General features: G+C 62.1%; 51 protein-coding genes, 1 tRNA gene and 1 pseudogene (1 of these 53 running past the window's edge). 27 read left to right on the top strand and 26 right to left on the bottom strand.

The window, feature by feature from the left end; translation table 11 throughout:
• Positions 1-915, top strand: partial view of a glutathionylspermidine synthase family protein gene (locus Q8K08_RS03205; protein WP_305249186.1) — the 3' portion only. Its footprint begins 267 nt before the window's first position; only the last 915 of its 1,182 coding nucleotides appear in the window; the start codon falls outside the window, past its left edge; its stop codon occupies positions 913-915.
• 5 nt (positions 916-920) lie between these two features.
• Positions 921-1,493, top strand: coding sequence for a DUF1190 domain-containing protein (locus Q8K08_RS03200; RefSeq protein WP_304800119.1), 573 nt, complete (start codon positions 921-923; stop codon positions 1,491-1,493).
• A 102-nt stretch (positions 1,494-1,595) separates the two neighbouring features.
• Here the strand turns inward: Q8K08_RS03200 and Q8K08_RS03195 are convergent, their stop codons facing one another.
• Positions 1,596-3,074 carry an NAD-dependent succinate-semialdehyde dehydrogenase gene (locus Q8K08_RS03195; RefSeq protein ID WP_304800121.1) on the bottom strand — a complete coding sequence of 493 codons (1,479 nt, stop codon included), beginning with the start codon at positions 3,072-3,074 and terminating at the stop codon, positions 1,596-1,598.
• 117 nt (positions 3,075-3,191) lie between these two features.
• Here Q8K08_RS03195 and Q8K08_RS03190 point away from each other — a divergent pair, with 117 nt between their 5' ends.
• On the top strand, positions 3,192-3,986 hold the full coding sequence (locus tag Q8K08_RS03190; RefSeq protein WP_305249185.1) for an alpha/beta hydrolase: 795 nt from the start codon (positions 3,192-3,194) through the stop codon (positions 3,984-3,986).
• 223 nt (positions 3,987-4,209) lie between these two features.
• Here the strand turns inward: Q8K08_RS03190 and Q8K08_RS03185 are convergent, their stop codons facing one another.
• From Q8K08_RS03185 to ubiA, 3 genes are all read right to left on the bottom strand, one after another.
• Positions 4,210-4,539: a hypothetical protein gene (locus Q8K08_RS03185; RefSeq protein WP_304800126.1), complete on the bottom strand. Its 330-nt coding sequence runs from the start codon at positions 4,537-4,539 to the stop codon at positions 4,210-4,212.
• A 44-nt stretch (positions 4,540-4,583) separates the two neighbouring features.
• Positions 4,584-6,650, bottom strand: coding sequence for an OmpA family protein (locus tag Q8K08_RS03180; RefSeq protein ID WP_305249184.1), 2,067 nt, complete (start codon positions 6,648-6,650; stop codon positions 4,584-4,586).
• Positions 6,651-6,756: 106 nt separating this feature from the next.
• On the bottom strand, positions 6,757-7,737 hold the full coding sequence (gene ubiA / locus Q8K08_RS03175; RefSeq protein WP_304796488.1) for a 4-hydroxybenzoate octaprenyltransferase: 981 nt from the start codon (positions 7,735-7,737) through the stop codon (positions 6,757-6,759).
• Between the two features lie 12 nt (positions 7,738-7,749).
• Between ubiA and Q8K08_RS03170 the strand changes: the two genes are divergently transcribed.
• The 3 genes from Q8K08_RS03170 to Q8K08_RS03160 all read left to right on the top strand — a co-directional run bounded on the left by Q8K08_RS03170 (position 7,750) and on the right by Q8K08_RS03160 (position 10,484).
• Positions 7,750-8,478, top strand: coding sequence for a 16S rRNA (uracil(1498)-N(3))-methyltransferase (locus Q8K08_RS03170; RefSeq protein WP_304796502.1), 729 nt, complete (start codon positions 7,750-7,752; stop codon positions 8,476-8,478).
• Positions 8,475-9,023, top strand: coding sequence for a hypothetical protein (locus tag Q8K08_RS03165; protein ID WP_305249183.1), 549 nt, complete (start codon positions 8,475-8,477; stop codon positions 9,021-9,023). Before Q8K08_RS03170 ends, Q8K08_RS03165 begins: the two co-directional genes overlap by 4 nt.
• Positions 9,024-9,137: 114 nt before the next feature.
• Positions 9,138-10,484: a glutamate--cysteine ligase gene (locus tag Q8K08_RS03160; protein ID WP_305249182.1), complete on the top strand. Its 1,347-nt coding sequence runs from the start codon at positions 9,138-9,140 to the stop codon at positions 10,482-10,484.
• Positions 10,485-10,697: 213 nt separating this feature from the next.
• On the opposite strand, the gene plsY is transcribed toward Q8K08_RS03160, so the two are convergent.
• The 5 genes from plsY to Q8K08_RS03135 are packed head-to-tail and all read right to left on the bottom strand — an operon-like array spanning position 10,698 to position 14,501.
• The gene (gene plsY, locus Q8K08_RS03155; RefSeq protein ID WP_305249181.1) at positions 10,698-11,303 is read right to left on the bottom strand and encodes a glycerol-3-phosphate 1-O-acyltransferase PlsY; all 606 of its coding nucleotides are present in this window, start codon (positions 11,301-11,303) and stop codon (positions 10,698-10,700) included.
• Positions 11,304-12,581, bottom strand: coding sequence for a dihydroorotase (pyrC, locus tag Q8K08_RS03150; RefSeq protein WP_305249274.1), 1,278 nt, complete (start codon positions 12,579-12,581; stop codon positions 11,304-11,306).
• Positions 12,582-12,607: 26 nt separating this feature from the next.
• Entirely contained in the window at positions 12,608-13,021 is a 414-nt protein-coding gene (locus Q8K08_RS03145) for a hypothetical protein (protein WP_305249180.1), read from the bottom strand.
• On the bottom strand, positions 13,018-13,542 hold the full coding sequence (locus Q8K08_RS03140) for a hypothetical protein (RefSeq protein WP_304798321.1): 525 nt from the start codon (positions 13,540-13,542) through the stop codon (positions 13,018-13,020). The genes Q8K08_RS03145 and Q8K08_RS03140 overlap by 4 nt, the downstream gene beginning before the upstream one ends.
• Positions 13,539-14,501, bottom strand: coding sequence for an aspartate carbamoyltransferase catalytic subunit (locus tag Q8K08_RS03135; protein ID WP_304798360.1), 963 nt, complete (start codon positions 14,499-14,501; stop codon positions 13,539-13,541). The genes Q8K08_RS03140 and Q8K08_RS03135 overlap by 4 nt, the downstream gene beginning before the upstream one ends.
• A gap of 121 nt (positions 14,502-14,622) precedes the next feature.
• Between Q8K08_RS03135 and Q8K08_RS03130 the strand changes: the two genes are divergently transcribed.
• From Q8K08_RS03130 to Q8K08_RS03115, 4 genes are all read left to right on the top strand, one after another.
• Complete coding sequence (locus Q8K08_RS03130) at positions 14,623-15,447, top strand: uracil-DNA glycosylase family protein (protein WP_305249179.1); 825 nt, start codon at positions 14,623-14,625, stop codon at positions 15,445-15,447.
• Positions 15,444-15,986: a molybdenum cofactor biosynthesis protein B gene (moaB, locus tag Q8K08_RS03125; RefSeq protein WP_304798328.1), complete on the top strand. Its 543-nt coding sequence runs from the start codon at positions 15,444-15,446 to the stop codon at positions 15,984-15,986. Before Q8K08_RS03130 ends, moaB begins: the two co-directional genes overlap by 4 nt.
• 94 nt (positions 15,987-16,080) lie before the next feature.
• Positions 16,081-17,550, top strand: a complete 1,470-nt coding sequence (locus Q8K08_RS03120; protein WP_305249178.1) for an efflux RND transporter periplasmic adaptor subunit — start codon at positions 16,081-16,083, stop codon at positions 17,548-17,550.
• A 3-nt stretch (positions 17,551-17,553) separates the two neighbouring features.
• Entirely contained in the window at positions 17,554-20,916 is a 3,363-nt protein-coding gene (locus tag Q8K08_RS03115; RefSeq protein ID WP_304798334.1) for an efflux RND transporter permease subunit, read from the top strand.
• Positions 20,917-20,933: 17 nt separating this feature from the next.
• Here Q8K08_RS03115 and Q8K08_RS03110 read toward each other — a convergent pair whose 3' ends face one another.
• Entirely contained in the window at positions 20,934-21,734 is an 801-nt protein-coding gene (locus Q8K08_RS03110) for a protein-disulfide reductase DsbD domain-containing protein (protein ID WP_305249177.1), read from the bottom strand.
• A 130-nt stretch (positions 21,735-21,864) separates the two neighbouring features.
• On the opposite strand from Q8K08_RS03110, the gene Q8K08_RS03105 reads away from it, so the two are divergent.
• The gene (locus Q8K08_RS03105) at positions 21,865-22,419 is read left to right on the top strand and encodes a YqgE/AlgH family protein (RefSeq protein WP_305249273.1); all 555 of its coding nucleotides are present in this window, start codon (positions 21,865-21,867) and stop codon (positions 22,417-22,419) included.
• A 12-nt stretch (positions 22,420-22,431) separates the two neighbouring features.
• On the opposite strand, the gene Q8K08_RS03100 is transcribed toward Q8K08_RS03105, so the two are convergent.
• The 10 genes from Q8K08_RS03100 to Q8K08_RS03055 all read right to left on the bottom strand — a co-directional run bounded on the left by Q8K08_RS03100 (position 22,432) and on the right by Q8K08_RS03055 (position 33,763).
• Positions 22,432-24,744: an aldehyde dehydrogenase family protein gene (locus Q8K08_RS03100; protein WP_305249272.1), complete on the bottom strand. Its 2,313-nt coding sequence runs from the start codon at positions 24,742-24,744 to the stop codon at positions 22,432-22,434.
• A gap of 195 nt (positions 24,745-24,939) precedes the next feature.
• Positions 24,940-25,938, bottom strand: coding sequence for a deoxyribose-phosphate aldolase (gene deoC, locus Q8K08_RS03095; protein ID WP_370654112.1), 999 nt, complete (start codon positions 25,936-25,938; stop codon positions 24,940-24,942).
• 97 nt (positions 25,939-26,035) lie between these two features.
• The gene (locus Q8K08_RS03090; RefSeq protein WP_305249176.1) at positions 26,036-26,434 is read right to left on the bottom strand and encodes a Na+/H+ antiporter subunit G; all 399 of its coding nucleotides are present in this window, start codon (positions 26,432-26,434) and stop codon (positions 26,036-26,038) included.
• Positions 26,435-26,439: 5 nt separating this feature from the next.
• A complete protein-coding gene (locus Q8K08_RS03085) occupies positions 26,440-26,709 on the bottom strand; it encodes a K+/H+ antiporter subunit F (protein WP_305249271.1) in 270 nt (89 codons plus the stop codon).
• A complete protein-coding gene (locus tag Q8K08_RS03080) occupies positions 26,709-27,200 on the bottom strand; it encodes a Na+/H+ antiporter subunit E (RefSeq protein ID WP_304798343.1) in 492 nt (163 codons plus the stop codon). Before Q8K08_RS03080 ends, Q8K08_RS03085 begins: the two co-directional genes overlap by 1 nt.
• A gap of 1 nt (position 27,201) precedes the next feature.
• Positions 27,202-28,713: a monovalent cation/H+ antiporter subunit D gene (locus tag Q8K08_RS03075; RefSeq protein ID WP_305249270.1), complete on the bottom strand. Its 1,512-nt coding sequence runs from the start codon at positions 28,711-28,713 to the stop codon at positions 27,202-27,204.
• Positions 28,713-29,066, bottom strand: a complete 354-nt coding sequence (locus Q8K08_RS03070) for a Na+/H+ antiporter subunit C (protein ID WP_304798345.1) — start codon at positions 29,064-29,066, stop codon at positions 28,713-28,715. Before Q8K08_RS03070 ends, Q8K08_RS03075 begins: the two co-directional genes overlap by 1 nt.
• A complete protein-coding gene (locus tag Q8K08_RS03065) occupies positions 29,066-31,930 on the bottom strand; it encodes a monovalent cation/H+ antiporter subunit A (protein ID WP_305249175.1) in 2,865 nt (954 codons plus the stop codon). Before Q8K08_RS03065 ends, Q8K08_RS03070 begins: the two co-directional genes overlap by 1 nt.
• Before the next feature lie 157 nt (positions 31,931-32,087).
• Positions 32,088-33,332 (bottom strand): ROK family transcriptional regulator, encoded by a 1,245-nt coding sequence (locus tag Q8K08_RS03060; protein WP_305249174.1) that lies wholly within the window; start codon positions 33,330-33,332, stop codon positions 32,088-32,090.
• Positions 33,329-33,763: an RbsD/FucU family protein gene (locus Q8K08_RS03055; protein ID WP_304798354.1), complete on the bottom strand. Its 435-nt coding sequence runs from the start codon at positions 33,761-33,763 to the stop codon at positions 33,329-33,331. The genes Q8K08_RS03060 and Q8K08_RS03055 overlap by 4 nt, the downstream gene beginning before the upstream one ends.
• A gap of 226 nt (positions 33,764-33,989) precedes the next feature.
• Between Q8K08_RS03055 and Q8K08_RS03050 the strand changes: the two genes are divergently transcribed.
• The 4 genes from Q8K08_RS03050 to Q8K08_RS03035 all read left to right on the top strand — a co-directional run bounded on the left by Q8K08_RS03050 (position 33,990) and on the right by Q8K08_RS03035 (position 37,580).
• Complete coding sequence (locus tag Q8K08_RS03050; RefSeq protein WP_370870501.1) at positions 33,990-34,991, top strand: sugar ABC transporter substrate-binding protein; 1,002 nt, start codon at positions 33,990-33,992, stop codon at positions 34,989-34,991.
• 134 nt (positions 34,992-35,125) lie between these two features.
• Entirely contained in the window at positions 35,126-36,199 is a 1,074-nt protein-coding gene (locus Q8K08_RS03045) for an ABC transporter permease (protein ID WP_304797417.1), read from the top strand.
• Positions 36,199-36,975, top strand: coding sequence for an ATP-binding cassette domain-containing protein (locus Q8K08_RS03040; protein ID WP_304797419.1), 777 nt, complete (start codon positions 36,199-36,201; stop codon positions 36,973-36,975). The genes Q8K08_RS03045 and Q8K08_RS03040 overlap by 1 nt, the downstream gene beginning before the upstream one ends.
• Complete coding sequence (locus Q8K08_RS03035; protein ID WP_304797421.1) at positions 36,972-37,580, top strand: nucleoside triphosphate hydrolase; 609 nt, start codon at positions 36,972-36,974, stop codon at positions 37,578-37,580. Before Q8K08_RS03040 ends, Q8K08_RS03035 begins: the two co-directional genes overlap by 4 nt.
• Before the next feature lie 40 nt (positions 37,581-37,620).
• Here Q8K08_RS03035 and Q8K08_RS03030 read toward each other — a convergent pair whose 3' ends face one another.
• Positions 37,621-38,541, bottom strand: a complete 921-nt coding sequence (locus tag Q8K08_RS03030) for a DMT family transporter (RefSeq protein ID WP_305249268.1) — start codon at positions 38,539-38,541, stop codon at positions 37,621-37,623.
• A 117-nt stretch (positions 38,542-38,658) separates the two neighbouring features.
• Between Q8K08_RS03030 and ade the strand changes: the two genes are divergently transcribed.
• The 9 genes from ade to Q8K08_RS02985 all read left to right on the top strand — a co-directional run bounded on the left by ade (position 38,659) and on the right by Q8K08_RS02985 (position 49,010).
• Positions 38,659-40,371, top strand: coding sequence for an adenine deaminase (gene ade / locus Q8K08_RS03025; protein WP_305249173.1), 1,713 nt, complete (start codon positions 38,659-38,661; stop codon positions 40,369-40,371).
• A 133-nt stretch (positions 40,372-40,504) separates the two neighbouring features.
• Positions 40,505-41,386 carry a LysR family transcriptional regulator gene (locus Q8K08_RS03020; RefSeq protein WP_304798000.1) on the top strand — a complete coding sequence of 294 codons (882 nt, stop codon included), beginning with the start codon at positions 40,505-40,507 and terminating at the stop codon, positions 41,384-41,386.
• 92 nt (positions 41,387-41,478) lie between these two features.
• Positions 41,479-41,949 carry a formate dehydrogenase subunit gamma gene (locus Q8K08_RS03015; RefSeq protein ID WP_304797998.1) on the top strand — a complete coding sequence of 157 codons (471 nt, stop codon included), beginning with the start codon at positions 41,479-41,481 and terminating at the stop codon, positions 41,947-41,949.
• Complete coding sequence (locus tag Q8K08_RS03010; protein ID WP_305249172.1) at positions 41,946-43,463, top strand: NADH-quinone oxidoreductase subunit NuoF; 1,518 nt, start codon at positions 41,946-41,948, stop codon at positions 43,461-43,463. The genes Q8K08_RS03015 and Q8K08_RS03010 overlap by 4 nt, the downstream gene beginning before the upstream one ends.
• Positions 43,460-46,354 (top strand): formate dehydrogenase subunit alpha, encoded by a 2,895-nt coding sequence (gene fdhF, locus Q8K08_RS03005; RefSeq protein ID WP_305249171.1) that lies wholly within the window; start codon positions 43,460-43,462, stop codon positions 46,352-46,354. The genes Q8K08_RS03010 and fdhF overlap by 4 nt, the downstream gene beginning before the upstream one ends.
• Complete coding sequence (fdhD, locus tag Q8K08_RS03000; protein WP_305249170.1) at positions 46,351-47,157, top strand: formate dehydrogenase accessory sulfurtransferase FdhD; 807 nt, start codon at positions 46,351-46,353, stop codon at positions 47,155-47,157. The genes fdhF and fdhD overlap by 4 nt, the downstream gene beginning before the upstream one ends.
• Positions 47,147-47,380: a formate dehydrogenase subunit delta gene (locus Q8K08_RS02995; protein WP_304797990.1), complete on the top strand. Its 234-nt coding sequence runs from the start codon at positions 47,147-47,149 to the stop codon at positions 47,378-47,380. Before fdhD ends, Q8K08_RS02995 begins: the two co-directional genes overlap by 11 nt.
• A gap of 72 nt (positions 47,381-47,452) precedes the next feature.
• Entirely contained in the window at positions 47,453-48,211 is a 759-nt protein-coding gene (locus tag Q8K08_RS02990; protein WP_304797988.1) for an SDR family NAD(P)-dependent oxidoreductase, read from the top strand.
• Between the two features lie 37 nt (positions 48,212-48,248).
• Positions 48,249-49,010 carry a CbiX/SirB N-terminal domain-containing protein gene (locus Q8K08_RS02985; RefSeq protein ID WP_305249169.1) on the top strand — a complete coding sequence of 254 codons (762 nt, stop codon included), beginning with the start codon at positions 48,249-48,251 and terminating at the stop codon, positions 49,008-49,010.
• Here the strand turns inward: Q8K08_RS02985 and Q8K08_RS02980 are convergent.
• Positions 48,999-51,560, bottom strand: coding sequence for an ATP-binding protein (locus Q8K08_RS02980; protein ID WP_305249168.1), 2,562 nt, complete (start codon positions 51,558-51,560; stop codon positions 48,999-49,001). The two genes, Q8K08_RS02985 and Q8K08_RS02980, sit on opposite strands and share 12 nt — an antisense overlap.
• A gap of 128 nt (positions 51,561-51,688) precedes the next feature.
• On the opposite strand from Q8K08_RS02980, the gene Q8K08_RS02975 reads away from it, so the two are divergent.
• The 3 genes from Q8K08_RS02975 to Q8K08_RS02965 all read left to right on the top strand — a co-directional run bounded on the left by Q8K08_RS02975 (position 51,689) and on the right by Q8K08_RS02965 (position 53,850).
• Positions 51,689-52,294 (top strand): response regulator transcription factor, encoded by a 606-nt coding sequence (locus tag Q8K08_RS02975; RefSeq protein WP_322573444.1) that lies wholly within the window; start codon positions 51,689-51,691, stop codon positions 52,292-52,294.
• Positions 52,295-52,389: 95 nt separating this feature from the next.
• A tRNA-Gly gene (locus tag Q8K08_RS02970) sits at positions 52,390-52,463 on the top strand.
• A gap of 157 nt (positions 52,464-52,620) precedes the next feature.
• Positions 52,621-53,850: an integrase arm-type DNA-binding domain-containing protein gene (locus Q8K08_RS02965; RefSeq protein ID WP_305249167.1), complete on the top strand. Its 1,230-nt coding sequence runs from the start codon at positions 52,621-52,623 to the stop codon at positions 53,848-53,850.
• Positions 53,851-53,968: 118 nt separating this feature from the next.
• Here the strand turns inward: Q8K08_RS02965 and Q8K08_RS02960 are convergent, their stop codons facing one another.
• The 4 genes and pseudogenes from Q8K08_RS02960 to Q8K08_RS02945 all read right to left on the bottom strand — a co-directional run.
• Entirely contained in the window at positions 53,969-54,295 is a 327-nt protein-coding gene (locus Q8K08_RS02960; RefSeq protein ID WP_305249166.1) for a DUF2190 family protein, read from the bottom strand.
• A 2-nt stretch (positions 54,296-54,297) separates the two neighbouring features.
• Positions 54,298-54,519 (bottom strand): gpW family head-tail joining protein, encoded by a 222-nt coding sequence (gene gpW / locus Q8K08_RS02955; RefSeq protein ID WP_305249165.1) that lies wholly within the window; start codon positions 54,517-54,519, stop codon positions 54,298-54,300.
• The gene (locus Q8K08_RS02950; protein WP_305249164.1) at positions 54,519-55,766 is read right to left on the bottom strand and encodes a Mu-like prophage major head subunit gpT family protein; all 1,248 of its coding nucleotides are present in this window, start codon (positions 55,764-55,766) and stop codon (positions 54,519-54,521) included. The genes gpW and Q8K08_RS02950 overlap by 1 nt, the downstream gene beginning before the upstream one ends.
• 97 nt (positions 55,767-55,863) lie before the next feature.
• Positions 55,864-55,982, bottom strand: a pseudogene (locus Q8K08_RS02945) (IS5/IS1182 family transposase); the annotation flags it as partial.

The following is a 55,982-nucleotide window of genomic DNA, read 5'->3' as shown; positions in this document are numbered from 1 at the left end:
AGCTGGGAGGCGGGGGAGCCGGAGGTTTATGGCCGGTTTGATCTGGCCTATGATGGCAAAGGTCCGGCAAAGCTGCTGGAATACAATGCCGATACGCCAACCTCTTTGTACGAGTCCGCCAGCTTTCAATGGCTGTGGTATGAGGATCAGCTGGCCGCTCGGGTGCTTCCCGAAGGATCAGACCAGTTCAACCGCCTGCACGAAGCGCTGGTCGAGCGCTTTGCCGAGATTTTTCCTGCCAATACCGATCTGCATTTCGCCGCAATGGCGGGCGCGCCTGAGGATTATGCCACGGTGGAAACCATGGCCTGGGCTGCGCGTGAGGCGGGGATGGGCGCGCATTATACCGATCTGGAGAAGATCGGGATCAGTGAGGAGGGTCAATTCACCGATGCTGATGACCGGGTGATCGGCACGCTGTTCAAGCTGTACCCTTGGGAAGACCTGTTTGCGGATGAGTTTTCCGCGCATCTGGTGGGCGCGCAGTGCCGGTTCATTGAGCCGCCGTGGAAAGCGCTTTTGTCGAACAAGGCGATCCTGCCGGTGCTGTGGCAGATGTTTCCGGGGCACCCGAACCTGTTGCCATCATTTTTTGCCGATGACACCAAGGGCTTGGCCGATGCAGCCCATCTGATGCTGGCCGGCCATGTGACCAAGCCTATCTTTTCGCGTGAAGGGGCGTCGGTGACAATCACCGCGCAGGGCCGCGTGCTGGAACGGGCGGAAAACCGCGAGTATGACCGGCATCCGATGATCGTGCAGGGCTATTCTCCCTTGCCGGTAATGGGCGGCATGCGGCCGGTGATCGGGGCCTGGGTGGTGGGCGAGACCTGCGTGGGCATGGGCGTGCGCGAAGACCGTGCGCTTATTACGCAAGACCTGTCGCGGTTCAAACCGCATTTTATTGAAGGGTGAAAGCCATGAAAAGATCACGCGCGGTATCACTGGGTATTCTGGGGGCGGCGGCATTCGGGCTTGCGGCCTGCCAGCAAGAGGAACAGACCGAAGCCGCGGCCTTTCCCGATGAGCAGTCTTGTGTCGCCGCAGCCGCGCAAGGCGGCTGGTTCACCCGCGAAGATTGCGCCGCGACTTTTGCCGAGGCGCAGGCAGTGCATGCTGAAACAGCGCCGCGCTATGAAAGCCGGGAGCTGTGCGAAGAAGAACACGGGGCCGGGGCCTGTGGCGGCGATGCCGTGGCGGGGAACAGCGGCGGTGGCAGTATCTTCATGCCGCTGCTGGCGGGCTATCTGATCGGGCAGGCGCTGGGCGGCGGGCGCGCCATGGCGCAGCCGGTGGTGTCAAAGGCGGGCGGCGGCTTTGCCACACCGACGGGCGGCACGCAACTGTCGCGCCTGAATTCAACCGGCAAGATGGGGTCGACGGCCTTTGCCAAGGGGCCGACCACAGCGGGCCAGCCACCGATGAGCCGGGCGGCTGTTGCCAGCCGGGGTGGGTTCGGTGGATCGGCGGCGTCGCGATCGGTGGGCAGCTGAGGGCGTTCGAAGACAAAGGCAAGGGGGCGTGCCGCCCCCTTGAACCCCCTGCGAGTATGTGGGCCAAGATGAATGGCCCAAGCTTATTTTGTGTGACTGACCTTAGATCGACAGGCAGACGTATTTCAGTTCCATGTAATCATCCATGCCGTGGTGGCTGCCTTCACGGCCCAGGCCCGATTGCTTGACGCCGCCAAAGGGCGCGACCTCGGTTGAGATGATGCCGGTGTTCACGCCGACGATGCCATATTCCAGCGCCTCTTGCACACGCGTGATGCGGCCGATTTCGCGGCTGTAGAAATAGCTGGCAAGGCCGAAGATGGTGTCGTTGGCTTTCGCGACGACTTCTTCTTCAGTGTCGAATTTGAACAAAGGGGCGAGGGGGCCGAAGGTTTCCTCATTGGTGACCATCATGTCATCGGTGACGCCGGTGAGGATGGTCGGCTCGAAGAAGTTGCCGCCAAGCGCGTGGCGTTTGCCGCCGGTTTCGATCTTTGCGCCTTTGGCGGTGGCATCGGCGATGTGTTCTGCCACCTTGTCAACGGCGGCGGCGTTGATCAGTGGGCCAAACTGCACATCATCGGACAACCCGTCGCCGACGCGGGTTTTTGCGACGGCGACCTGTAGTTTTTCGGCGAAGGCGTCATAGACCCCGGTTTGCACATAGATGCGGTTGGCGCAGACGCAGGTCTGGCCGTTGTTGCGGAATTTAGACATCATGGCGCCTGCGACGGCGGCATCAAGGTCGGCGTCGTCGAAGACGATGAATGGGGCATTGCCGCCCAGTTCCATCGAGCATTTCATTACCTGTTCCGCCGCCTGGCGCAGCAGGATCCGGCCCACTCCGGTCGATCCAGTGAAGGTGAGTTTGCGCACCAGAGGGTTTTCGCAGAACTCTTTGCCGATATCGGAGGATTTCGTTGACGTAATGACCGCGAGGATGCCCTTGGGCAGGCCCGCGCGTTCGCCAAGCACCGCCATGGCGAGGGCTGACAGCGGAGTTTCAGCCGCCGGGCGGGCGACGAAGCCGCAACCTGCGGCCAATGCCGGGCCTGCCTTGCGGGTGATCATCGCGTTGGGGAAGTTCCAGGGTGTGATTGACCCCACCACGCCGATGGGTTGCTTCAGGACCGTGATCCGTTTGTCGCGCTGGTGGCCGGGGACGGTTTCGCCGTAGACGCGCTTTGCCTCTTCGCCGAACCATTCGATGAAGGATGCGCCATACGCGATCTCTCCCTTGGCTTCGGCCAGCGGCTTGCCCATCTCAGCGGTGAGGATGGTGCCAAGGTCGTCCTGATTGGCCATCATCAGATCGAACCATTTGCGCATGACCTGCGCACGTTCCTTGCCGGTGCGGGCGGCCCAGTCTTTCATAGCGAGGTTGGCGGCGGCAATAGCGCGGGCAGTTTCAGCCCGGCCAAGGTTGGGCACGCGGGCGATTTCATCGCCGCGCGCCGGGTTCACCACGGCAAAGGTCGCGCCATCATCGGCGTCGATCCATTCACCGGCAACATAGGCGCGTGTGGCAAGCAGTGTCGGGTCTTTCAACAGCGACGCCAGATCGGTCACGGAATCGAGCATTGGGGTCTCCCATTTCGGTTTCACACATGCAAATCATGGGTCGGGCGGGCTGTCCAGTTCTGAGAGGGGGACAGGGTAGGATAGTGCCAGTTTTTTGATCAAATTGGGGCGGGTTGGATGGATTTTGCAAGCGAGGCGGACCGGGTCTATGCCAATGGGGCATTCATTCCGGGCGCTGACGGGTTTGTGCCGAGGTGGCGGGCAGAGGCCGCGGCGTATCGAGGGCGGGCGCGGGCGCAGTTGGGGTTGGGCTATGGGCCCGGCGCACGGCGGCGGTTTGATCTGTTTGCGCCTGAAGGTGCGCCGCGTGGGCTGATGGTGTTTGTGCATGGTGGGTATTGGATGGCCTTTGACCGCGAGGATTGGTCGCATCTGGCGGCGGGGGCGGTAGCACGGGGCTGGGCCTGTGCGGTGCCGTCCTATACGCTGGCACCCGAGGCGCGTATTTCTGCGATGACGGACGAGGTTGCGGCGGCGGTGCGTGCGGCGGCGGATCTGGTGCCGGGCCCGGTGGTGGTTGCGGGGCATTCGGCGGGCGGGCATCTGGCGGCGCGGATGGCTTGTGAAGATGTGCAAAGCCGGGGCGGGCCAAAGGTGGCACGGGTCGTGCCGATCTCTCCGATTGCCGATCTGCGCCCGCTGATGGCGACCGAAATGAATGCCACGCTGCGGCTTGATGATGCAGAGGCTGTGGCGCAAAGCCCGGCGCTGCTGCGACCGCGCGCCGGGGTGCAGGCCCATGTCTGGGTTGGCGGGCAAGAGAGGCCTGCGTTTTTATGGCAGGCGCGGCTGTTATCAGAGGAATGGAACTGTCCGTGGACCGTTGATGCCGGGCGGCATCATTTCGATGTGATGGACGGGTTGACCGACCCCGGCAGCCCGTTGATGGACGCCTGCCTTGGCGGGTTGTGACCCGGAGTCAAAGGCCGCGAGTCTAATGAAATCAATCTGCTCGACAAACGGCCTCATCTGATCGACCGGCAGGCCGCCGAAAGTGACTAGCAGGCGTTGGTCGATCAGGCCGGTCAGGATAAAAGAGGCAAGGATAACGCGCATGTCGGGCTCCGTCTGCGACGGCGTCGAGTGTGGAGCGAATTGACCCAAGGGCAAGCGGTTGACGGGTATGGAAAACCGATCAGGAGTTGGCGTGCATCCGTTCAATGTAGGCGCGCATTTCCTCGGCCTCGTGCCTTGCATCGCGCAGGCCACCCATGGCGGCGCGCAATTCGGCTTCGGTCTGGGCGATCTGGTTCATCAGTTCCGCCTCGCGCTGTTCCAGATAGATAATCGCCTGATCGCGGGTTTCTTCTGCATCGTGCAGCATGGTGGACAAGCTATCCATCTCGGCCATATCGCCCCCGGCGACGCGGGCAAAGCGGTGCATGAGCCAGTGCGAAAACCACCCCAAGGCAAAAGCTGCCATCAAGATGATTGCGGTGACGATGATGAATTCGGTGCGGTTCATTCGATCCGGTTCACAGGGGCCATTGCTCAGACGTTTGTCATGGCCTAGCCGCCACGCGCCGGTCGCGCAAGGGGGCGGGCGGTCTTTTCTGCCGGGGCAACGGAGGGGCTGTCATCGTCAGTGAAGTCCAGCGTGGCTGAATCTTCTGTGGCGTTGATCTGTGCAGAGCTTTGCGACTCTGTGGCCTGATTGCCCGAAGAGTCAGACTCGGCAGTATCGGTCAGGACCGCAGCGCGTTGGGGCTGATCCAGAAGCACAAATTCGATGCGGCGATTGGCCTCACGGCCCGCTTCGGTGGCATTGTCTGCAATCGGGTTTGCCTCGCCGTAGCCGGTGGCCTTCAGTGCCTCGATCGTAACACCGCGCCCTTGCAGTGCCAACAGAACTGCATCGGCGCGGGCCTGACTCAGCGCGCGATTGCCGCTGTCTGACCCTTGGCTGTCGGTATAGCCTGCAATTTCCATCCGCACGGATGGGCAATCTTCCAGCACCTCGGCCAAGGCATCCATGATTCCGGCAGTCTGGCCATCGATTTCGGCAGAGCCGGGCGGGAAAGTGATTTTACGCGTTGTCAGCACCGCGCTGACCCCGGCCGCGCATTCCTGTGGCGTGGGCAGCGCGGCAAGCGGGTCAAGCTTTTCGTCGTAGCGGACGGAAACCTTAAAGGTCTGACCCTGACCCAGTTTGTCGGACAGCACTTGCGAAATGCGGCTGCGCGCGATTTGCGAGCCCGTAACGCCTTCGATTTCAACGGTATCAGAGCGGACAAGAAGCTTTCCTTCGGTCAGTTCGCTCAGGACTTCCAGCCCGGCCAGCACCCGAACGGGCCAGCCATCGGGCAGGTCATCATCAATCCGGGTGGCGGTATAGACATTGCCGACACCGAAACGGGCTTTCGCGTAACTGGAGGCGGCTTCACGCAAAAGCTCGTCCGTGACCCGGCCCCGCAATTCGACCCGGCCATCTGCGGCCAAGGTGGCGGTAAACTCGGCCGGGCCAAGCGCAGAGGTGGATTTCCGCTCCAGCGTTGCGGTCAGCGAAAAGACATCGGGCAGGGCCGTATCCAACTCGCCCACGATACGGTCAAAATCGGATTGCGACACCGTGTCGGCGGCCACGAGCGAGACGTCTGCGTCGGAAAAGGTGATGGTCCCGGCACCAAGTGATGCCATGGCGGTGATCCCGGTGGCGACTGCATCACCCCAGCTTGGTGTCGGCACGCCAAGGCCAACCGTGCAACTGGGGCGGCCCGCTACCCCGGCGGCGGCCCCGGCGGCAATAATGCGGGTGCGGGCACGGTCGGTATCGGCAGAACAGGCATCAAAGCGCGCACCGCTGCCGTCCAGCACAAAGCGCAGAGTAAACGGGGTCAGAACCGGGCGCGGGGCCGAAATGTCGATGGCGACCTGCAACGCGGCAGGTTTGGCGGCGTTCAATTCGTTCATCAGGCGGCGCTGTTCTTCGGCGCTGGTTGCGATGGCGGTGATTTCGACCCGCCCAGCCGAGATTGACACCTTGGACCGTGGCAGGCGCTTTATGGCCTGCATTCCAAAGGCAAAGGCATCGTCCCAGCCCTCTGGCGCGGGGTAATCGGCGGTTTCCAGCATATCGGAAATTGCACCATCGGTGCGCAGGGATTGCGCCTCGGCCAGCAGGGCTTCGGCCGAATCGCTGGTTGGAAGCAGACCGATCAGCTGGATACCATCATCGTTGCGCAACATCTCGACCGAGAACTTCGGGGCCTCAATCGCCTTGACCGGGGTAACCTCCAGCATGTCGCGCACGCGCGAGGCGTCAATGACCGACCCGGCCAGATTGACAGCGCGAAAGCGCGCGGCCTCATTCGGGGCGGTGCCGATAAGGTGCAGTTGCAACCCGTCAGCCTGTGGCGTGGCCCAAGTGATCCCGGCGTCCAGCAAACGGGAGGTGACCGCCTGCTCGGACCGCTGTTCGATCACCACGGCAGAGGCCCATGCGGCCAATGCGGCCACTACGCCTGCGCCAGACACGGCAGCAAGCGCGATAAGGCTATGCGGCAGCTCGCCACCGCGAAGCCGGGCACGGGTGTTGGTTACAAACCCGGAGGTGGCGTGAAGCAGGCGCTTGGGCAAGTCATATTCCCGTCTGGGCCCGCCGACACAGGGCAGGGCTTGGAATCAGGCCGACATTTAGCGTCGGGCCATGCCGTGTCTTAAAAGCCCAAAGGCCGGGGATCAATCACAGCCATGCAGCGGCGGCAAGAAACAGCGCAGCAATCAGCCCGGCATCGCGGTTTGCCCTAAATTCGGCGAGGCAAGAGGCCGGGTCATCCACATTCAGCCGTGCCATCTGCCGTACCATGTGCCAGCCAAAGGCCCAGACCCCGGCAAGTGCTACCGTCAGTTGCAGCGGATCGCGCGCGGGCAGCAGTGCCATCATCACGGCCAGCGCCATCAAAGCCACCGTGGCCAGTAAGAACAGCTTCAGCCACCACCCGGTATGCGTGCCAAAGAGCCGCGCGGTGGATTTGACACCGATCAGCGCGTCATCCTCACGGTCCTGATGCGCATAGATCGTATCGTAAAACAGGGTCCAGGTGATGCCCGAGGCGTAAAGCGCCAGCGCCGCGGGGGGCACTGTTCCCGCATGGGCCGCCCAGGCCAGAATCACGCCCCAGTTGAAGGCCAGCCCCAGAAAAACCTGCGGCCACCAGGTAAAGCGTTTGGCAAAAGGATAGATCGCCACCAGCACCAAAGAGGCCACGCCAAGCCGCACGGCCAGCCCGTTATAGCTGAACAGGATCACCGCCGCCAAAAGTGCCTGCACCCCCATCCAGATGACAGCCTGCCGCACAGATACCTGACCAGAGGGAATCGGCCGCGACCTTGTGCGTGTGACCTGCGCATCAAATTCGCGGTCGGTGATGTCGTTCCATGTGCAGCCCGCCCCTCGCATCAGAAAGGCGCCCGCCGCACAACTGCCCATTAGCCACAGATCCCACATCCGGTAGCTGTCGACTGCCGCAGCCAGCGCAATCCCCCACAGGCAAGGGATCAGCAGCAACCACGTGCCAATCGGCCGGTCGGCCCGGCTGAGTCGCAGATAGGGCCGGGTGGGCGCGGGTGCGATCCTGTCGACCCAATTGTTCTTTGCCGCATCCGCCACAGCGCTTTGCGCAACCTTGATCGCGGCCTCTGGCGTTTCCGGGATTTGGGTCATAGCTTGATGCCTATGGATGCTAAGGTAAGACTCTATGTAGAACAGCCCTTGGGCGCGGGGCAAGCCGTGGCGGTCGGCCCCGAGCAGGCAACCTATCTGTTTGCGGTGATGCGTCTGGCCGTAGGGACGGCGGTTGCGCTGTTCAATGGGGTGGATGGCGAGTGGCTTGCGCGGGTGGCGGATGTGGGCAAGCGGCGTGGGGTTCTTGTCTGCGAAACGCAGACCCGGCCCTTGGCCTTGCCGCCCGATCTGTGGCTGTTGTTTTCACCGATCAGGAAAGAGCGCACGAATTTCATCGTTGAAAAAGCGGTTGAACTGGGCGTGGCGCGGCTTTTGCCGGTGACAACACGCTTTACCCAGTCGGAGCGCTGGCGGCAGGACAAGCAGTTTGCCCATGCCATCGAAGCTGCCGAGCAATGCGGCGCAACCTTTGTGCCAAGGGTGGATGATGTGCAGCCTCTTGACCGGCGGCTGGCAGACTGGCCCGAGGGGCGCGTGCTGCTTTGGGCGGATGAGGCGCTTGCGGGCCGATCTTCCACCCTGACGGGGATCATTGATGCGGGGACGCCTTCGGCCATTCTGATCGGCCCGGAGGGTGGATTTTCAGACGCTGAAAAAACGCAGCTTCGGGCTTTGCCCTTTGTTCGCCCGATCAGCCTTGGCCCGCGCATCTTGCGCGCGGAAACGGCAGCGGTGGCGGCGCTGGTTCTGTGGCAGGCGGCGGTGGGGGATTGGCGATGATCCGCCCCGAGGCGCAAGCGGCGCTGTGGCGCTGGCGCGAGGTTGGCCTGGGCGGTCTGGTGTTGATGCTTGGACTGTGGCTGATCCGTCTGGGGGGCTATCTTCTGGTGCCATTGGGCGTGGGTATCAGTCTGGCGGGCGTGGCGCTTGCGGTGCTGGCATGGCGGCGCTTGCGCTTTGCCACGCCGGGCGATGCGCCAGGCGTGGTGCAGGTCGATGAAGGGCAAGTCGCCTATATGGGTCCGCAGGTTGGCGGCTTCGTGTCGCTCCGCGACCTTATCGAATTGCGCCTGATCGGGATGCGTGGGCGGCGGCTGTGGCGGCTTAAGCAAGCTGACGGGCAAACCCTGCTGATCCCGGTCGAGGCGGCGGGCTCAGAGGCGTTGTTTGATGCCTTTTCCGCTTTGCCCGGCATGTCCAGCGCCGATCTGGTCACCGCGCTTGAGCCGCCAGCCGGAGCGGACAGCCGTGCTGTGATTGCGGGCGGTGAGAACCGTCTGGTCTGGCGCCGCCGTGGGCATGGGTCGGTCATGGCGACCGAATAACCGATACGCTTTTGTGATATGTCGCCTGTGGTGCGTCGCGCCGTCTTGACTTGCCGCGCGGCGCAAGACACCTGTAACCCGCAAAACCCTGATCCCAGCCGGAGCCTGAAGTCCATGTCCATTCCACAATCCGGCGGCGGTGTGATCGAGAGTTTTGACCAGTTGGCGGGGCTGATGGAGTCTGGTTGCAAGCCCAAGACCGACTGGAGCATCGGCACCGAGCATGAAAAGTTCGGCTGGTTGACCGACAGCCACGCGCCGCTGCCCTACGCGGGCGACCGGTCGATCTCGGCCCTGTTTGCGGGGCTGGAGACGCGCTTTGGCTGGAAACCCGTGCGCGAAGGCGGCAATGTGATCGGCCTGCAACGCAATGGCGCGAATATCAGCCTTGAACCCGGCGGGCAGTTTGAATTGTCCGGCGCGATGATGACCAACATGCACGAGACTGCGGCGGAACTTCGCAATCACCTTGACGAAGTTGCCGTCATTGCCGACCCAATGGGCGTGCGATTCATGGGGATCGGGGCTGCGCCCGAATGGCGCCACGAACAGATGCCGGTGATGCCAAAGGGGCGCTATCGGCTGATGACCGATTACATGGGCCGCGTGGGCACCCATGGCACCCAGATGATGTATCGCACCTCTACCGTGCAAGTGAACCTCGACTACGCGTCCGAGGCCGATATGGTGAAAAAACTGCGGGTGGCGATAGCGTTGCAACCTGTGGCAACGGCCCTTTTCGCTTCCAGTCCGTTCTTTGATGGCAAGCCGAACGGCCACCGCTCTTGGCGCAGCCGGATCTGGCGCGGGCTGGATGACAGCCGCACCGGAATGCTGCCCTTTGCCTTTCAGGAAGGCTTCGGTTTTCAGGCCTATGTCGACTGGGTGCTGGATGTGCCGATGTATTTTGTCTATCGCGACGGCAGCTATATCAACGCTTTGGGCCAGTCTTTCCGCGATTTCCTGCGCGGCGAACTCCCTGCGCTGCCGGGAGAAAAGCCTACCCTGTCCGACTGGGCTGACCATATGACGACCGTCTTCCCCGAAGCGCGCGTCAAGAAGTACATTGAGATGCGCGGGGCCGATTGCGGCGACGAGGCCCATATCAACGCTCTGCCCGCTTTCTGGGTCGGGCTGATGTATGACAACAGTGCGCTGGACGCCGCCTGGGATCTGGTCAAGGGCCTCGACACGGAAACACGCGAGGCGCTGCGGGTCGCCGCCTCGGTCTCGGCGCTGAAGGGCGCAGCAAACGGCGTCCGGCTGGAAAGCCTGGCAAACGCAGCGGTCGATCTTGCCCAAGCGGGCCTGAAGGCGCGGGGCTTGGGCGAAGAAACCTATCTGGCCCCGCTTCACACCGCCCTCGCCACCAAAGAAGTTCAAGCCGACCGGCTGCTGCGCCTGTATCAGACTGACTGGCAGCATTCTCTGACCCCGATCTATCAGGCGACCAGCCTCTGAGGGGGGGCGCTGCCCCCCCGCGCTGTGCGCCCCCCCCCCGGAGTATTTCTCAAGCAGCAATGCGCAAATTTGCTGCTTGCCAAAAACTCCCGCGCGGAGCGCACAACTGAGGAGACGCGGCGCAGCCCGCGCGACGAGATAAAAAACCTGCGGCGCAAGCCGCTCTATCGGATCAACTCTGGTGCAGCGGATCGCCGCTGGGCGCAGGCCGCGTCATTTGCGGCCGATCCTTGGTTCGGTGCCGGTGCGCAACCGGGCGATGTTGGTGCTGTGGCGCGCAAAGATCAGCGCGCCTAGTGCGATGGCCAGCAGGGTCATCTGCGGGTAGCCCAGCACCGCCAGCCAAACTGGGGTCAGGGCAGCAGCAACCAGCGCCGACAGCGACGAGATCCGGCTGATCGCGGCAGTCACGGCCCATGTGGCGCAGGCTGCAACGCCCACGGGCCACGCCAGCGCGATCAGCGTGCCAAGGAAGGTGGCCACGCCCTTGCCGCCTTTGAACCCCAGCCAGACCGGGAACAGGTGGCCCAGAAAGGAAAACAGCCCTGCCACCTGCGCGGCGTCCGGCCCGACCAGTGCCCGGGCGAACAGGACGGCGATGCCGCCTTTTCCCGCATCCAGCAACAGGGTCGCAAGGGCTGCGGGTTTGTTTCCGGTGCGCAGCACATTGGTGGCTCCGATATTGCCCGAGCCGATTTTGCGCAGATCACCCAAGCCAAGCGCGCGGGTGATCACGATGCCAAAGGGAATCGATCCCAGCAGATAAGAAAGGGCTGCGGTCAGCAACAACAGCATCGGGGCGGAGGAGAAATCGGGCATTTAGGATGCGGCTCCGTAAACCTGTCGGCCATCGACAAAACTGGCCAGAACCTTACCCTCCATCCGGGTGCCGTCAAAGGGGGTGTTCTTTGACTTTGATGCCAGCGCGAAACGGTCCAGCACAAAGGGCGTGTCGGGGTTGAATAGCACTAGATCGGCGGGTGCGCCCTCGGCCATGCGGCCCTGCGGCAGCCCAAGGCGGCGGGCGGGGTTCAGCGCCAGAGCGCGGAACAGTTGCGGCAGGGTCAGCTGGCCCGCGTGCCACAGGCGCAGCGCGGCGGGCAGCAGGGTTTGCAGACCCACCGCACCGCTTGCGGCATCCTCAAATGGCAGGCGTTTGGATTCTTCATCTGCGGGCGTGTGAAAGCTGCCGATCACGTCGATCAGGCCCGAGGCCACCGCGTCGATCATCGCAAGTCGGTCATCTTCGGACCGCAAAGGCGGCGTCAGCTTGAAGAAGGTGCGGTAATCGCCGACGTCGAATTCGTTAAGCGTCAGGTGGTGGATCGAGACGCCTGCCGTCACGTCCAGCCCGTTGGCCTTGGCGCGTTCCAGCGCAGGCAGGCTGCGGGCGGTGGTGATCTGGTCGGCGTGATAGCGCGCACTGGTCATCTCGATCAGGCCAAGGTCGCGGTCCAGCCCGATGCGTTCGGCCATCGGATGCACTGCCGGGATGCCGCGCAGAGACGCAAACTTGCCGCTGGTGGCGGCGGCGCCCAGTGAAAGCCCCGGTTCCTGCGGATGGCCGATCACCAGCGCGCCAAGGCTGCGGGCATAGGTCAGCGCGCGCGACAGCACCTTTGGGTCGGTGGTGACGCGGGTGGCATCCGTAAAGGCGATGGCACCTGCATCCAGCAAAAAGCCGATCTCGGTCATCTCGCGTCCGTCGCGACCCTTGGTCAGCGCGGCCATGTGGCGGATACGGACGGCTGACGCTTCCGCTGCGCGACGTGTCACGAATTCCAGCACCTCTGGCGTGTCGATGGCGGGGGTGGTGTCGGGCCGGGCGATCATCGTGGTGACTCCGCCTGCGGCCGCCGCCAGCCCGGCAGAGCGGAAAGATTCCTTGTGCCGCTCGCCGGGTTCGCCGATCTTCACGCCCCAGTCGATGATGCCCGGCGCAAGGCAGGCGCCGCCACAGTCGATGACCTGCGCGCCTTTGGGGGCAGATGCCGCGCCGATGGCGGCGATCTGGCCTGCGTGCAGGATCACATTGCCGGTGGTGACGGTATCGCCCTCGGGGTCGATGATGCGGGCGTTTTCCAAAAACAGGGTCATCGCGGGGCCTTTGTGCAGCGTGAGGGTCATCGCAGCGCCTGTGTCAGGCGGGCCGCGTCGGCGGCGGGGTCAGCGAGGTATTTGATCAGATGCTTGTCACCCGTAGCGGTGATCACCTGCACCGAGCCAAAGAAAGGGCGCGCGGTGGTGATCTGGGCGCGGGGCAAGGTCAGGCCACGCGGACCAATCAGGCGGCGGTCGGTCAGAGTCCACAGGTCGCCAAGCGCCTCGGAAGCAACATAGAGCGCACGCACGGCGATGGCGAGGGCCGCACCGATCGGCCCCATAACCGGATAGGGGTTGCCCTGCCACAAAAGAACCAGCCCGACTGCCGCCCCCAAGGCGATTGCCATGATCAGATGCGCGCGCCAATAGGTCAGGCGGTCTGGGGTAAAGGTTGCGACAAGGGTTTCGCCTTCGGATAAAATGGGCGCGGTCATCCGGCCCCCCAGATGAACAGGGCGACAAATATCGCCAGCAGGATCAGAACCACGGTGGCCACCCGTCCTGACATGGCCGCGTCAGAGGGACGCTTTTTCATGGGCAGGTTGATGGTATCAGCGGCGGCGTCATAGCCTGTCATCCCGGTGCGCGCGGGCGAGGGCACCTCAAAATACCGTCCGATCAGACGCAGGGGGGCGCGTGGCGACAGGCGGCCCTGACCCAAGGCAGGGCGGAACACCAGCAAAAGCGGGCCGCGCAGGGCGTTCAGCGTGGTGGTGTCAGGGGCGAGGCTGTCTTCGGCGATGCCCTGACCTTCGGCCAGATAGCGCGACAGGCCGTATTCAGTGAAGGTGTCGGCGTCGATCAGTTCGATCTGGGTGGGGTCAAGGATATCTGCGCCCAAGGCGTCAGACAGAGGGTCGCCTGCAAAGCTTGCGGCCTCATCCTCGGGCAGGTCGATGGCGAAAACCCATACCGAGCGCTCTGGCCCAACCGGAATGGCGAGCGGGTCGGTCATGCCATGACCCCAGCGGCTTTTGCGCCACGGTCGGCGCGCAGGTTGCGGGCCAAGAGGTCCATGCAAGCCATCCGCACGGCAACCCCCATTTCGACCTGTTCCTGAATCACGGATCGGTTGATGTCATCTGCCAGTTCGCCATCTATCTCGACCCCGCGGTTCATCGGGCCTGGGTGCATGACAATGGCATCTGGCTTTGCATGGGTCAGCTTTTCGGCATCCAGCCCGTATCGGTGGTAATATTCGCGCTCGGACGGGATGAAGCCGCCATCCATGCGCTCGCGTTGCAGGCGCAGCATCATCACCACATCGGCTCCGTCCAGCCCCTTGCGCATGTCGTCAAACAGCTCACAGCCAAATTCGCCCACGCCCGCTGGCATCAGGGTGGGGGGCGCGATCAGGCGGATGCGGTTTTCCATCTTGCCCAGCAGGATCAGGTTGGACCGCGCAACGCGTGAATGTGCGATATCGCCGCAAATCGCCACTGTCAGACGCTGGATGCGACCCTTGGCGCGGCGGATGGTCAGCGCATCAAGAAGCGCCTGCGTCGGGTGTTCGTGCCGCCCGTCGCCCGCGTTCAGCACAGCACAATTCACTTTTGACGCCAGAAGGTTGACCGCCCCGCTTGACCCGTGCCGCACCACCAGCAGATCGGGGTGCATCGCGTTCAACGTCATCGCGGTGTCGATAAGAGTCTCGCCCTTTTTGACGCTGCTTTGCGCGACGGCCATGTTCATCACATCTGCCCCAAGCCGCTTGCCTGCCAGCTCGAAGCTGGCTTGTGTGCGGGTGGAGTTCTCAAAGAACATGTTGATCTGGGTCATCCCCGCCAGCGCGTCGGATTGCTTTACCGTGCGGCGGTTCAGATCGACATAGCGATCTGCCAGATCCAGAATGGCAAGGATTTCTTGCGGCGACAGATGCTCGATTCCCAGCAGATGGCGTGCGCGAAACATCAGGGGTCTCCTTGCTGCGGGTTATGGGCCTGCGGGTATGACGTGCTTATGCCAAAGGGGCGCAGGATGGGCAACGGAGAACCGCTTCTTGCAGGCGGGGGGTTGCGGGCCTAGCCTGCACGCCATGGGAATCGCACAAGACATTCTGGCCGATTGGCACGCATCGCATGCGGCACTGCTGTGGCAGATCGATCTTGGCATCGACGAATGGCTGCTGGATGATCCGATAAACCGCCATGAGCTGGCGGATCCGGTCAAGCCTGTACCCGTTGTGGCCCCGACGACGACCGCCCCTGTGGCTGTGCGGCGGGCGGCTGCGCCTGCGCCTGTGATTGACACGCCAAAGGTGGATGCGGTGGCCGAAGCCCGCGCAAGTGCCGCACGCGCCGGCACGCTGGCGGAATTGCGCGCGGCGATTGACGCCTTCACCCATTGCGATTTGCGCCGGGGCGCGCGCAATCTGGTCTTTGCTGACGGTCTGCCGGGCGCGCGGGTGCTGATCCTTGGTGAAGCGCCCGGCCCGGATGAGGACCGTGAGGGGCGGCCCTTTGTCGGGCAGGCAGGGCAATTGCTGGACGAGATGTTTGAGGCGATCGGCCTGTCACGCGCAGCAGCGCTTCCCGGTGACGCCCTGTATCTGACTGGCGTTTTGCCGTGGCGCTGTCTGGGTAATGGTGAACCCACACCCGGCGATATCGCGATGATGCGCCCCTTTGTCGAGCGCCACATCGAATTGGCCGCGCCCGATTTCATCGTAGCCATGGGCAATGCGGCCCTTTTTGCGCTGACGCAGACACGGGGGGTGGCGCGTTTGCGCGGGCAATGGACGCAGGCGCTTGGCCGCCCGCTGTTGCCAATGCTGCACCCAGACAGCCTGTTGCGCACGCCGATTGCAAAGCGTGAAGCGTGGGAAGATTTGCTGGCGCTGGAGGCGCGATTGGCACAATGAGCCGGATTGACGAGAGCAAAGAGTTTATCCCGGTGCGCATTGCGGTGCTGACGGTGAGCGACACCCGCACAGTCGTCGATGACCGCTCTGGTGATACGCTGGTGGAACGTCTGACCGGGGCGGGGCATTTGTTGGCCGCGCGGGGGATTGTTACCGATGACCGCGATCTGATTGCTGGCCAGTTGCGGGCGTGGATCGCCGACAAGAACGTTGATGTGATCCTTACCACGGGGGGCACCGGTCTTACAGGCCGCGATGTAACTGTCGAGGCGCACCGAGATGTGTATGAAAAGGAAATCGAGGCGTTTGGCACGGTGTTCACCATCGTCTCGATGCAGAAAATCGGCACCTCGGCGGTGCAAAGCCGCGCCTGTGGTGGCGTGGCTGGTGGGACCTATCTGTTTGCGCTGCCCGGAAGCCCCGGTGCCTGCCGCGATGCCTGGGACGAGATTTTGCGCTGGCAGCTGGATTTCCGCCATCGCCCCTGCAATTTTGTCGAGATATTTCCAAGGCTCGACGAACATCACCGCCGGAAATAACGACGGATGCGTGCGGCTTCGGCGTAACACCCTTGTGGTTGGACGAAAGGTCGGGCCGCGTTACTGTTAGCCTGTGGTTTAATCCGGAGCTTTTATGCGATTTCTGGCGCGCTCTCTGACTGGCCTGTTTCTGGCCGCCCTGACTCTCGGGCTGTTGGCCCTTGCGGCGAGTATGATCGCGGGGGCGGTGTCTGACCGTTTGTCAACCGACAGACCGGGTCAGCCCGCGCGGGAACGTGTGTTTTCAGCCAATGTAATGACGGTGACACCGAGGATTGTGGTGCCTCAGACTGTCGCCTTTGGCGAAATACGGTCGCGCCGCACGCTGGAATTGCGCGCGCCGCGGGGCGGACGGGTGCTGGAGATTGCACCGGGGGTTGAGGATGGCGCAACCGTGACCGAAGGTCAGGTTCTTGTGCGGCTTGACCCGGTTGACGCCACATCGGCGCGCGATCTGGCGCAGGCGGGCCTGCGCGATGCCGAAGCCGAGGGGCGCGACGCAGAGCGCGGTCTGGTGCTTGCGCGCGATGATCTGGCTGCGGCGCAGGCGCAGGCCAGCCTGCGCGGGCAGGCCTTGACCCGGCAAGAGGATTTGCAGCGCCGGGGTGTCGGTTCCCCCGCGGCGGTGGAAACGGCTGCTTTGGCACTGTCTTCTGCGGAACAGGCGGTGCTGTCGCGCAGGTCTGCCCTGGCACAGGCCGAGGCGCGGGTAGATCAGGCGATCTCCAGTCTTTCGCGGGCGGGCATTGCACTGGCCGAGGCCGAACGCGCGCTGGCTGATACCGAGATTCGCGCCAGTTTCACCGGGCGTCTGAATGGCGTGACTGTGGTTGCGGGCGGATTGGTCGGTGCCAATGAGCGGCTGGCCGAACTGATTGACCCCGACCGGCTGGAAGTGTCGTTCCGCCTGTCCACCGCTCAGTTTTCCCGCCTGCTGGATGCGCAGGGCGGTCTGATTTCTGCGCCAGTCACCGTGTCTCTGGATGTGTTGGGGGCGGAAATTGTTGCAATTGGCCGGGTGGAGCGCGTGGGGGCGGCTGTGGGGGAAGGCGCCACGGGGCGGCTGATCTATGCCTCACTGGATAGCGCACGCGGGTTTCGGCCCGGTGATTTCGTGACCGTGACCATTGCCGAGCCGGAAGTGGAGGGCATGGCCCTGCTGCCTGCGACGGCGGTGGACAGCCGGGGCGGTGTCTTGCTGGTCGGAGCTGATAACCGTCTTGAGGCTCAGGTGGTGCCGGTTCTGCGGCGGCAGGGCGATGATGTGATTGTCGATGTGCGCGCCATTGCCGGGCGCGAGGTGGTCCTTGAACGCTCGCCACTGCTGGGCGCGGGCATTCGGATCAACCCGATCCGTCCGGGCGCAAGTGCCGCGACTGTGGCGCCCGCGCAAGTGGCCGAGACAGTTGTTCTGACACCCGAGCGCCGAGCCGGTCTGATCGCGCTTGTCGAAGGCAACAACCGTATGCCTGAGGAGGCCAAGGCGCGGATGCTGGAGCAGCTGGCGCAAGATCAGGTGCCTGCGCAGGTCGTGGCCCGGCTTGAAAGCCGGATGGGGGGCTAGGGCATGGCTTTGCAGAGCACTCCGGGTCGGGCAGGCGGCTTGATTTCCTATTTCACCCGGCACCGGACGCTTGCCAACCTTTTGTTTGTGTTGCTGATCGTGGCGGGGCTGGTGGCATCAACCCGCATCCGTGCGCAGTATTTCCCCGATGTGATCGTGGCCGAGGTTCAGGTCTCTGTCGCATGGAGTGGGGCAGGGGCCGAAGATGTGGACCGCGCCATCGTGCAGGTACTAGAACCTGCGCTTCTGGCGGTGGACGGGGTGACAAATGCGGTATCGCGCGCGGGCGAAGGCTCTGGGCGCATTGTGCTGGAGTTTGAACCGGGGACCGATCTGACCCAAGCCGCCGAAGATGTGCAAACGGCGGTAAACTCGGTAAACAACCTGCCGTCCGAGGCCGAAGAGCCGCGCATCACCCGCAGCCAGTGGCGCGATCAGGTGACAGATGTGGTGATCACCGGCCCGGTGGGGGTGGATCAGCTGGCACGCTTTGCCGATGAATTTGTGGGCCGATTGTTTCAGATCGGCGTGACACGCACCACCATTCGCGGCATGGCCAATCCGCAGACGGTTGTCGAGGTGCCCTCGGTTGCGCTGATCCAGCATGATATCACCATGCGCGAGATCGCCACGGCAATTGGGGCGGCGGTGCAGACCAATCCGGCAGGCAATGTGGGCGACGGATCGGCACGGGTGCGGACCGGGACAGAGCGGCGCAGTGCGTCTGAAATCGCGGGCGTGGTTTTGCGCAGCCTGCCCGATGGGACCAAGCTGACGGTGGGCGATATCGCCACGATAAGCGCTGTCGGAGCCGATTCAGGGCGCGCTAGTTTTGTGGGCGCAAACCCGGCGATGACCGTGCGTGTCGACCGCAACGCCGAAGGTGACGCGATCCGGATGCAGGCCGGGGTAGCGGATGTCGCTGCCGAGATGCAACTTTCCTTGCCACCGGGGGTAACGGTTGATCTGGTTCGCGCGCGGGCAGAGCAGATAACCGACCGGCTGTATCTGCTGCTGGACAACGCTCTCAGCGGTCTGGCTCTGGTGGTTTTGCTGTTGTTCCTGTTTCTCAATGCCCGCACGGCGCTTTGGGTTGCGGCGGGGATACCGGTGGCGATGCTGGCGGCCGTGGCGGTCATGTATGCCGCAGGGCTGACGCTGAACATGATCTCGTTGTTTGCGTTGATCATCATGCTGGGGATTGTGGTGGATGATGCCATCGTGGTCGGCGAGCATGCCGATTTCCGGGGCCGCACCTTGGGCGAAGACCCTGTGGTGGCGGCAGAGCGCGGGGCGATGCGCATGGCGCAGCCGGTTATCGCCTCGACCCTGACGACGGTAATTGCGTTCTTTGGTCTGGTGGCGATTGGCGGGCGCTTTGGCGGGATGATCCGCGACATTCCGTTCACGGTGATTGCGGTGCTGATCGCGTCACTGGTCGAGTGTTTTCTGATTTTGCCCAACCACATGGCCCATGCCATCGCCAAGGCGCGGCAGGAAAAGTGGTATGACTGGCCGTCACGTCAGGTGAACCGTGGTATGGTCTGGTTTGGTGAGAATGCTGTCAAACCCCTGATGCGATTGTTGATTGTGGCGCGTTATCCCGTGCTGGCGGCGTCGGTTGCACTGTTTGCAGCCTCGGCCGCGCTGTTTATCCGGGGCGATTTGCCGTTCCGGTTTTTCAACGCGCCGGAACAGGCGTCGGTTACCGGCAATTTCTCGATGCTGCCGGGGGCTGATCGTAGCGACACGCTGGAACTGATGCGCGAAGTGCAGCGCGCGGCCGAGGCGGTGGGCGCGCGTTTTGAGGCCGAGCATGGCGTGAACCCGATAACCTTCGCCATGGCCGAGATCGGCGGATCGGGCGGGCGGGGCTTGGCCAGTGCAGAGGGCAAGGATGCTGATCAGCTGGGCAGTATCTCTATAGAGCTGATCAACCCCGATGCGCGGCCCTATTCCAGCAATGTCTTTGTCTCGGCCTTGCAAGATGAAGTGCGTGGCCATCCGTTGATGGAGGAGTTGTCTTTCCGGGGCGGGCGCTTTGGGCCGGGTGGCGATGCGTTGGCGATTGACCTTTACGGCGCAGAGGCCGCGGGCCTGAAGGCCGCCGCCGAAGCGTTGAAGGCGCGGCTGGCAATCTACTCGGAAGTCTCGGCGCTGGAAGATTCTCTGGCCTATGACAAAGAAGAACTGATCTTGAACCTGACCCCGCTTGGCCAGTCGCTTGGCTTTGCGATTGACGATCTGGGTCGTACGTTGCGCGACCGGCTGAACGGGATCGAAGCCGCCACATATCCCGATGGTCCGCGTTCGGCGTCGATCCGTCTGGAACTGCCGCCCCGCGAACTGACAGCCGACTTTCTGGATGCTACACTGATGCGGACCCGCGCGGGCAGTTACGTGCCGCTAGCCGATATCGTGACGGTAGAGCAGCGGGCCGGGTTCTCGACCATCAGGCGTGAGAACGGCTTGCGGATTGTCTCGGTTTCGGGCGATCTGGCCGAAGATAACCCGGCCCGCGCAGCGGAAATTCAGGCCACCATCCGTGAGACGATCTTGCCCGAGATTGAGGAGCAGTTCGGCATTGAAAGCCGTCAGGGTGGGTTGGTGCAGCAGCAAAATGAGTTTCTGGGCGATGCGGGAACGGCAGTTATTCTGTGCCTTTTGGGGATATACCTGTGTCTTGCGTGGATTTTCGCAAGCTGGACCCGTCCGTTGGTGGTGATGTCGGTGATCCCCTTTGGCCTGATCGGCGCAATGTGGGGGCATTTCCACTGGGGCGTGCCGCTGTCGATGTTCTCGATTGTGGGTCTGATCGGCATGTCGGGCATTATCATCAACGATTCCATTGTTCTGGTCTCGACCATTGATGAATATGCCGAAAAACGCGGGTTGATTCCGGCGATCATCGACGGCGTGGCAGATCGCTTCCGCGCCGTCCTGCTTACCACGATGACCACCGTGTTCGGCCTGTCGCCGCTGTTGTTCGAGCGCAGCTCACAAGCCGAGTTTTTGAAGCCCACGGTGATCACGCTGGTTTACGGGCTGGCGTTTGGCATGCTGCTTGTGCTGGTGATGGTGCCTGCGCTGATGGCGGTGCAGGCCGATATCGGCAAGCGGTTCCGCGCGTTGTCGCGTGGCACCCGGCGCGGGCCGCGTCTGGTGTTGCTGGCGTCCGCTGGTGTGCTGCTGGCGCTGTTCGCGGTGACGCTGGCCCCGGCGGTGCTGGCACCGTGGGTTGAGGGCGTAATGCCCGGCCTGCCTGCACTGTCGCGCAGCGTGGCGTTTGGGGTCTTTGCACTGGGGGCGGGGGTGGTGACGCTTGCCGCCTACTGGATCGCTTGCTGGACCCCGCGCCGTCGCTGACCCAGCGAGCGGGCAGTTCAGTCTGCGGGGCAGCCCTTGACCTCAACCGCGCGGCCATTGCCGCCGATGACGGTCAGAACAACTTCGCTGCGGTTCAGTGCAAACGGACGGCCCGAGGGTGGCACCATGTCGGCCACTGCGGTCAGCTTACGTCCGTCCCGGCGTACCTGCGATTCCGATACCCAAACGTCTGAGATGCCGGATTCGAAAATCACCACCTCATCTCGGCCCTGTGCGGGCAACTCCATGCGGGCTGTGATGCGCATGCCGTCGCGGATCGGTTCCAGCGTGCAGCTGATGCGCGTCAGTCCCGCTTCGGTTCCGGTTGAAGGGCGGGCCTTCAGCGCCGCATTGATGGTGTTGTCATTGCGACCCGGCGCGGGCAGCGCAGTGCCCAGCAACAGCGTGGCAGGCACGCAGATATCCTTGCACACCCCCAGATCAATCGACGCCATCAGCCGCACAGGCTTGCGCGGGTCTCTGGGCGTGACCTCGATCGGCAAGACCAGTTGATCGTGATAGCCGACCGTCTTCATGCCATTGGTGCGGAACACATCGGGCGCGGGCCAGTGGAACCGGACCGACCCGACATTTTCAGATCCGGTCCAGTCAAAATGCGGCGGAATGCCCGCATCACCCGGCGCGCGCCAATAGGTCTTCCAATTCGGGGCAAGCTGCAAATGCAGCGCCGCCATATGGGTGCCCGACGCGGTTTGCCAGCCGGAACGGAACTCTCCCCGCACCACATCAGTTTGCGCATGCGCAATAGTGGCGGCGGCGGGGGCAAGGGCGAGACAAAGGGCAATGGCGCGTATCATGGAACGGAAGATAAGCAGTGGCGTCCGAATGGGAAGTCACAAAGACGGGAAGCGGATGTAGCACTTGGGACTTGAGGCAGAGCTGCATCAGCGCCATGTTGACGCAAAGGCACAGTTCGGAGCGGCAGGAATGGAGCTTGGCGGCAAATTATTGATTGCGATGCCCGGCATGGGTGACCCGCGCTTTGACCGCAGCGTGATCCTGATTTGTGCCCATTCAGGCGATGGGGCGATGGGTCTGATCGTAAACAAACCCACCTCGGATCTGAATTTTTCCGGATTGCTGGACCGTCTGGATATTTCCCGCTCACCCGAGGGACGTGACATTCGCGTGCATTTCGGTGGCCCGGTCGAGCGTGGTCGCGGCTTTGTGCTGCACTCGACGGACTACCCGCACGGTCCCTCCACCATGAGCGTGCCCGGCGGCTATATGATGACCGCAACGCTGGATATTCTGGAAGCCTTGGCCATAGGCGACGGCCCGCAAGCTGCGCTGCTGGCACTGGGCTATTCAGGCTGGGGGCCGGGGCAGTTAGAGGATGAGATTCTGCGCAATGACTGGCTTTTGGCAGATGCGCCTGCCGATCTTGTGTTTTCTGTCGACGATGGGACGAAATGGGTCAAGGCATTGAAAACGCTTGGGATCGACCCGCTGACCTTGTCAGCGACAGCGGGCCGCGCCTAGGGGATTCTGCCCCTACTCGCCATACGGCACCCAGACCGTTTTCACCTCGGTCGCCTGCCGCAAAAAGGCCCGGCCCTCGGAGTCCGGGGCAAACCAGTCGCGAGCGCGACCATGGTTGACCCATGTGCGTTTCAGGTTGCTGGCCGATTCTGCCTCTATGATCTCTGACACGGGCGAGGAAGAAAAGCTCCAGACCGCATCGATATCCATATGCCCGGCAAGCGGTTTGGCCAGATCGGCATGCGCGCCGGTGACGATGTTCACCACACCGGCAGGCAGGTCAGAAGTGTCCAACACCTGATAAAAATCGGTAGCCGACAGCGGGAACGGCTCACTTGGCACCAGAACGCAGGTATTGCCCATCGCAATAGCAGGTGCCATGGTCGAGATCAGGCCCAGAAGCGGGGCCTCATCCGGGCAGAGCGCTGCAATCACGCCGCAAGGTTCGTTCATCGCCAGCGCCACGCCCCGGATCGGCACCGATTTCACCGCACCGTCAAACTTATCAGCCCAAGCGGCATAGGTGAACAACCGGGCGATCGCGGCCTCAACCTCGGCGCGTCCGTCCTTGCCGGTCTGGGCTTTCAGGCGGGCCGCAAACTCATCCGCGCGGGCCGACATATTTTCGGCGATGTAGAACAGGATTTGCGCGCGGTTGTGCGCTGTGGTCCGGCCCCAGCCTTTGGCCGCATGTGCCGCCTCGACCGCGTTGCGGATGTCCTTACGGTTGCCAATGCCGACATGGCCCAGCAGCGTGCCCTTGGGGCTGTAAACCGGCTTGGAATAGCCGCCATCAGGCCGGGCCTGCTTGCCGCCGATGAACAGCTTGGCGGTGCGGTCCAGCCCAACAACGCCGGCCTCCTTTGGCGCGGGAGTGGTAGGGATGGGCTTGATCTTGCTGGATTTCCCCGAGGGGCGCAGATAGGCAAGCAAGCCCTCCCATCCGCCCTCACGACCAAAACCCGATTCGCGCACGCCGCCAAACCCGGCGGCGGCATCGAACATATTGGTGCCGTTCACCCAGACCACACCGGCACGCAGCTTGGGCGCGATATCAAGGGCAAGGTTCACGTTCTCGGTCCAGACCGTTGCCGCCAGCCCGTAGCGGGTGTTGTTGGCCAGTTCGACCGCCTCGGCAGGGGTTCGAAAGGTCATGCTGACCAGCACCGGGCCAAAAATTTCTTCCTGCATCAGGGTCGACGCAGCCGACAACCCGGTTATCAGTGTCGGCGGATAGAAACACCCCTGCGGAAGGGGTGTATCAGCCACGTATTTGTCGCCAGCTGACGCGTTGACCAGCTGGGTGATCGCGTCAAGCTGAACCGGGTCAACCACAGCGCCCACATCAATGCACTTGTCCAATGGGTCGCCGATGCGCAGGCCGTCCATCCGGCGCTTCAGCTTGGCATGGAACCGCTCGGCTACGCCTTCCTGAACCAAAAGGCGGCTGCCTGCACAGCAGACCTGCCCGCCGTTGAACCAGATTGCATCGGCCAGCCCTTCGACCGCCGAGTCGATGTCGGCGTCATCGAACACGATATAGGGCGATTTGCCGCCCAGTTCCAAGGTCAGCGCCTTGCCGGTGCCTGCGGTCGCTTTGCGGATCGCCTTGCCAACAGCGGTGGAGCCAGTGAAGGCGATCTTGTCAACGCCGGGATGCGCAACAAGCGCCGCCCCGGTGTCGCCATCGCCGGTGACAATGTTCAACACGCCAGGTGGCAGGCCTGCCTCATGGCTGATCTCTGCGAACAAAAGCGCGGTCAGCGGAGTGTATTCGGCGGGCTTGAGCACAACCGTATTGCCCGCAGCCAAGGCCGGGGCCACTTTCCACGCCAGCATCAACAGCGGGAAATTCCAAGGGATCACCGCAGCGCAAACCCCCAAGGGCTCGGTGCCCGGCAGTTCCACCGGCGCCAGTTGCGCAAGGCCAGCATGATAGTAGAAATGTCGCGCCACCAGCGGCAGGTCGATATCGCGGCTCTCGCGGATCGGCTTGCCATTGTCCATCGTCTCCAACACAGCCAGCAGACGGGCATGCTTTTGCACCAGCCGTGCAAGGGCATACAGATACCGCGCCCGCTGATGGCCGGAAAGCCGCGCCCATTTCGGTTGCGCCCGGCGGGCGGCCTCGACGGCGCCATCCACACTGGCCGCCGACCCTAGGCTGATCTGCGCCAGCAGCTTGCCGGTGGCTGGGTTCAGCGTGTCAAACAAGGTGTCAGGCGGTGTGAACGCGCCATTGATAAAATGGCCGAACCGCTGATCGTTCCGCGCTAGCCAGTCAAGCGCTTCGGCATTGGCTTCGGGGGCAGGGCCATAGGACATGGTGTCGAAAATCTCGCGCACAGAACTCACGGTCTGGTCCTTTCAGTAATCATCTCACGACGGCCAGACGGGATCACCCGGCCCGACCCTGCGCGCTCCGCGCGGGAGTGTTTTTGCCAAGATGAATGCGCCGGGATTTCATCTTGGCAAAAATACTCAAATGCGACGACAGGGATGGTGCAAGGCTGGCCATTCTTAGCCCATCGCATGGCGGTTGGCGGCAGAGTAGTGGCCGGTCAGGTGGTGCTCCAACTGGCGCTCGATATCGCCCAACAGACTGGAGGCACCAAAGCGAAACAGGTCTGGTTGCAGCCAGGGGTGGCCGAGTTCATCTTTCATCAGTGCCAGATACAGCAGCGCGTCCTTGGCCTTGGCAATGCCGCCTGCCGGTTTGTAGCCGACCTTGATGCCGGTCCGGTCCTGATAATCGCGGATGCAGCGGATCATGGTCAGGCTGACGGGCAGGGTGGCGTTCACGCCTTCCTTGCCGGTCGAGGTCTTGATGAAATCGGCCCCCGCCATCATGCAGATCAGCGACGCTCGCGCGACGTTGCGTAGAGTGCCAAGCTCACCTGTGGCGAGAATGGCTTTGACGTGCGCCTCACCGCAGGCGTCGCGCATCTCGCGCATCTCGTCATAGAGCGCCTGCCAGTTTTGGGTCAGCACATGGCGGCGCGAGATCACGATGTCGATTTCGCGTGCGCCCGCTGCCACGCTTTCGCGGATTTCCTGCACGCGCAGGTGCCACGGCGACAGGCCTGCCGGAAAGCCGGTGGAGACGGCGGCGACGGGGATCGTGGTGCCTTCAAGTGCGCGGACCGCTGTTTCGACCATGTCATGATAGACGCAGACCGCGCCGACGGTCAGCCCGTCCAACCCCAAAGCATGTAGGGTTTGAGCCCGTACCGGCTGGCGCGCCTTGGCGCACAGGCGTTGCACGCGGCCCGGTGTGTCATCGCCCGACAGGGTGGTCAGGTCGATCAGGCTGACGGCTTTCAACAGCCAGGCCGCCTGATAATCCTTTTTGACCGATCGTCTGCCGCCAAGGCTGGCTGCGCGGCGTTCGATGGCGGACGTATTGGCCTGCACCGATGCCACCCAATCCAGATCAAGCGCCATGCCGGGGTTGCGCTCGTGGGCGAGGTGAACAAGCTGGGTGGTTGTGGTGGGCACGTCTGGGGTAAGCGCGGTCACGGCAAGCCCTTTGCTGCAATGGGTTGCGGGCAATGTGCCACGGGTGCCGTCACCGGGCAAGCCTGACGCTGGAGATATTTGACCCTTTGGTCAGAAATCAGCCGGGGTCGCGGTCGTGCAGCAAATCCGGGTTCACACTGCTGACTTCGGGATCAAAGGTGGCCCATTCGGTGCCGACACCTGTCGGGGGCAGGTCTGACTTGTCAGTTGCGCGGTGCAGCTGCGCCTTGGCAATAAAGTTGGCGGTGATCGGGGCTGTCAGAAACAGAAACAGCGTGATCATCAGCTCGTGCCAGCTGACTTTGTTCTCATAGAACCAGAAATACAGCATCGACGCGATCAGCGCAGAGCCGACACCCAAGGTGGTGGCCTTGGTGGGGGCATGTAGGCGCTGCATCATAGTGGGCAGTTTCAGCAGGCCAAAACTGCCAACGATTGCAAAAATGCCCCCGATCACAAGCAGGGCCGCGAGGATGTATTCAAAGATCTGGTCCATACCATTCACTCGATGATGTCGCCGCGCAGGACGAATTTGCAATAAGCCACGGTCGAGACAAAGCCTGTCATCGCGAACAGCAACGCGGCTTCAAAGTTGACGCCAGATCCTGTCCGCATGCCGTAAAGCACGATCAGCGTCAGCACATTGATGACCATGGTATCAAGCGCAAGGATGCGGTCGGTCACGCCGGGGGCGCGGAACACGCGGTACAGGTTCATCGCCAGTCCAAGGCCAAAGCAGAGGAAGGCGAAATCGAGAGCGTAATTCAGGATCATTCGAATATCCTTTTCAGGCGGGCCTCATATCGGGTCTTGATGTCGTGGATCACCGAGGCAGGATCAGGCGCATGCAGCGCGTGGACCAACAGCACCCGGCCACAAGACGACATGTCAGAGGTGACAGTGCCGGGGGTCATGGTGATGGTGCCTGCCAGAATGGTGATGGCCTCCGGGCTTTTCAGGTCAATTGGCACCGCCAGCCAGCCCGAACGGATGTTTTCGTTGCGCATGAACAGTACGATCCGCGCCACCTGAATGTTGGCCAGAACGATATCCCAGATCACCAGAAGCACGTAGGCGGCAAAGGCCGGAATATGTTTCAGAGGTGGGCGGTTGGGCCAATAGGGGGCGGTCAGTTTTGGGATGATGATCGCAAGGATAACGGCCATCACAAGGCTGCCGATCTTGAACTGGTTGACCAGCAAGAGCCAGGACACGACCAGCAAAAGCGACAGCAGCGGGTGGGGAAAGAGGCGGCGCAGCATCTTACTTCACCTCGGGCAGTTGATTGGCGGCAATATAGGCAGACGGATCATACAGGCTGGCGGCAGTCGCCTCCATCCAGGTGATCACTGGCCCGGCAAAGACGGTCAGTACGGCAAGCCCTGCCAGCAAAGCGCCGACTGCGACAAAGGCCAGCACCTGAGCGGGATGGCCGGGCGCATCGCCGTCGGGGGCAGAAGCATGGGCCTTCCAGAACAAGGTAGACCCTGCACGGGCAAAGCCCAGAATGGTCATCAGCGAGGTGGCGAGGATGACCGACCAGACCAAAGCGGCCTGATCACGCAGCGCATCAAGCACCAGAAGTTTGCCGATAAAGCCCGACAAGGGCGGCATGCCCGCAGTGGCAATGGCAGACACCATGAACAGGCCCGAGATCAGACCCGCCTGTGCGATCGGTGGCAATGACTGGCGCAAACCATCATGTGCTCGGCGGTGAGCCACCAGATCGACGATCAGAAACAGCGCCGCCCCCGCAAGCGTTGAGTGTACCATGTAGTAAAGTGCTGCCGCCGTTGCCGCAGGTGTAAAGGCCGCGATGGCGATAAAGGCAGTGCCCATCGAGGCCACCGCGGCAAAGGCTGCCAGCCGCGACAGCGTGGTCGCGCCAAGAATGCCAAGCGCGCCAATGATCAGAGTCACAAGGGCTGCGGGCAGCATCAGATCGGCAATCAGGGTGCCCGTGATCGGATGGGTCGGCGGCAGCACGATCACGCCAAAGCGGATCACCGAATAGGCACCGATCTTTGTCATCACCGCAAACAGCGCAGCGACCGGGCCGGGGGCGTTGGAATAGGTGCCCGGCAGCCAGAATTGCAGCGGCACCAATGCGCCCTTGATGGCGAAAACCATCATCAGCATGACCGCGGCCACCCGGAACAGGGCGGCGTCGCCTTGCGACAGCTCGGCTGACTTGACCGCTAGATCGGCAATGTTCAGCGTGCCGGTTATCGAATAGATCGCCGCCAGCGCAAACAGGAACAGGGACGATCCGACAAGGTTGAAGGCCACATACTGAACGCCTGCGCGCAAACGGTCCTTGCCGCCCGCGTGGATCATCAACCCGTATGAGGCGATCAGCAGGATCTCGAAGAACACGAACAGGTTGAAGGCGTCTCCGGTCAGGAAGGCACCGCAAATGCCCATCAGCTGAAACTGGAACAAGGCGTGGAAATGACGCCCGCGATTGTCCCATCCCGAACCGATTGTATAAAGCAGCACGGCAACCGCAAGCACCGCTGTCAGTGTGATCATCAGCGCCGACAGCCGGTCCAGCACCAGCATGATGCCAAAGGGTGCGGGCCAGTCGCCCAGTTGGTAAACCTCTGGTGGTTCATGGCTGGCAACCACCAGCAAGGTCACGCTGACAGCCAGCAGACCCAAAACCGAAGCCAGCGAAAAGACGCGCTGCAACAACAGATCATTGCGCATCATCAGCACCATTGCCGCGCCGATGACGGCAGGCAGAAGGACCGGAACGGTGATCCAGTGGCTCATCATTTCTGGCCACCTTCAACCGGAGTGTCTTCGTCGTTCATGTCAACCTTGTCATGGCCAGCTTCAAGAAACGCCCCCAGCGCCATCATCACGATCACTGCCGTCATACCGAAGGAAATCACGATGGCCGTCAGCACCAGTGCCTGTGGCAGCGGGTCTGAATAGCCCGCGGCGTTGGAGGAATAAATGCCGGGCAGACCCGTTGCCAGACGGCCCGAAGTGAACAAAAACACGTTCACGGCATAGGTCAGCAGGGTCAGCCCGATGATCACGGGGAATGTACGCTGGCGCAGCATAAGATAAATGCCCGCTGCGGTAAGCGCGCCAATGGCGGATGCGACAAGAGCCTCCATCAGCGGGCCTCCTCGGAGTTAAGGGTGCGGCCTTCGGACGGGTCGATGTCAAAGGGCTGCACGTTCACGGTTTCGCCTGCCCGCAGGCCGATCCGCGACAGTGAGGCCAGCGCCAGCATCACCGCGCCCACAACGGTCAGGAACACGCCGATGTCGAACAAAAGCGCCGTGGCCAGTTCAAATTCCTCCAGCGGCCAGATGGTCACATACCCGAATGCCGAGGTAAGGAAGGGCATGCCGTTGAACCATGCACCGATGCCTGTGGCGGCCGCGATCAGCACGCCCGATGCGACCAGCGCGTGGTAGTCAACCTTTTGCCGCGCCGCTGTCCAGGCAAAACCCGAGGCCATGTATTGCATGACGAGCGCGATAGCGACGATCAGGCCAGCGATGAAGCCACCACCGGGTTCATTGTGACCGCGCAGAAAGATGAAGACCCCCACCAAAAGCGCAATCGGCAGCATCAGCCGCGTGGCAACCACCAGCATCATCGGGTGGCGGTCGCCCGCACGGCGCTGATCTGGCCGCCATGCCAGCAGCCGGTCATTGGCGGGGCCTGCGCGCAGCAAGGCTTCGGTCAGGGCAAAGATCACCAAGGCAGCGATGCCCAGCACGATGATTTCGCCAAAGGTGTCATAACCCCGGAAATCCACCAGAATGACGTTCACGATATTGGTGCCGCCGCCGCCGGATTTAGAATTTGCGATGTGGAATTCTGAAATCGGTGTGAAGGCCGGGTCGCGGATCATCAGCGCATAAGCCAGAGCGGCCACGCCGACGCCCGCAATGACAGCAATGGCCGCGTCCCATGTCCGGCGCAGGCTGGTGCTTTCCACCGGGGTCGCCTTTGGCAGGAAGTTCAGCGCCAGAAGCATGAGGATAATGGTCGCCACCTCGACCGAAATCTGGGTCAACGCAAGGTCAGGGGCCGAGAAATAGGCAAAGCCGACCGACACCATCAACCCGATAATCCCCACCAGAACCAGCGTCAGAAGGCGCTGGCGGTGATAGATCACGATGGCCAGTGTGGCCAGTATCAGCGACAGCCAGCCAAGCGCCGGAACCGGGTGAATTGCCATCAGCTCACGGGTACCGATCGCATGAGTTCCCGTGTCAAAGGCGTAATAGGCCGCGCCCGCAATCGCCAGCGTGCCAATCGCGATATAGCGGGTCAGCGCGCCATCATGCAGTGCATTCGAGAGGCGGGATGCAAAAGCGGCAAAGGGCTCGATGATGCCATCAAAGATCCGCTTGGCCTCGGGGCGGGGGGTGGCAAGCCACATCGCCATCAGGCGCGGGTGCATCCCCAGCAGCAGCAGGCCACCGCCGATGGCAGCCAAAGACATCCACAGCGCCGGGGCATACAGCCCGTGCCAATGGCTGATTTTCACCGCAATCTCTTGCCCGGTGACCGCGCCCGCCGCCGCGTTGACAAGCCAAGCGGCGGTCAGCATCGGAAACAGGCCGATCACGACCACCAACCCGGCCAGCAGGGCAGGGGCGGCCCAAAGACCAAAGCCGGGGTCATGGGGTTTGCTTGGGTAATCGTCACGCACAGGGCCAAGGAAGCCATGCGCGATGAAGCGGAAGCTGTAGGCAACCGAGAACAGCGCCCCGATCGTGGCCAACACGCCAAGCAGCCAAGGGTTTGCCATCCATGCGGTGTGGGCTGCTTCCTCCAGCGTCAGTTCCTTGGACAGGAACCCGTTCAGCGGCGGGATACCCGCCATCGACAATGAGGCGATGGTGACGATGGTAAAGGTAATCGGCATCAGCGTGCGCAGGCCGCCAAGGCGTTTCAGGTCGCGGGTGTGCGCCTCGTGGTCCACAATGCCCGCAGACATGAAAAGGGCGGCTTTGAATGTGGCGTGGTTGATGATGTGGAAAACCGCCACCGTTGCCGCTTCGACCGTGCCAAAGCCCAGAAGCATGGTGATCAGGCCCAGATGCGACACTGTTGAAAATGCCAGCAGGCCCTTCAGGTCATCCTTGAACAGCGCAATTTTGGCGGCCATAACCATGGTCACCAACCCGGTGGTGGCGACAATATAAAACCATTCCGGCGTGCCTGCCAGAACCGGCCACATGCGGGCCATCAGGAACAGCCCGGCCTTCACCATGGTGGCCGAATGCAGATAGGCCGAAACCGGGGTGGGTGCGGCCATGGCATGCGGCAGCCAGAAGTGGAACGGGAACTGCGCCGATTTGGTGAACGCGCCCAGCAAAATCAGGATCAGCGCGGGCAGATACCAGTCGGACGCCTGAATCGCTTCTTTGTTCTCCAAAATCACCGACAGGTCATAGCTGCCAACGATATTGCCCAAAATCAACATGCCCGCGATCATCGCAAGTCCGCCACCGCCAGTGACGGTCAGCGCCATCCGCGCACCTTGGCGCCCTTCGGGCAGGTGCTTCCAATAGCCGATCAGCAGGAACGACGACAGCGAGGTCAGTTCCCAGAACACCAGCAAAAGCAGGATGTTGTCGGACAGAACAATGCCCACCATCGCGCCCTGAAACAGCATGAGGTAAGTGTAGAACTGCCCCATCGGATCAGATTTCGCGAGGTAGAAGCGCGCGTAAAGAATGATCAGCAGCCCGATCCCAAGGATCAGGCCCGCGAACAACAACCCCAGACCGTCAAGAAAGAAATTGGCGTTCAGCCCCAGTGAAGGGATCCACTCGATCCGGGTCTGCACCACCTCGCCGCGCAAAACTGCAGGGGCGTTCAGGCCCAGAAGCAACAGGGCGAGCGCGGTGACAGAGCCTGTCACAATGGCACAGGCATTTTTGCCTGCGCGGATCATAAGGCCGGGGAGAAGCGCACCAAGAAAAGGCAGCGCAGCAATCAGGGCGAGTGACATGAAACGGGCGTTCCCTCGTCGTGGCGTGGCGTTTTTGCGTCGTTATCGTCGCGGCGGGTTTTTGCCGATCAAAGACCTCACAAAAACAATTTCAAGACCTTTAGGGCCGACAACCGACGACGGAAAGCGTTTTCGTCGTCTCAGGCCTTGTTCTAGGTCAAAAACGCGACCAGGTGTCGCGGTTCGGCGCATTCTGGTCGATCAAATAGCGATGCGACAGGGGGATTGCCGCTGCCCCAAGCACTCGGGCATTGGCCCCGACGGTGCCCTGACGGATCGCGGGCGCATCGATTCCGGCCAGATCCAACGCGTGCAGGGCATCATGTGTGCGGGTTGTCAGCGCAGCCCGGATCGCTTTCGGCATCCAACCGTCAATCAGCACCGCTTCCAACTCGATGAGCGCCGCCGCAGACAGGATGGCATGGGCCAGGCCATGCGCCGCGCCGTCAAGCCAGGCGTCCAGCACGGCCGGGCTGACCCGCCATTCCTCATGCTGTGCCCACAGGTGATCAGACGACTCGCCCGCCGCCTCCATCGCGGTTGCCAGTGCCGACATCGATGCCACATCCAGCAATCTCCGGGTCTGGCCGTCTGGGCCGGGTACCGGGATAGGGCCAACACCCGCCGCGTTTCCGCTGCGCCCGGTGAAAAGCTGACCGTTCAGCACCAGACCACCGCCGATAAAGGTGCCGAAATAGAAATACAGAAAATCCTTGGGCCGCTCGCCCGTGCCAAACACCAATTCTGCCCCGCAGGCGGCGGTGGCATCATTTTGCACAAACACCGGAAGACCAGACAGCGCGGCCAGCTCGGCCTGAATATCGCGGTGTTGCCACGCGTCCATCTCCGATTGCGGTGCGCCGATGGATTGAACCCAGTTCCACAACTGAAACGGCATCGCCACCCCAAGCCCGCCAATGCGCCCGCGCAGGTGTTCGGGTAGATCCGCGATCAGACGGGGCAGGCTGGACGCGACAAAATCAACCACCGCCCCCGGAGTAGGGTAGCGATAAACTTGCCGTTCCAGCCGCATAACCCGGCCCAGAAAATCCACCAGCATCAGATCAGCCGACCTCCGCCCGATCTTGAGCCCGAAAAACAACGCGCCCTCGGCTGCCAGCGACATGGGAATCGACGGCTGGCCGATGCGGCCGCGCTGCGGCGTGCCGCGTTCCAAAAGCCCGTCTTGTTCCAGCGCCCGCATGATCACCGATACGGTTTGCGCCGAGAGACCCGTCATCCGGGCGATGTCGGATTTTGCAAGCGCTCCGTGCTGGCGCACCAGCGTCAGCACAAGCCGTTCATTCTGCGCACGCATCCCCGATTGGTTGGTGCCGCGCAGCACCGGATCTTCGCTTGGCGTGCGGTCGGTCGAAACTGAGGCATCGCTAAGAGAGGTCATCTGTTTTCCCTGATCACGCCTTTACGCAGAATGATGTTCGCATAGAGCGCCATTTCGCTGCTGGCAACGATGGTATGCGCCATTCTTATGCGCGGATACAGCGCTGCACCATCCAGCGCCTGCACGGCATATCCCGGTTTCAACCGCCCGCACAGCGCCTCTATCTCATGGTGAAATGGTCCGGCCTGTTCCGGGTTGTTGAACAGGCTGGCGCGACAAATGGCAAAGGGCGCATCATCATCCAGCGGCAAGACGGTCAGGATCGCGCCCAGCAGCGGCAGCAGTCCATGACCATCGGCACGGATCAGACGGCGTGCGTGGTCTTGCGCAGGGTAATTGCCATCGACAATGGCAATTTCATCGCCATGTCCCATGGCGCGCAGTGTGGCCAGAAGATCTGGCCCCAGAATGGGTGGTATTCCAATCAGCATTGTTCCTGTTGCGCCCGGCGCTTTGCCAGACGCATCCTCCCGGTCTTAGGTTGACGAAGATTCCTTCGGTCTGTCAATATTAAATCACTCTTATTTATTTATATTGACGCAAGACCCCGAATCGGGTTTTGTAGGGATACCGCAGCAGGAGGATCGGCTGCGCAACAAACTTGCAGCAGGGGTATAAGCCCCTGATATCCTTGGGAGGAACCGCATGAAACTTTCGATGAAAGCCCTTTTGGGCTCGGCTGCACTTGTGCTGATGGCAACAACTGCCTCGGCGCAAACCAGCGCTTGCCTGATCACAAAGACCGACACCAACCCGTTCTTCGTGAAGATGAAAGAAGGCGCTGAAGCCAAGGCTGCGGAACTGGGTGTGACGCTCAAATCCTACGCTGGTCGCATTGATGGCGACCATGAAAGCCAGGTTGCAGCGGTTGAGGCCTGTGTGGCCGATGGTGCCAAGGGCATCCTGATCGCCGCATCGGACACCAAAGCAATTGTCGACTCGGTCAAGGCTGCCCGCGACGCTGGCGTTCTGGTTATCGCACTCGACACTCCGCTTGACCCGATTGACGCCGCAGATGCGACCTTTGCGACCGACAACTTTCAGGCTGGTCTGCTGATCGGTCAGTGGGCAAACGCCACGCTGGGCGCCGAAGCCGCCAATGCCAAGATCGCACTTCTTGACCTTGCCATCAGCCAGCCGTCGGTTGACGTTATGCGCGATCAGGGCTTCCTGCAGGGCATGGGCATTGATCTGGCCGACCCGAACAAATGGGGCGACGAGACCGATCCACGCATCGTTGGCAACGAAGTCACAGCTGGCAACGAAGAAGGCGGCCTGAAGGCCATGGAGGCACTGCTGGCCAAAGACCCCGATATCAACGTGGTCTACACCATCAACGAACCATCGGCTGCCGGTGCCTTCGAGGCGCTGAAAGCGGCTGGCAAAGAAGGTGTGCTGATCGTTTCGGTTGACGGGGGCTGCCCCGGCGTCAAAGACGTTAAGGAAGGCGTAATCGGCGCGACCTCGCAGCAGTACCCGCTGCAAATGGCGGCGCTGGGTGTTGAGGCGATTGCGCAGTTTGCGGCAGACGGCACCAAGCCTGCCCCGACCGAAGGCAAAGCGTTCTTTGATACGGGCGTCGCCCTGATCACCGACAACCCGGTTGATGGCGTCGACTCGATCGACACCACAAAGGGAATGGAACTGTGCTGGGGCTGATCCCCGCATCGGTGAAACACCGCAGTTGATTTGCGGAGTTTCTTGACCTCAAACTAACGTTCAAGGGCGGCCATCGCGCCGCCCTTATCATGGCCATAGCACAGCAGCGACCGTTGTGCCGGGGGAGGGATAATATGTCATCAGATACAAAAACATCGTCCAGTTTTGAAGAGGGGCTTAAAGGCGCTTCAGATAAAGTGGCCGAGTTTCACGAAGAAAAAAGTGCGTTGAAAAAGCTGCAGCACTGGCTGCACCAGACGCCTTCGGCTGTGCCGATGATCGTGCTGGTGCTGGCGTTGATCGTGTTTGGTTTGCTGTCCGAGAACTTTTTCAAGGCCGGAACGCTGTCGGTGATCTTGCAACAGATCGCCATCGTCGGAATCCTGGGCTGCGCGCAGACCATTGTGATCCTGACTGCGGGCATTGACCTCTCGGTTGGCGCGATTGCGGTGTTTTCTTCGGTGCTGATGGGTCAGATCACCTTTCGCTTTGGCCTTCCGGCGGAACTGGCCATTCTGATCGGTTTGGTTCTTGGCACCGGGATGGGGGCGGTTAACGGCTTCTTGATCGCCAAGATGAAACTGCCGCCCTTTATCGCGACGCTTGGCACGTGGCAGATCCTGCTGGCATCGAATTTTATCTTCTCGGCGAATGAGACGATACGATCTTCCGATATCGCGGCGCAGGCCCCGGCGTTACAATTCTGGGGCAGGTCGATCCAGCCGGGCGGGATTAAGGTTCTGTATGCCGTGTTCCTGATGATCGCGCTGGTCGCCGTCATGGCATGGATTTTGCGCAACACCGCTTGGGGCAGGCATGTTTATGCCACGGGTGATGATCCGCAGGCGGCCGAACTGGCAGGTGTACCGACGGCCAAGGTGCTGATCCAGGTCTACGCGCTGGCAGGCTTCTTTTGCGCCATTGCCGGCTGGGTGATGATCGGACGATTCGGTTCGGTGTCGCCCACCGCATCCACCGGGCAGTTGGGCAATATCCAGTCAATCACGGCTGTGGTGATCGGGGGTATCTCGCTGTTCGGTGGCCGTGGGTCCATCGTGGGCATGTTCTTCGGCGCCCTGATCGTCGGCGTGTTTGAAATGGGCCTGCGCCTTGTTGGCACCGACCCGCAATGGACGTTCTTCCTTATCGGCGTGCTGATCATCTTTGCGGTCGCCGTGGACCAGTGGATCAGAAAGGTGGCAAGCTGATGGAACCGCTTCTGAAAGGTACTAACCTTGTCAAACGCTACGGCAAGGTTACCGCCCTCGACCATTGCGACTTCGAACTTTACCCCGGCGAAATTCTGGCAGTGATCGGCGATAACGGCGCGGGTAAATCGACGCTGATCAAGGCAGTGTCAGGCGCGGTCATCCCCGATGAGGGCGAGATCACGCTAGAGGGTAAGGTGATCAAGTTTGCCTCACCGATCGAGGCACGGGCGGCGGGGATCGAGACGGTCTATCAGACTCTTGCGATGTCGCCCGCCCTGTCGATTGCCGACAACATGTTCATGGGGCGCGAATTGCGCACACCGGGGATCCTTGGATCGGTGTTTCGCAAGCTCGACCGTCCGCGGATGGAGAAATTCGCCCGCGAAAAGCTCAACGAGCTGGGTCTGATGACGATCCAGAATATCAATCAGGCGGTGGAAACCCTGTCGGGTGGCCAGCGTCAGGGGGTGGCCGTGGCTCGAGCGGCAGCCTTTGGGTCAAAGGTGGTGATCCTCGACGAGCCCACTGCGGCACTGGGAGTAAAGGAATCCCGGCGCGTGCTGGAGCTGATCCGCGATGTGCGCAGCCGTGGGATCCCGATCATTCTGATCAGCCACAACATGCCGCATGTGTTCGAAGTGGCTGACCGCATCCACATCCACCGTTTGGGCAAGCGTCTGTGCGTGATCAAGCCCGGCGATTACTCGATGTCGGACGCGGTGGCCTTCATGACAGGGGCGAAACTGCCCGAAGGCATGGCTGAGCAAGCATGACTCCGGCAGGGCTTGCCGATCTGATCAGGCAACGCGCCCAAGGGCAGGGGCGGTTTTTGACCGCCCTTGCCGGACCGCCGGGCGCAGGGAAATCGACATTTGCCGACGCCGTTGTGGCGGCCATTGGCCCCGGTGCCCGCGTCGTTCCGATGGATGGGTTCCACTATGATGATGCCGTCCTGACGGCGCGTGGTCTGCGCGCGCGCAAAGGCGCGCCAGAGACCTTTGATGTGGCTGGTTTCGTCAGCTTGATCCGTCGTCTGCGTGATGAGGCCGAAGTTGCCATCCCGGTCTTTGACCGCCAGATGGAGCTGTCACGTGCGGCGGCGGATGTGGTGTTGCCCGACGACCGCTTTCTGTTGGTGGAGGGCAATTATCTGTTGCTGAATGACGGGCCATGGGCGGCGCTGGGTGGTGCCTTTGACCTGACAGTCTGGATCGACGTGCCCGAGGCAGAACTTGACCGCCGCCTGATGCAGCGCTGGGCGCATCATGGCAAAACCCCTGCGCAGGCGCGCGACTGGATCGACGGCAACGATATGCCCAACATCCGCCGCACCATCGCGCTCTCCCGCCCTGCTGATGTCAGGATAGACTGGCATTAGCCCCCCGTTGCAGCGCTGGCCGCAGACGTGCGGCTCTCTTTCATGACCCCGGCGGCATCGCCTTGCGTTGTTTCGCACGCTCGATCCCCAGTTTGCGCTCGCGCCAGATGATCAGCACGCCCGCAGTGATCACCAGCGCAGCCCCCGCCAGCATGGTGGCGGTAGGCACTTCGTCAAAGAAGAACCAGCCGAACAGAAGGGCAAATAGCATTGAGGCATAGTCAAAGGGGGCCACGACTGACGCATCGGCGCTGCGGTAAGATGAGGTCAGGAAAATCTGCCCCAAGCCGCCGATCAATCCGGCGGTCACCAGAAGGGCTGCCTCGGTTCGGGTTGGCCACACCCAGCCATAGGGCAGGGTGAGCAGTGACAAAAGCGTTGCGGTGACGGAAAACCAAAAGACAATTGTGGCGGTCTGTTCGGCCTGCACCAGTTTGCGCACGAACACCTGTGCCAGCGCCGCAAAGACCGCACTGCTCAGTATCATCATCGCGCCAAGCGCCTCTGCGTGGTTGGCGCCGCCGCCCAGCACACTCAGGCGCGGTGAGACGACAATCAGCACGCCGACCATGCCAAGCACAACGCAGGTGATGCGAAAGGCACGCACCTCTTCGCCCAGAAACATTGCGGCAAAGATTACGGTCAGCAGCGGTGCGGTGTAGCCGATGGCCGTCACTTCGGGCAGCGGCAGATAAGCAAGCGCTGCAAAACCAAGCCCCATGGATGTGGTTCCCATCAGGCCACGCCAGAAATGCCCGAACGGGTTGCGGGTGCGCAGTCCCGTTGACAGCTCGCGCCGCCATGTCAACCAGATCAGAATGACCGGAATGGCAAAGAACGAGCGGAAAAAAACCGCTTCGCCCGGCGGAACATGGGCCGACGTGGCCTTGATCATCGCCGACATCGTGATGAACAGTAGGACCGAAATCAGTTTAAGGGCAATGCCACGCAACGGGTTCATGATGGTGCTATCGTGGCTGGTCTGAAGCAGGGCCGCAAGGGGTGCGATTGTTCTGGCCACAATCGCGGCTTTCCTGTTCCGCCCGGCTCTGCTTTGCTGGCACGAAAGGAGTCGCCCATGCCACACATCGCCCCCAAAGCCCCGCTCGCCGCCCGTATTGCCCAAGGACGGGGGGGCGAGCCTGCCGATCTGGTTCTCAAAGGTGGACAGGTGTTTGACCTGATCACCGGGGAATTGGTGCGGTCGGATGTGGCCATCTGCGGCGATACCATTGTGGGTGTGTTCGGAGATTACACCGGGCGGCGAGAGATTGATGTGTCGGGCAGAATACTGGTGCCGGGGTTCATCGACACGCATTTGCATATCGAGTCGTCCCTGGTCACCCCGTTTGAATTTGACCGCTGCGTTGCCCCGCGCGGTGTGACAACGGCGATCTGTGATCCACATGAGATTGCAAATGTCTGCGGGATCAAGGGCATCGCGTATTTCCTTGAGGCGTCTTTGCACTGCCTGATGGATATTCGGGTGCAACTGTCATCTTGTGTGCCATCGACCCATATGGAAACCGCTGGTGCCCGGCTGGAGGCGGCGGATCTGTTGCCACTGATCGACCACCCACGCGGGATCGGACTTGCTGAATTCATGAACTTCCCCGGCGTTCTGATGCAGGACGCGGGCTGCATTGCAAAGCTGGAGGCTTGGCAGGGGCGACATATTGACGGCCATGCGCCGCTTTTGCGCGGGCATGACCTGAACGGATACATCAGCGCAGGGATACGGACCGAACATGAGGCGACGACCGCTGAAGAAGGCTTGGAAAAACTGCGCAAAGGGATGCGGGTTTTGATCCGTGAGGGGTCAGTTTCAAAGGACCTGCACGCGCTGGCGCCCTTGCTGACTGAACGTCACGCACCCTATCTGTGCCTTTGTACCGACGACCGCAACCCGCTGGACATCGCCGAGCATGGCCATCTGGATTATATGATCCGCACGCTGATCGGTTTGGGCTGCCCACCGCTGGCGGTGTACCGCGCGGCGTCGCTGTCGGCGGCAGAAGCCTTCGGTCTGAAGGATCGCGGATTGATCGCGCCGGGAAAGCGCGCGGATATCGCAGTGATTGATACGCTAGAAGGCTGCCACGCATCGCTGGTGCTGGCCGGGGGGGTGGTGGCCGATCCGGCGGCTTTTGCGGCGCGCGCCACCGTCGCGCCGGTGGCGCGCGCCTCGGTCAAGGCGCGTCAGGTTGCGCCTGCTGATTTCCGCACAGGCGGAAACCGGGTCGAGACGCCGGTGATTGGCATTCTGCCCGGCAAGATCATCACCGAGCATCTGACGTTCGGGATCGCGCCTGAAGACGGCGACAAGCGCCCGGATATAGACCGGGATCTGGTCAAGATTGCCGTGATCGAGCGGCATGGGGTGAATGGCAATATGGCCACCGGCTTTGTGAAGGGCTTTGGCTTGAAGCGGGGGGCGATTGCGTCAACCGTGTGCCATGACCATCACAACATCGCTGTGGTGGGGGCCGATTACACGGATATGGCGCTGGCGGCCAACCGGCTGGGCGAGATCGAGGGTGGGTTTGTGGTGGTCGAGGGCGGTCAGGTGCTGGCGGAACTGGCTCTGCCGGTGGCGGGGCTGATGAGTCTTGAGCCGTTTGAGGCGGTGCGCGATGCATTGATCGGTTTGCGCGCGGCGGCAAAGGGATTGGGGGTAGAGCTTGAAGAGCCGTTCCTGCAGCTGGCATTCCTGTGTCTGCCGGTCATTCCGCATCTGAAGATCACGGATATGGGGATGGTGGATGTGGACCGGTTCGAGGTGATACCGTGACCTGTCGGGCCGGAGCGGCCTCGGGGGGCATCGAGCCCCCGCTCGGCCGCGCCTGTTCGTCCCGCGGTGTGCCTGAGGCTGGCCGGGGCCTCCGGCGGGAGTATTTCGCAAGCAGCAAGCCGAGGGCCTGCGCATGATTGACAAGCTGGAGATGTTCATTGCTTTGGCGCGGGCGCGGCATTTCGGGCGTGCGGCGGAGATGTGTGGCGTGACCCAGCCGTCGCTTTCAGCAGCGATCAAGCAGCTGGAGGAGCATCTGGGGGTGCAACTGGTGTTTCGCGGCTCGCGGTTTCAGGGGTTGACGCCCGAGGGGCAGCGGGTGTTGGATCGGGCTCAGGGAATTGTGGCCGAGGCGCGGGGCTTGCGCGATGAGATGCGGTCGGTGAAGAAGGGTTTGGCGGGGAACCTGCGGATTGGGGTCATTCCCACAGCATTGCCGATGGTGGCCCAGCTGACCACACCTTTGACCCGGCGCCATCCGAACGTGTCAGTCACCATTTTGTCGCGCACCAGTGCAGAGATTCTGACCGGAATCGAGCGGCTGGATCTGGATGCGGGGATTACCTATCTGGACAATGAGCCGCTGGGGCGGGTGCTGAGCTTGCCGCTCTACGCCGAGTTCTACCGGCTTGTCTGTGCGCCGGGGACTGCGATGGCTGACCGGTCGCAGGTGCGATGGGCTGAACTTTCCGGTTTGCCGCTGTGCCTGTTGACCGGGGATATGCAGAACCGGCGGATTGTGAACCAGCACCTGGCCGAGGCGGGCGTAAGGGCGGAGCCGGCGGTGGAGGCCAATTCGACCATCGCGCTGATGGCACATGTGGTGTCGGGGCAATGGGTTTCAATTCTGCCCAAGGCATTGGCCGATCTTTTTGCGATGTCCGGTGCTGTGCGTGCGGTGCCGATCATAGAGCCGGAGGCAGAGCATCTGGTCGGGTTGATCGCGGCGCGGCGTGATCCGCCGACACCATTGATCGTCGCGCTGATGGAGGAAGCACGTCGTCTTTCGGTATGATAGTTTTGTCCTATCGTTTGACGGGAAGTTGATATTGAATTGCCTGTTGTTCTGGGTAATCTAGTGGCTGAAGCAAAGCCACGGGGAATGCCATGCTGGATGAGACGGGCCTGTCTGTGCGCGTGACAGAGATTGTGCAGGCGCACCAAGGTGTTGAAGGCGCGCTGTTGCCGATTTTGCATGCGGTGCAGGCCGAATTTGGTCATGTGCCGCAGGCGGCATTGCCGGTCATTGCGCAAGGTGTTGGCGTGACCCGGGCCGAGTTGCATGGGGTTATCTCTTTTTATCACGATTTCCGTGACGCCCCTGCCGGGCAGCAGGTGGTGCGTTTGTGCCGGGCAGAAGCCTGTCAGGCAATGGGCGGTGATGCCGTGGCGGCTGAGGTTCAGGCGCAGCTTGGCCTTGGCTGGCACGAGACCGGCGCTGATGGCGCGGTGACACTGGAGCCGGTGTTTTGTCTGGGCCTGTGTGCCTGTGCGCCCGCGGCGCAGGTCAATGGGCGGCTGATTGGCCGCGTGGATGCGGCAAAGGTTGCCGCTCATTTGGCAAAGGTGGGCGCATGAAGGTTTATGTGCCTTTGGATGCCGCCGCCCGCGCTTTGGGGGCGGATGAGGTGGTGGCAGCGTTGCAGGCCGAGGCGATGCGGCGCGGTGTTGCGCTGGACGTGGTGCGCAATGGCAGCCGGGGGATGGTCTGGCTTGAGCCGTTGGTCGAGGTGGAGACGCCCGCGGGCCGCATGGGGTTTGGGCCGATGGAAGCGGCATCGGTGGCACAGGTGTTTGATGGCGGGCCGCTGGCGATTGGTCTGGTTGAGGACTTGCCTTGGATGAAGGCGCAGACCCGGCTGACATTCGCGCGCTGCGGGGTGATTGACCCGCTTTCGGTGGAAGATTACCGGGCGCATGGCGGTTTTGCCGGGCTTGCCCGTGCGCTGGCCATGAGCGTCGAGGAGCGGCTGGCCGAAGTCACCGCATCGGGGCTGCGCGGGCGGGGCGGCGCCGGTTTTCCCACGGGGATCAAGTGGCGCACGGTGGCGGGGGCTGTGGCCGACCGCAAGTATATCGTCTGCAACGCCGATGAAGGCGACAGCGGCACCTTTGCCGACCGGATGATCATGGAGGGCGACCCACTGTCCTTGATCGAAGGAATGGTGATTGCCGGGATCACAGTGGGCGCGACACACGGTTTTGTCTATCTGCGAAGCGAGTACCCCGATGCGATTGCGGTGATGAACCTGGCAGTTCTGGCGGCACGGGCTGCGGGGATGCTGGGTGCGTCGGTCATGGGGTCTGGCATCGCGTTTGACATGGAAATACGCGTTGGTGCCGGGGCCTATGTCTGCGGCGAGGAAACCAGCCTGCTCAACAGCCTTGAGGGCAAGCGCGGCGTGGTGCGGGCCAAGCCGCCATTGCCCGCGCTTGAAGGCTTCATGGGCAAGCCGACGGTGGTGAACAACGTGATCTCGTTGGCGACCATTCCGGTGATTTTTGAACGCGGGGCGGCGGCTTATGCGGCGCATGGCATCGGGCGGTCGCGCGGGACCATCCCGTTGCAGATCGCGGGCAATGTGGCGCGGGGCGGGTTATTCGAAGCTGCCTTTGGCATGTCCTTGGGCGAGATTGTGGACGATCTGGCGGGCGGCACTGCGACCGGGCGGCCGGTCAAGGCGGTGCAGGTGGGCGGGCCGTTGGGCGCCTATTTCCCCCGCATGCTGTTCGATGTCCCGTTCGGGTATGAGGAATATGCAGGGCAGGGCGGGCTGATTGGCCATGCCGGAATCGTGGTGTTCGACGAGTCCGCCGATATGCTGGCGCAGGCGCGGTTTGCCATGGAATTTTGTGCCATCGAGTCTTGCGGCAAATGCACTCCATGCCGGATCGGCGCGGTGCGCGGGGCCGAGACGATTGACCGGATCGCGCGCGGCGACGCGTCGGCCATCCCGCTGCTGCATGATCTGTGTGACACGATGAAAGCCGGGTCTTTGTGCGCGCTGGGGGGCTTTACGCCTTATCCGGTGTTGTCGGCGCTGACCCATTTTCCAGATGACTTCGCCCGCGTAAAAGAGGCTGCCGAATGAAAGATTTCATCATCCCGGACCGCGATTTCGGCACGCCAGCGGCGAAGTCGAAGACCATGGTCACGCTGACGATTGACGGCTTTGATGTGACGGTGCCGGAAGGCACGTCGATCATGCGGGCGGCGGCAGAGGCGGGTATCTCGGTGCCAAAGCTGTGCGCAACCGACAGCGTGGAGGCTTTCGGTTCGTGCCGGTTGTGTCTGGTCGAGATCGAGGGGCGCAATGGTACGCCAGCCAGTTGCACCACGCCGGTTGCGGCGGGACTCAAGGTTTCCACCCAGAACACCCGGCTGAAAAAGCTGCGGCGTGGGGTGATGGAGTTGTACATAAGCGACCACCCGCTGGATTGCCTGACATGCAGCGCAAATGGCGATTGCGAATTGCAGGACATGGCGGGTGCGGTGGGTCTGCGTGATGTGCGCTATGAGGCCGTGGAAACCCACTTCAAGGCCAAGAACACCAGCGGTGAGGCTAACCCGCAATGGGTGCCAAAGGACGATTCCAACCCGTATTTCACTTATGACCCCGCCAAATGCATCGTGTGCAGCCGCTGTGTGAGGGCGTGTGAGGAAGTGCAGGGCACCTTTGCGCTGACGATTCAAGGCCGTGGCTTTGACAGCCGGGTGTCGTTCGGGGCCAAGACCGACACCGCGCTGACCAGCGATTGCGTATCCTGCGGTGCGTGTGTGCAGGCCTGCCCGACCGCGACCTTGCAGGAAAACTCGATCATCGACATCGGCACGCCGGAACGATCAGTCATCACCACCTGTGCGTATTGCGGTGTAGGGTGCAGCTTCAAGGCCGAGATGCGCGGCGATGAATTGGTGCGCATGGTGCCGTATAAGCACGGCAAGGCGAACCGGGGCCATTCCTGTGTGAAGGGGCGCTTTGCCTATGGCTATGCCACGCACAAAGACCGCATCCTGTCGCCAATGATCCGTGATGCGATCATCGACCCGTGGCGCGAAGTGTCATGGGCCGAGGCGATGGACTTTGCCGCCGACCGGATGCGCGGCATTCAGGCAAAGTATGGCCAGCAGTCGGTGGGGGTGATCACATCGAGCCGCTGCACGAATGAAGAAGCCTATCTTGTGCAAAAGCTGACCCGCGCGGTGTTCATGAACAACAACACCGACACCTGCGCGCGGGTGTGCCATTCGCCCACGGGCTATGGCTTGGGGCAGACATTCGGCACCAGTGCGGGCACGCAGGATTTTGATTCGGTTGAAGAAACTGACGTTGTGATCGTGATCGGCGCAAACCCGGTCAACGGCCACCCGGTCTTTGCCAGCCGCTTGACGAAACGGCTGCGGCAGGGGGCCAAGCTGATCGTGATCGACCCACGCCGCACCGAGATGGTAGAGGGCCCTCATTACAAGGCCGACCATCACCTTGCGCTGACGCCGGGCACCAATGTTGCCGTGATCAGCGCGATGGCGCATGTTATCGTGACCGAAGGCCTGATGGATGAGGCGTTTATCCGCGAGCGTTGTGACTGGGATGCGTTTCAGGACTACGCCGAATTCATCGCAGCCCCGCATCACGCGCCCGAAGCGGTGGAGTTGCTGACGAAGGTGCCCGCAGCGGACGTGCGGGCGGCAGCGCGGCTGTTTGCCAAGGGTGGCAATGGTGCGATTTACTATGGGCTGGGGGTGACGGAACATTCCCAAGGCTCCACCACGGTGATCGGCATTGCCAACCTTGCCATGCTGACCGGCAATATCGGGCGACCTGGTGTGGGGGTGAACCCTTTGCGCGGACAGAACAACGTGCAGGGGTCGTGCGACATGGGGTCGTTCCCGCATGAATTGCCGGGCTATCGCCATGTGAAGAACGACGATGCCCGCGCGGTGTTTGAACGGGTCTGGGGGGTGAGCATCGACAACGAACCCGGCCTGCGCATCCCGAACATGCTGGACGCCGCAGTAGAGGGCACGTTCAAGGGGCTTTACTGCCAAGGCGAAGACATCCTGCAATCGGACCCGGACACCAAGCATGTGGCGGCGGGTCTGGCGGCGATGGAATGCGTGATCGTCCACGACCTGTTCCTGAATGAAACCGCCAACTACGCGCATGTGTTCTTTCCCGGCTCCAGCTTTCTGGAAAAGGACGGCACTTTTACGAATGCCGAGCGCCGGATCAACCGCGTGCGCAAGGTGATGGCCCCGAAACAGGGCTATGCCGACTGGGAAGTAACCCAGTTGTTCGCCAATGCCATGCTTGGCAAGACCGGGGGCGCAGGCTGGGGCTATACGCACCCAAGCCAGATCATGGACGAAATCGCGCTGACCACGCCCAGCTTTGCCGGCGTCAGCTATGAGCGGCTGGAAACGCTCGGCTCGGTGCAATGGCCCTGCAATGAGGCCAACCCCGAAGGCACACCGCTGATGCATGTCGATGGGTTCGTGCGCGGCAAGGGGCGGTTTATCCGCACCGAATATGTGGCGACGGATGAAAAGACCGGCCCACGCTTCCCGCTGCTTCTGACCACCGGGCGCATCCTGTCGCAATACAACGTCGGCGCACAAACGCGGCGCACGGCGAATGTAGTCTGGCATGCCGAAGACGTGCTGGAGGTACACCCCCATGATGCCGAGGTGCGCGGCATCCATCACGGGGCTTGGGTTCGGCTGGCCTCACGCTCGGGCGAGACGACCCTGCGCGCCGAGATCACCGACAAGGTGTCGCCGGGCGTGGTTTACACCACCTTCCACCACCCGGAAACGCAGGCCAATGTCATCACCACCGATTTCAGCGATTGGGCGACCAATTGCCCGGAATACAAGGTGACGGCGGTTCAGGTCAGCCCGTCAAACGGCCCGTCAGAGTGGCAGGAAGACTATGCCGCGCAAGCCGAGCAGTCACGGCGCATCCTTCCGGCGGCGGAATGATGGAAAGCCACGCGCCTGTTCCGCGTTTGTCGTTCTCGGGCGGTGTCGCCCGGGAAAGTCAGCGGAGTTTGCCCGCCGAAGTGGCGGTGGCGCTGTCCTATAACGGGTCTACCCATGCGGTGATGATGGCCACCCCCGCCGATCTGCCTGATTTCGCGCGCGGGTTCACGCGGGCCGAAGGCATCGCCGCGCCTGAGGAGATTGAGCGGATCGACGTGGTGGAAACTCCGCTGGGGATCGACCTGCAAATCTGGCTGGAGGCTGGGGCGGCCGCGCGGCAGGCACAGCGGCGGCGCAGTATGGCAGGGCCGGTGGGCTGCGGTCTGTGCGGGCTGGAGTCTTTGGAAGAAGCGGTGCGCGCGGCCCCAAAGGTGCAGGGTGCGCTGCGGATGACGCCTGCACAGGTGATGGCAGCAGTGGCAGACTTGCCAAAGCACCAACCGCTGCATGACATGACACGCGCCGCACATTGCGCAGCACTTTGGACGTCCAACGGTATTGCGCTGTCACGCGAAGATGTCGGGCGGCACAATGCGGTTGATAAACTCGTGGGCGCGATGGCGCAGACCGCTGACAGCGCCGCGTTGATTCTGACAAGCCGAGTGTCGATTGATCTGGTCCAAAAAGCCTGTGCCGCCGGGTTTTCGGTGCTGATCGCGGTATCTGCGCCGACGGCTGCGGCTGTGCAGATGGCCCATGTGGCGGGCCTTACGCTGATTGCCAATGCCCGTCCTGATGGCTTTGATTGCTATACCCATCCCCATCGCCTGACTGACCCGAAAGAGGTGGCGCATGTCGCTTGAAACCCGTCCGCATGACAAATTGATCGTCATGGCGAACCAGATTGCCAAGTTCATGGAAAGCAAACCCCATGCCGAAGGCATCGAAGGCTTGTCCAGCCATATCAATGATTTCTGGGAACCGCGTATGCGTCGGCAGCTGTTTGAGATGCTGGATGCGGGCGGCGCGGGCTTGCGGCCCTTGGTGCTGGACGCCGCGCCGCTGATCCGCCGCCCCAAACCCTGAGCATTGCCACAGGGGCTTGTCCCAAGGCGTCTGGCGCGTCACTAATGGCGCACCAACCCGAGGGGGATAGCCATGTTTGCCATCGTTACTGCCGGACCATCGGCCATCGGGCGTGCCTTGGTCATGGCCCTTGCCAACGCCGGGTATGATGTGGGTTTCACCCATCTGAACGCGGCAGCGCTGTCGGCTGATCTGGTGGCTGCGGTGGAAAGCACAGGCCGCCGTGCCCGCGCATGGGAGGCCGATGCGGGCGATGAAGCGGCGGTACACCGCTTGCACGCCGAAGCTGTGGATTGGGCCGGGGGCGCGCCCGATGTGCTGGTAAACAACGCGGGCATCCAGACATGGGCCGGGCTGCTGGATCTGCGAGCCGACCAGTGGGATGCGGTAATGCACACCAACCTGCGCGGCACCTTCCTGAACACCCAAGCGGCGGGTCGCGCCATGGTCGCAGCGGGTAAGGGCGGCAGCATTGTCAACCTTGGGTCGGGCTGCAACAAGCTCGCCTTTCCGAAATTGGTGGACTACACGGCCAGTAAAGGCGGGATTGAGCAATTCACCAAATCGGCGGCGGTGGAGCTTGGCCCGCATGGTATTCGCGTCAACTGTATTGCACCGGGGGCCATTGCCACCGAACGCACTGCGGCCGAGGCGGGGGACTACGCGGGCACATGGTCAAAGGTCACGCCGCTGCGCCGGGTTGGCACGCCCGAAGATATTGCCGGGCCTTTGGTGTTTTTGTGTTCCGAGGCTGCAAGTTTCATCACGGGCCAGACGATCTGGGTCGATGGTGGGGTGTTTTCGCAGGCAACATGGCCTTATGAGCTGTGACCCTTGCCGCGCGCTTACGCACGCCTAAATTCGAAACATGACACACACAGCGCTGATCGTGGCCCATGGCCAACCGTCTGACCCGGCACCCGCCGAGGCGTCCCTTGCCGCGCTCGCGGCAGATGTAGCTGCACACCTGCCGGGATGGCGGGTGCTGTCGGCGACGCTGGCCGCCGAAGGCAGGCTTGCCGCGATGGTTAACGAGGCCGGGTTGGCGGGCGGGGTGGTGTATCCGATGTTCATGGCCGATGGCTGGTTCACCAGACAACATTTGCCGGAGCGTCTGGCCAAGGCCTGTCATCTGGCCTTGTTTGGAGGTGCTACTTGCGGGAACGCGGCCTGTGGCGGTGCGGGGGGCTGCGCGCGCTGGTATTGCCTGCCACCTTTTGGACTGGACACATCGGTGCAGACTCTGGCTTTGCGTGTCCTGCATGAAGCGGGTGTTCCGCCGGGGGGCGAGGTTCTGTTGGCCGCCCATGGGTCTGGGCGCAGTGCCGCACCTTCAGATGTGGCCAATGCTGTGGCCTCGCGCCTGAAAGAGGGTTTGCTGCTGTCACGTTGTGACGCCGCATTCATCGACCAACAGCCCCGTCTTGCCGAGGTCAGCGGATTTGGCCCAGACGCCGTTTGCCTGCCGTTCTTTGCCGCCGAGGGCGAGCATGTGACCGATGACCTGCCCGCAGCGTTGGCAGAGGCCGGGTTCACTGGCCGGGTTTTGCCGCCGTTGGGGCGTGATGCGCGGGTTCCGGGGCTTATCGCCACTGCGTTGCGCGCCGGAGCAGAGGCATCAGGCCACTAAGAGCGCATACTGCGCCGTCAAATCGTGGCGGGTTTCATTCCATATGTCTGGCACCAGCGCCGCAATGTCTGACGCCTGCGCCAGTTTTCCAACCTTGATCGCCTGTTCCAAACCTGACAGGGCCGCACACATTGCCGTTGCGCCAAAGATAGGGCAACTGCCAGCCATCAGATGTGCCGCGCGGGCCATTTCGTCATTCGGGCCGGGCTGGGCTTTGATCGCAGCGATTGTCGCATCGCCTTCGGCCAGCATCCGGTTGATCAATGACAGGGCAAGCGGTTGCCCCAAGGTATGCACAAGGTCTTGCAATGCGGTGTTCTGCGGTAACGCGTTGGTGTGGCTGAACAATGGGGCATCGTCCCCCGCGTAGACCTGAGCCCGCAGCGCCTTGCGGGAAACTGGCTTGGTCAGGCAGGCATCCATACCCGCGAGACGAAACCGCTCCAGATCTTCGGGCAGGGCATGCGCCGTCAATGCGATGATCCGCGCCTTGGCCGAAGCGCCGCCTGCGCGGATGCGTCGCGCGGCTTCCAGACCATCCAGACGCGGCATGGAAATGTCGGTGATGATCAGGTCAAATGCGGTCTTTTCTGCCGCGGCCACCCCGTCCTGCCCATCAATCGCCTCGGTAACGCTGTGGTGTTGTTCGCAAAGCATGCGGCGCAGCAGAAAGCGGTTGATGCTGTTGTCTTCGATCACAAGTACATTCAGACGGCGCATGGCGGACGGCAACGGAGTGTCAGAGGTGCGCGGCAAGGTTGGTGCAGTTTGGAATGGTTCTGCGGCTGGCAAGGGCAAGCGCAGCCAAAACACGCTGCCCATCCCCGTCTCGCTTTCCACCCCAATGCTGCCGCCCATGGCCTGCGCCAGCCGGCGCGCAATGCCAAGACCCAGCCCCGTGCCACCTGCCGTGCGCCCGTAAGACGAATCGACCGTAGCAAAATCCTCGAACACCCGGCTGCGGTCTTCTTTTGCGATGCCGATGCCGGTGTCGATGACCCTGATCTCGAAGACCTGAGGTGCAGCGCTGTCTGGGCGCTGGGGCAAACGCTCGGATTCGACGGTGATTGATCCGTCCCGCGTGAACTTGACCGCATTGCCGATCAGGTTCAGCAAGATCTGCTGCAAGCGCCCCGGATCGCCGTGTACGGCGCCCAGCGTGCCGGACAAAGCGACATGCCGGATGGTATTGCCACCCGTGCGGGCAACCCCGGCCTGATTGGCAATACAATCTTCGATCAGTCGATCCAGAACAAAGGGCGTATCAGACAGACGGATCTGCCCGCCTTCAGAGCGCGAAATATCCAGCACAGAGTCGACATGGCCCAGCAGGATTTCGCCTGACACTTCCATCACACGCAGCAATTCGCGCTGCCCTTCGTCCATTGCCGTGTCGCGCATCAGATCCATTGACCCGATCAACCCGTTCAGCGGGGTCCGCATCTCGTGACTCATCACCGCCAGAAAATCAGCCTTGGCCTTTTCCCCGGCCTGCGCCTGCGTCAGGGCCTGTTCCAAGGCTTGCTGAACCTCTTTGCGCTGCGACACATCCCGCAAAAAGTTGACGACCAGCGCCCCCCGGTTCAGGTCGCGCACCGCCAGCGATACCTCAAGTGGAAAAGGTGTTCCATCGGTGCGCTGACCCATGATTTCAAAGCGTTGCGGGCCAGAGCTTGCGGCACGGGTGATAATGTTGCGCAGGCGTGGAACGTAGTCATTCCGGTGCTGGTTCGGAAACAGGATCGGCACGATCCACTTGCCCAGAACCTGATCACGGGTCAGGCCGAACATGGCTTCTGCCACCGGGTTGAATTCGACCACCCAGCCGCCCCGGTTGGTGACAACAATCGCATCTGGCGAGGTGGCAATGATCAGTTGCAGCCGGTCCCCGGCAATCTGGTTTTCCTGCGCCTGTCGTCGGGTCGTCTGATAAAGCCGCGTTGCTGTGACCGCCAGAACCGCCAGCAGTAAAATCGTGGTTGAAATGGCAATTGCCAGAACCAGCAGCGTATCGGACACGCGGGCGCGGGTTTCGTCTGTGCTTGCCGAAAACACCAACAGAGAGTCGAGCGACAGGGCGCGGGCCAGTCGCTGCACCTCGCTGCTTTCGGATTCGATCTGTGGCAATGCCTCACGCAGAACCTCATCAGTCGAATCGACGGCGTTGACCCAACGATCGCTAAAGGCCTGCATGGCCTTTAGCCGGGCCAGTTGTTCGGGCTTCTGAATGAAGTCGGCATACAGCGGGCTTTGCTCCAGCATGTGCAGGCGGCTGTAGAGCACATTGAACCAACGGCGCACCTCAGTCAGGTCTGCCTGATCCAATTGGGCTTTGATCAGGGTGCTTTGCAGGCGCAACACTTCGACCTCGGTCTGCATCATCACCCATTGGCCATTGTCGCTGTCGGCCAGATCCAGAGCTGCCAAACGGTTGCGCACATCAAAAGCAAGCGCTGCAATCAGGGCCAGCAACGCAAAGACTATCCCGACGATAGCCAGATTGCGAAACGGTCCCACGAGGGATATCTGGAATTTGTTTGGAACAATCATCATCGCAAGCCTTGCATCTGCGGGCCAAAGTCAGGCTAAGTTGCATCTTGTGACACGTCTATTCAGAAGTGCCAATTCTTCCCAACGCAAACGCCCGGTGTCGGGCAAAGGATGATTTAGTAGTGCGGATGCTTCTGGCCGACGACCACGACCTGTTCCGCGAGTCGGTTGCTGCGATGGTGTCGGCGGATGGCAAGGTAGAGGTCGTGTCGGTGTCGGGGTTGCAAGCGGCGCTGGATATGCTGGCGAAGCAGCATTTCGACCTTGTTTTGCTGGATTACCAGATGCCGGGTATGAACGGGTTGGAAGGATTGGGGCGTGCGATTAATGCCGCGCCAAAGGTGCCCGTTGCAGTCATGTCCGGTACCACCTTGCGCGATCTGGCCAATGAGGCGCTTGCCTGCGGGGCGGTGGGGTTCGTGCCAAAGACACTGGGGATCAAGGCCATGATTGCCGCCGTCAAGCGCATGGCCGCCGGAGAAATCTTTGCGCCGCTGTCGATGCTGGATGATCCACCGCCCCTTGGCGCGCCGCTGGATGATCTTACCCGGCGGGAACGAGAGGTGTTGGAAGGGATCTGTGACGGCAAATCCAACAAGGAAATCGCGCGTGATCTTGATATTCAGGAAGTGACGATAAAGCTGCACGTCAAAACCCTGACCCGCAAGCTGGGTGCCAAAAACCGCACCCACGCCGCGATGATCGCCCGCGACAGCGGGATGGTCCGCCCTTAGGCTCAGCGGAAGCCGGGGCGGCAGAATTCTGTTCCACTCCCCTTAAAGCCCCGGTTGACCCCGCCCGCGTGTTCCTCTATTTCCAGCATCAGAGCGCGGGCGTTGTGTAATGGTAAGACCTTAGCCTTCCAAGCTAAAGACGCGGGTTCGATTCCCGCCGCCCGCTCCAAGACCCCCTGACATGAAGTGCCAGAGAGTGACAAAAGCCCAACGATTACAGGGTTTTTCGCAACAGTCTTGTGCCAGAACGTGACACAAGATGCCATGACATGACTGCACCCTGTTGGTATCCCTGTTGGTAGGCGCTTCGCGACCGGGGAATCAACATGTCAGCTACCAACAAGTTATCGGCCACGGGACTCAAGAACCTCAAACCTGGCCCCAAGGTCCAAAAGCACACAGACGGGGGCGGCCTGTTCATTCAGGTGGAGGCCAGCGGGTCTAAGCTGTGGCGTCTGGCCTATCGGCACGGCGGCAAGCAAAAGCTGATCTCCCTTGGCGCTTACCCCACTGTGAGCCTTGCCGAAGCCCGCGCCGCCCGTGACGCGGCAAAGGCCACCTTGGCAAAGGGCCTCGACCCGTCCGCCGAACGGCAAGCCGCCAAGGCTGCCGCCGTGGCAGAGATAGAGATAGAGGCCGCCGCATCGGTGCCGCGCCCGACATGGGAAGACGTGGGGCAAGAGTTCCTCCAAAAGCTGAAAGCAGAAGGCAAAGCCGCCCCCACGCTTGCCAAGAACGGGTGGCTATTGGAACGAACCTACCGCGCCTTCGGGTCCACGCCGATTGCAGACCTGAAAGCCCCCGAACTTCTGGAGTTCTTGCGCGGGGTGGAGGCCGAAGGGAAGCACGACACAGCCACGACTTTGCGCGCCCTTCTGGGCCGCGTCTTCCGCTATGGCATCGCAACCGGGCGCTGCGAAGGCGACCCCGCCGCCGCTCTTGCCGGTGCGCTGATCATTCCGCCCGCGCGCCATCACCCGGCTATTCTCGACCCCAAGAAAGTCGGCGGCCTGTTGCGCGCCATCCGGGGCTATGACGGCGAACCGGCAACCCGGGCCGGGCTGTTGCTCTTGGCCTACACCTTCCTGCGCAATGGGGAGGTCAGGCATCTTGAATGGACAGATATCGACTTCAAGGCCGCCCGGATCAGTATTCCCGCCAACCGGATGAAACTGCCGCGCCCGCATATCGTGCCGCTCTCGACACAAGCCGCCTCAGTGCTGGAGGCCATGCGGCCCATCAGCGGGCGCGGCAAGCTGGTCCTGACCAGTCTGCGAACGGACGCGCGGGCCATGAGTGAGAACACCTTGAACGCGGCTCTCCGGCGGCTTGGCTACAGCCAATCAGAAATGGTGCCGCATGGCTTCCGCACCATCGCGTCTACCTACTTAAATGAAATGGGGTGGAATCGAGACTGGATCGAACGGCAGCTTGCGCATGTGGAGGGCAATTCGGTCCGGGCGACCTACAATGCCGCTGAATATTTGGAGGGCCGGGCAAGCATGATGCAGGCTTACGCGGATCATTTCGACAGCTTGGCAGACGCGCTACCATGAATCGAAGCCGCGCCCGTGGGGAGGACAAACCCACGAGCGCGGCGACCTCCACCATAGGGGGACAGACCCTATAGCAGAGCAAGTCAGACGCGACCGGAAACCCGCGCCCGACTATCTTTTAAAAGCTGCCGTTCAACCGAACGCGCAACAGGGCAGCGAGTGACCCGGCTGCTTCGACGGCAACCCCAATTTTCGTGTTGCCGGTGGCCTCGACAGTGACGACCTTCGCTGCATCATCCCAATAGATAACTGCACCCGTGGTGATCACTTCGGCAGCTTTGGGCAACTCGAATACCCCCGCGACCGTCAGCACAACGTCTTGCCCGGCGGCTGCCGAACCGTTGGCTACGCCGAAGATCGCGCCAACCTGGACGCCCGCACCAGAGGCGACGGCAGCGGGGGCAGTGAGGGTCAGTTGCGACCCGGCGGCGATAAAGTTCTTCATGGTTACAGTCCTCTCGACATGCTGAATCGCACGGTATGGGTGGGGCGGCTGCCCTCGATCGTGGACTCGAGTTTCTGAATATATGCGGCAAGGCGGGGGGCATTGGCGGCTTGATATTCCACCCGCTCCCCGTTGCTATCGGTGAACGAAGCCGCAGCCGCCCCCGTAAGGAGGCGGTGCAGCGCCGCTTCGGCATCGGCCAAGAGTTCGGCTTGGGTTGGCATCACAGACCTGGATTCAGGTAGACACCTCGAAAATCCGAAAAAGCGGCACCAAAATCCAACCAAGCCCGGAACTTCATGCCCAAGGTATCCCAAGCCTCCGAACGCTGAATCTGCACCCCCTGCGCACTCGCAAGATAGCCATATTGCAGGCAGGGCAGCCGGGCAGGATCGGCAAAGATCATCCAACGATCATCGGTGATCCGGGGTTCGACCAGAAGCGACAGCTTGCCGGTGAAAGGGTTCACGTCTGCCGTGGTGGCAGCATACAGGGCAGTCAAGAAGGCTTCGGCTTCGGTTTCCAGTTCCGGCCCGACAAGCAGGTATTTCGGCTGCACAGCCACCAGCGTCTTGCCATCCAGACCTTTGACCGCGCGCATGGCTTTACGCGCCGAGTCGACGCTACCGATGGTCAAGCCCGCGCCGGTGCCGATGTTGCCGCGCGAAGCGTGGAACACCGCAACCCCATCCGAAAGATTCGGATTGCTGGTCAACAGATCGACCATGATGTCGGCTTCGGTCGCGGCGGCAGCTTCGGCAAAGGCGCGCGTCATATCGCCAAGCAGTCCGAGATCGCCATTGATCAGGAGTTCCCGCGACACGTTCAAAGCGCGCGCATAAGTGGAAAGCCGGAAGGACTCGCCATTCTCTGCGCGACTGGTCGCGGTGATCTCGCCCGCTTCATTCAACGGCTCCAGCCGCCCGACTTCCCCCAGACGAATGGACGTGGAGTCCTTGAAGTTTGGCAAGGTGCGCTGCCGTGCCAAGGATTTCAGAGGAGAGGCCGCCGCCTGGTAGGTCGCAAGCGCGACCTTGTTCATGGCGTTGCTGACCACAAGCGGGAAGTCCGACGTGGTATGCGCCGCCCGCTGCAAGAGTTCATCGGCAGAAAGGCCGCGCACAGACTGCCCGGAACGAGTCAGGCAAGCCCGGGCAACGTCCAGCATGGACTTTTGCATGTAGGGCCGCACGTCGTCTGCAACGGTGCCGCCTGCCATGCGCACAGCCATAGCGTCCGACTGCCGCCGGGTGATCGTGGCCGGATCGTCATTGCCGCCCGTGGTGTGGGTGCGGATGATCGGGGCCGCCGCGCGGGTGGTCGCAACGTGGTCAAAGATTTCAGCTTTGGCCCGGGTCAGGTCTGAACCCGCGTCAATCAACTGATCAGCGATTTCCGGGGCAAGCCCGGCAGTGTGCACAAGACCGCGAATTTCGGCGCGGCGGGTGGATTCGGTTTCATCAAGAGGCATTTGGGAGTCCTTTTGTTGGGGAGGCGGGGGAGGCTCATTGCGCACCCGGGCCGAAGGGTCGGCGGGTTGCGGGGTTAGGCTCCAGACTCATTGATGATCAAAGCCAGAAGAGGACGGTTGCGGCCAGGGCGACAGCGGAGAGGAAGACCTTCGGGCATCTGTCGTAGCGCGTTGCCACTCGTCGCCAGTCCTTGAGCCTTCCGAACATGATCTCGA

Origin of the sequence: Pseudotabrizicola sp., from assembly GCF_030684215.1 — a bacterium.
In the GTDB taxonomy this organism is placed as follows: Bacteria; Pseudomonadota; Alphaproteobacteria; order Rhodobacterales; family Rhodobacteraceae; genus Pseudotabrizicola.
The sequence above is the reverse complement of the archived record's forward strand: the minus strand, read 5'-3'. Positions and strand labels throughout refer to the sequence as shown.

Bases quoted from the DNA above. Each gene is read 5' to 3' on its own strand.
- Q8K08_RS03075 (WP_305249270.1), bottom strand. From the start codon at position 28,713: ATGAGCCACTGGATCACCGTTCCGGTCCTTCTGCCTGCCGTCATCGGC.
- Q8K08_RS03050 (WP_370870501.1), top strand. From the start codon at position 33,990: ATGAAAGCCCTTTTGGGCTCGGCTGCACTTGTGCTGATGGCAACAACT.
- ubiA (WP_304796488.1), bottom strand. From the start codon at position 7,737: ATGACCCAAATCCCGGAAACGCCAGAGGCCGCGATCAAGGTTGCGCAA.
- gpW (WP_305249165.1), bottom strand. From the start codon at position 54,519: ATGCCAACCCAAGCCGAACTCTTGGCCGATGCCGAAGCGGCGCTGCAC.
- Q8K08_RS02960 (WP_305249166.1), bottom strand. From the start codon at position 54,295: ATGAAGAACTTTATCGCCGCCGGGTCGCAACTGACCCTCACTGCCCCC.
- ade (WP_305249173.1), top strand. From the start codon at position 38,659: ATGCCACACATCGCCCCCAAAGCCCCGCTCGCCGCCCGTATTGCCCAA.
- Q8K08_RS02980 (WP_305249168.1), bottom strand. From the start codon at position 51,560: ATGATTGTTCCAAACAAATTCCAGATATCCCTCGTGGGACCGTTTCGC.
- Q8K08_RS03060 (WP_305249174.1), bottom strand. From the start codon at position 33,332: ATGACCTCTCTTAGCGATGCCTCAGTTTCGACCGACCGCACGCCAAGC.
- Q8K08_RS02975 (WP_322573444.1), top strand. From the start codon at position 51,689: ATGCTTCTGGCCGACGACCACGACCTGTTCCGCGAGTCGGTTGCTGCG.
- Q8K08_RS03190 (WP_305249185.1), top strand. From the start codon at position 3,192: ATGGATTTTGCAAGCGAGGCGGACCGGGTCTATGCCAATGGGGCATTC.
- Q8K08_RS03110 (WP_305249177.1), bottom strand. From the start codon at position 21,734: ATGATACGCGCCATTGCCCTTTGTCTCGCCCTTGCCCCCGCCGCCGCC.
- Q8K08_RS03170 (WP_304796502.1), top strand. From the start codon at position 7,750: ATGGATGCTAAGGTAAGACTCTATGTAGAACAGCCCTTGGGCGCGGGG.
- fdhF (WP_305249171.1), top strand. From the start codon at position 43,460: ATGAAAGATTTCATCATCCCGGACCGCGATTTCGGCACGCCAGCGGCG.
- Q8K08_RS03165 (WP_305249183.1), top strand. From the start codon at position 8,475: ATGATCCGCCCCGAGGCGCAAGCGGCGCTGTGGCGCTGGCGCGAGGTT.
- Q8K08_RS02950 (WP_305249164.1), bottom strand. From the start codon at position 55,766: ATGCCTCTTGATGAAACCGAATCCACCCGCCGCGCCGAAATTCGCGGT.
- Q8K08_RS03185 (WP_304800126.1), bottom strand. From the start codon at position 4,539: ATGAACCGCACCGAATTCATCATCGTCACCGCAATCATCTTGATGGCA.
- Q8K08_RS03020 (WP_304798000.1), top strand. From the start codon at position 40,505: ATGATTGACAAGCTGGAGATGTTCATTGCTTTGGCGCGGGCGCGGCAT.
- Q8K08_RS02985 (WP_305249169.1), top strand. From the start codon at position 48,249: ATGACACACACAGCGCTGATCGTGGCCCATGGCCAACCGTCTGACCCG.
- Q8K08_RS03200 (WP_304800119.1), top strand. From the start codon at position 921: ATGAAAAGATCACGCGCGGTATCACTGGGTATTCTGGGGGCGGCGGCA.
- Q8K08_RS03035 (WP_304797421.1), top strand. From the start codon at position 36,972: ATGACTCCGGCAGGGCTTGCCGATCTGATCAGGCAACGCGCCCAAGGG.
- pyrC (WP_305249274.1), bottom strand. From the start codon at position 12,581: ATGACCCTGTTTTTGGAAAACGCCCGCATCATCGACCCCGAGGGCGAT.
- Q8K08_RS03010 (WP_305249172.1), top strand. From the start codon at position 41,946: ATGAAGGTTTATGTGCCTTTGGATGCCGCCGCCCGCGCTTTGGGGGCG.
- Q8K08_RS03080 (WP_304798343.1), bottom strand. From the start codon at position 27,200: ATGCTGCGCCGCCTCTTTCCCCACCCGCTGCTGTCGCTTTTGCTGGTC.
- Q8K08_RS03120 (WP_305249178.1), top strand. From the start codon at position 16,081: ATGCGATTTCTGGCGCGCTCTCTGACTGGCCTGTTTCTGGCCGCCCTG.
- Q8K08_RS03160 (WP_305249182.1), top strand. From the start codon at position 9,138: ATGTCCATTCCACAATCCGGCGGCGGTGTGATCGAGAGTTTTGACCAG.
- Q8K08_RS02995 (WP_304797990.1), top strand. From the start codon at position 47,147: ATGTCGCTTGAAACCCGTCCGCATGACAAATTGATCGTCATGGCGAAC.
- Q8K08_RS03045 (WP_304797417.1), top strand. From the start codon at position 35,126: ATGTCATCAGATACAAAAACATCGTCCAGTTTTGAAGAGGGGCTTAAA.
- Q8K08_RS03115 (WP_304798334.1), top strand. From the start codon at position 17,554: ATGGCTTTGCAGAGCACTCCGGGTCGGGCAGGCGGCTTGATTTCCTAT.
- Q8K08_RS02990 (WP_304797988.1), top strand. From the start codon at position 47,453: ATGTTTGCCATCGTTACTGCCGGACCATCGGCCATCGGGCGTGCCTTG.
- Q8K08_RS03195 (WP_304800121.1), bottom strand. From the start codon at position 3,074: ATGCTCGATTCCGTGACCGATCTGGCGTCGCTGTTGAAAGACCCGACA.
- moaB (WP_304798328.1), top strand. From the start codon at position 15,444: ATGAGCCGGATTGACGAGAGCAAAGAGTTTATCCCGGTGCGCATTGCG.
- Q8K08_RS03130 (WP_305249179.1), top strand. From the start codon at position 14,623: ATGGGAATCGCACAAGACATTCTGGCCGATTGGCACGCATCGCATGCG.
- Q8K08_RS02965 (WP_305249167.1), top strand. From the start codon at position 52,621: ATGTCAGCTACCAACAAGTTATCGGCCACGGGACTCAAGAACCTCAAA.
- Q8K08_RS03015 (WP_304797998.1), top strand. From the start codon at position 41,479: ATGCTGGATGAGACGGGCCTGTCTGTGCGCGTGACAGAGATTGTGCAG.
- Q8K08_RS03040 (WP_304797419.1), top strand. From the start codon at position 36,199: ATGGAACCGCTTCTGAAAGGTACTAACCTTGTCAAACGCTACGGCAAG.
- Q8K08_RS03055 (WP_304798354.1), bottom strand. From the start codon at position 33,763: ATGCTGATTGGAATACCACCCATTCTGGGGCCAGATCTTCTGGCCACA.
- Q8K08_RS03105 (WP_305249273.1), top strand. From the start codon at position 21,865: ATGGAGCTTGGCGGCAAATTATTGATTGCGATGCCCGGCATGGGTGAC.
- Q8K08_RS03140 (WP_304798321.1), bottom strand. From the start codon at position 13,542: ATGACCGACCCGCTCGCCATTCCGGTTGGGCCAGAGCGCTCGGTATGG.
- Q8K08_RS03100 (WP_305249272.1), bottom strand. From the start codon at position 24,744: ATGTCCTATGGCCCTGCCCCCGAAGCCAATGCCGAAGCGCTTGACTGG.
- Q8K08_RS03090 (WP_305249176.1), bottom strand. From the start codon at position 26,434: ATGGACCAGATCTTTGAATACATCCTCGCGGCCCTGCTTGTGATCGGG.
- plsY (WP_305249181.1), bottom strand. From the start codon at position 11,303: ATGCCCGATTTCTCCTCCGCCCCGATGCTGTTGTTGCTGACCGCAGCC.
- Q8K08_RS03145 (WP_305249180.1), bottom strand. From the start codon at position 13,021: ATGACCGCGCCCATTTTATCCGAAGGCGAAACCCTTGTCGCAACCTTT.
- fdhD (WP_305249170.1), top strand. From the start codon at position 46,351: ATGATGGAAAGCCACGCGCCTGTTCCGCGTTTGTCGTTCTCGGGCGGT.
- Q8K08_RS03065 (WP_305249175.1), bottom strand. From the start codon at position 31,930: ATGTCACTCGCCCTGATTGCTGCGCTGCCTTTTCTTGGTGCGCTTCTC.
- Q8K08_RS03030 (WP_305249268.1), bottom strand. From the start codon at position 38,541: ATGAACCCGTTGCGTGGCATTGCCCTTAAACTGATTTCGGTCCTACTG.
- Q8K08_RS03070 (WP_304798345.1), bottom strand. From the start codon at position 29,066: ATGGAGGCTCTTGTCGCATCCGCCATTGGCGCGCTTACCGCAGCGGGC.